This window comes from Spirosoma pulveris (genome assembly GCF_054781875.1).
The window spans coordinates 402,413-460,083 of the sequence record NZ_BAAGTO010000005.1 but is presented as its reverse complement, the minus strand read 5'-3'; the positions used below and the strand labels follow the sequence as shown (position 1 = coordinate 460,083).

The 57,671-nt window shown below is 50.5% G+C and carries 48 protein-coding genes (2 of these 48 running past the window's edge); 21 read left to right on the top strand and 27 right to left on the bottom strand.

All coding sequences use genetic code 11. The features are described 5' to 3' along the window. From ACYVJM_RS19765 to ACYVJM_RS19745, 5 genes are all read right to left on the bottom strand, one after another. Positions 1-296, bottom strand: the start of a protein-coding gene (locus tag ACYVJM_RS19765) for a 3-keto-disaccharide hydrolase (RefSeq protein WP_461149949.1). 448 nt of this gene lie to the left of the window's left edge; the window shows 296 of its 744 coding nt (coding positions 1-296); it begins with the start codon at positions 294-296; its stop codon lies beyond the left edge, outside the window. A 55-nt stretch (positions 297-351) separates the two neighbouring features. Beyond that, positions 352-1,278, bottom strand: a complete 927-nt coding sequence (locus ACYVJM_RS19760) for a sugar phosphate isomerase/epimerase family protein (RefSeq protein WP_461149948.1) — start codon at positions 1,276-1,278, stop codon at positions 352-354. A gap of 192 nt (positions 1,279-1,470) precedes the next feature. Continuing rightward, a complete protein-coding gene (locus ACYVJM_RS19755) occupies positions 1,471-3,156 on the bottom strand; it encodes a RagB/SusD family nutrient uptake outer membrane protein (protein ID WP_461149947.1) in 1,686 nt (561 codons plus the stop codon). A 50-nt stretch (positions 3,157-3,206) separates the two neighbouring features. After that, positions 3,207-6,311, bottom strand: a complete 3,105-nt coding sequence (locus tag ACYVJM_RS19750; RefSeq protein ID WP_461149946.1) for a SusC/RagA family TonB-linked outer membrane protein — start codon at positions 6,309-6,311, stop codon at positions 3,207-3,209. A gap of 31 nt (positions 6,312-6,342) precedes the next feature. Beyond that, positions 6,343-7,131: a FecR family protein gene (locus ACYVJM_RS19745; protein WP_461149945.1), complete on the bottom strand. Its 789-nt coding sequence runs from the start codon at positions 7,129-7,131 to the stop codon at positions 6,343-6,345. 561 nt (positions 7,132-7,692) lie between these two features. Here ACYVJM_RS19745 and ACYVJM_RS19740 point away from each other — a divergent pair. Next, positions 7,693-8,505 (top strand): hypothetical protein, encoded by an 813-nt coding sequence (locus tag ACYVJM_RS19740; RefSeq protein ID WP_461149944.1) that lies wholly within the window; start codon positions 7,693-7,695, stop codon positions 8,503-8,505. A gap of 19 nt (positions 8,506-8,524) precedes the next feature. Here the strand turns inward: ACYVJM_RS19740 and ACYVJM_RS19735 are convergent, their stop codons facing one another. After that, the gene (locus tag ACYVJM_RS19735) at positions 8,525-8,959 is read right to left on the bottom strand and encodes an OsmC family protein (RefSeq protein ID WP_461149943.1); all 435 of its coding nucleotides are present in this window, start codon (positions 8,957-8,959) and stop codon (positions 8,525-8,527) included. 220 nt (positions 8,960-9,179) lie between these two features. On the opposite strand from ACYVJM_RS19735, the gene ACYVJM_RS19730 reads away from it, so the two are divergent. The 3 genes from ACYVJM_RS19730 to ACYVJM_RS19720 all read left to right on the top strand — a co-directional run bounded on the left by ACYVJM_RS19730 (position 9,180) and on the right by ACYVJM_RS19720 (position 12,289). After that, positions 9,180-9,965 carry a hypothetical protein gene (locus ACYVJM_RS19730; protein ID WP_461149942.1) on the top strand — a complete coding sequence of 262 codons (786 nt, stop codon included), beginning with the start codon at positions 9,180-9,182 and terminating at the stop codon, positions 9,963-9,965. Positions 9,966-10,121: 156 nt separating this feature from the next. Continuing rightward, the gene (gene lipA / locus ACYVJM_RS19725) at positions 10,122-11,030 is read left to right on the top strand and encodes a lipoyl synthase (RefSeq protein ID WP_461149941.1); all 909 of its coding nucleotides are present in this window, start codon (positions 10,122-10,124) and stop codon (positions 11,028-11,030) included. Between the two features lie 77 nt (positions 11,031-11,107). After that, positions 11,108-12,289, top strand: a complete 1,182-nt coding sequence (locus ACYVJM_RS19720) for a lycopene cyclase family protein (RefSeq protein WP_461149940.1) — start codon at positions 11,108-11,110, stop codon at positions 12,287-12,289. A gap of 45 nt (positions 12,290-12,334) precedes the next feature. Here the strand turns inward: ACYVJM_RS19720 and ACYVJM_RS19715 are convergent, their stop codons facing one another. Then, on the bottom strand, positions 12,335-15,682 hold the full coding sequence (locus tag ACYVJM_RS19715) for a two-component regulator propeller domain-containing protein (protein ID WP_461149939.1): 3,348 nt from the start codon (positions 15,680-15,682) through the stop codon (positions 12,335-12,337). A 288-nt stretch (positions 15,683-15,970) separates the two neighbouring features. Between ACYVJM_RS19715 and metK the strand changes: the two genes are divergently transcribed. Beyond that, positions 15,971-17,248 carry a methionine adenosyltransferase gene (gene metK / locus ACYVJM_RS19710; RefSeq protein WP_461149938.1) on the top strand — a complete coding sequence of 426 codons (1,278 nt, stop codon included), beginning with the start codon at positions 15,971-15,973 and terminating at the stop codon, positions 17,246-17,248. 98 nt (positions 17,249-17,346) lie between these two features. Here the strand turns inward: metK and ACYVJM_RS19705 are convergent, their stop codons facing one another. The 4 genes from ACYVJM_RS19705 to ACYVJM_RS19690 form a co-directional block, all read right to left on the bottom strand. Next, a complete protein-coding gene (locus ACYVJM_RS19705; protein WP_461149937.1) occupies positions 17,347-17,724 on the bottom strand; it encodes an HPF/RaiA family ribosome-associated protein in 378 nt (125 codons plus the stop codon). 204 nt (positions 17,725-17,928) lie between these two features. Then, positions 17,929-19,293: a cytochrome P450 gene (locus ACYVJM_RS19700; protein WP_461149936.1), complete on the bottom strand. Its 1,365-nt coding sequence runs from the start codon at positions 19,291-19,293 to the stop codon at positions 17,929-17,931. Positions 19,294-19,358: 65 nt separating this feature from the next. Then, on the bottom strand, positions 19,359-20,222 hold the full coding sequence (locus ACYVJM_RS19695) for an SDR family oxidoreductase (protein WP_461149935.1): 864 nt from the start codon (positions 20,220-20,222) through the stop codon (positions 19,359-19,361). Positions 20,223-20,348: 126 nt separating this feature from the next. Further along, on the bottom strand, positions 20,349-21,203 hold the full coding sequence (locus ACYVJM_RS19690; protein ID WP_461149934.1) for an SDR family oxidoreductase: 855 nt from the start codon (positions 21,201-21,203) through the stop codon (positions 20,349-20,351). A gap of 133 nt (positions 21,204-21,336) precedes the next feature. On the opposite strand from ACYVJM_RS19690, the gene ACYVJM_RS19685 reads away from it, so the two are divergent. Next, complete coding sequence (locus ACYVJM_RS19685) at positions 21,337-23,049, top strand: GMC oxidoreductase (protein WP_461149933.1); 1,713 nt, start codon at positions 21,337-21,339, stop codon at positions 23,047-23,049. Between the two features lie 141 nt (positions 23,050-23,190). Then, positions 23,191-23,628: a nuclear transport factor 2 family protein gene (locus tag ACYVJM_RS19680; RefSeq protein WP_461149932.1), complete on the top strand. Its 438-nt coding sequence runs from the start codon at positions 23,191-23,193 to the stop codon at positions 23,626-23,628. Positions 23,629-23,785: 157 nt separating this feature from the next. Here ACYVJM_RS19680 and ACYVJM_RS19675 read toward each other — a convergent pair whose 3' ends face one another. Further along, entirely contained in the window at positions 23,786-25,174 is a 1,389-nt protein-coding gene (locus ACYVJM_RS19675) for a glycoside hydrolase family 88/105 protein (protein ID WP_461149931.1), read from the bottom strand. A gap of 216 nt (positions 25,175-25,390) precedes the next feature. Between ACYVJM_RS19675 and ACYVJM_RS19670 the strand changes: the two genes are divergently transcribed. Then, positions 25,391-26,107 carry an SDR family oxidoreductase gene (locus ACYVJM_RS19670; protein ID WP_461149930.1) on the top strand — a complete coding sequence of 239 codons (717 nt, stop codon included), beginning with the start codon at positions 25,391-25,393 and terminating at the stop codon, positions 26,105-26,107. A gap of 86 nt (positions 26,108-26,193) precedes the next feature. Here the strand turns inward: ACYVJM_RS19670 and ACYVJM_RS19665 are convergent, their stop codons facing one another. Further along, the gene (locus tag ACYVJM_RS19665) at positions 26,194-26,679 is read right to left on the bottom strand and encodes an ankyrin repeat domain-containing protein (RefSeq protein ID WP_461149929.1); all 486 of its coding nucleotides are present in this window, start codon (positions 26,677-26,679) and stop codon (positions 26,194-26,196) included. 84 nt (positions 26,680-26,763) lie between these two features. On the opposite strand from ACYVJM_RS19665, the gene ACYVJM_RS19660 reads away from it, so the two are divergent. Beyond that, positions 26,764-27,936, top strand: a complete 1,173-nt coding sequence (locus ACYVJM_RS19660) for an exo-beta-N-acetylmuramidase NamZ family protein (protein WP_461149928.1) — start codon at positions 26,764-26,766, stop codon at positions 27,934-27,936. A 54-nt stretch (positions 27,937-27,990) separates the two neighbouring features. Here the strand turns inward: ACYVJM_RS19660 and ACYVJM_RS19655 are convergent, their stop codons facing one another. From ACYVJM_RS19655 to ACYVJM_RS19640, 4 genes are all read right to left on the bottom strand, one after another. Then, positions 27,991-29,133, bottom strand: coding sequence for an efflux RND transporter periplasmic adaptor subunit (locus ACYVJM_RS19655; protein ID WP_461149927.1), 1,143 nt, complete (start codon positions 29,131-29,133; stop codon positions 27,991-27,993). Positions 29,134-29,157: 24 nt separating this feature from the next. Next, positions 29,158-32,394, bottom strand: coding sequence for an efflux RND transporter permease subunit (locus ACYVJM_RS19650; protein ID WP_461149926.1), 3,237 nt, complete (start codon positions 32,392-32,394; stop codon positions 29,158-29,160). 85 nt (positions 32,395-32,479) lie between these two features. Beyond that, positions 32,480-33,916, bottom strand: a complete 1,437-nt coding sequence (locus ACYVJM_RS19645; protein WP_461149925.1) for a TolC family protein — start codon at positions 33,914-33,916, stop codon at positions 32,480-32,482. 144 nt (positions 33,917-34,060) lie between these two features. Then, positions 34,061-35,188, bottom strand: coding sequence for a Gfo/Idh/MocA family protein (locus tag ACYVJM_RS19640; protein WP_461149924.1), 1,128 nt, complete (start codon positions 35,186-35,188; stop codon positions 34,061-34,063). A 201-nt stretch (positions 35,189-35,389) separates the two neighbouring features. On the opposite strand from ACYVJM_RS19640, the gene ACYVJM_RS19635 reads away from it, so the two are divergent. Continuing rightward, positions 35,390-36,460 (top strand): acyltransferase family protein, encoded by a 1,071-nt coding sequence (locus ACYVJM_RS19635; RefSeq protein ID WP_461149923.1) that lies wholly within the window; start codon positions 35,390-35,392, stop codon positions 36,458-36,460. A gap of 103 nt (positions 36,461-36,563) precedes the next feature. On the opposite strand, the gene ACYVJM_RS19630 is transcribed toward ACYVJM_RS19635, so the two are convergent. After that, the gene (locus ACYVJM_RS19630) at positions 36,564-37,667 is read right to left on the bottom strand and encodes a DUF4369 domain-containing protein (RefSeq protein ID WP_461149922.1); all 1,104 of its coding nucleotides are present in this window, start codon (positions 37,665-37,667) and stop codon (positions 36,564-36,566) included. A 203-nt stretch (positions 37,668-37,870) separates the two neighbouring features. Between ACYVJM_RS19630 and ACYVJM_RS19625 the strand changes: the two genes are divergently transcribed. From ACYVJM_RS19625 to ACYVJM_RS19615, 3 genes are all read left to right on the top strand, one after another. Then, entirely contained in the window at positions 37,871-38,635 is a 765-nt protein-coding gene (locus ACYVJM_RS19625) for a MerR family transcriptional regulator (RefSeq protein ID WP_461149921.1), read from the top strand. Positions 38,636-38,755: 120 nt separating this feature from the next. After that, on the top strand, positions 38,756-39,433 hold the full coding sequence (locus ACYVJM_RS19620) for a response regulator transcription factor (RefSeq protein WP_461149920.1): 678 nt from the start codon (positions 38,756-38,758) through the stop codon (positions 39,431-39,433). Continuing rightward, positions 39,430-40,704, top strand: a complete 1,275-nt coding sequence (locus ACYVJM_RS19615; RefSeq protein WP_461149919.1) for a sensor histidine kinase — start codon at positions 39,430-39,432, stop codon at positions 40,702-40,704. The genes ACYVJM_RS19620 and ACYVJM_RS19615 overlap by 4 nt, the downstream gene beginning before the upstream one ends. Positions 40,705-40,760: 56 nt before the next feature. Here ACYVJM_RS19615 and ACYVJM_RS19610 read toward each other — a convergent pair whose 3' ends face one another. Next, positions 40,761-41,546, bottom strand: coding sequence for a DUF2490 domain-containing protein (locus ACYVJM_RS19610; RefSeq protein WP_461149918.1), 786 nt, complete (start codon positions 41,544-41,546; stop codon positions 40,761-40,763). Positions 41,547-41,843: 297 nt separating this feature from the next. Between ACYVJM_RS19610 and ACYVJM_RS19605 the strand changes: the two genes are divergently transcribed. Further along, complete coding sequence (locus ACYVJM_RS19605; protein ID WP_461149917.1) at positions 41,844-43,760, top strand: S9 family peptidase; 1,917 nt, start codon at positions 41,844-41,846, stop codon at positions 43,758-43,760. A gap of 104 nt (positions 43,761-43,864) precedes the next feature. On the opposite strand, the gene ACYVJM_RS19600 is transcribed toward ACYVJM_RS19605, so the two are convergent. Together ACYVJM_RS19600 and ACYVJM_RS19595 are read right to left on the bottom strand one after the other, a co-directional pair. Beyond that, the gene (locus ACYVJM_RS19600) at positions 43,865-44,167 is read right to left on the bottom strand and encodes a hypothetical protein (protein ID WP_461149916.1); all 303 of its coding nucleotides are present in this window, start codon (positions 44,165-44,167) and stop codon (positions 43,865-43,867) included. Positions 44,168-44,240: 73 nt separating this feature from the next. Then, the gene (locus tag ACYVJM_RS19595; protein ID WP_461149915.1) at positions 44,241-44,453 is read right to left on the bottom strand and encodes a hypothetical protein; all 213 of its coding nucleotides are present in this window, start codon (positions 44,451-44,453) and stop codon (positions 44,241-44,243) included. Between the two features lie 301 nt (positions 44,454-44,754). Between ACYVJM_RS19595 and dtd the strand changes: the two genes are divergently transcribed. The 4 genes from dtd (at position 44,755) to ACYVJM_RS19575 (ending at position 49,044) form a co-directional block, all read left to right on the top strand. Further along, a complete protein-coding gene (dtd, locus tag ACYVJM_RS19590) occupies positions 44,755-45,207 on the top strand; it encodes a D-aminoacyl-tRNA deacylase (RefSeq protein ID WP_461149914.1) in 453 nt (150 codons plus the stop codon). A 91-nt stretch (positions 45,208-45,298) separates the two neighbouring features. Continuing rightward, positions 45,299-45,943, top strand: a complete 645-nt coding sequence (locus ACYVJM_RS19585; RefSeq protein ID WP_461149913.1) for an O-methyltransferase — start codon at positions 45,299-45,301, stop codon at positions 45,941-45,943. A 14-nt stretch (positions 45,944-45,957) separates the two neighbouring features. After that, the gene (locus ACYVJM_RS19580; protein ID WP_461149912.1) at positions 45,958-48,360 is read left to right on the top strand and encodes a LysM peptidoglycan-binding domain-containing protein; all 2,403 of its coding nucleotides are present in this window, start codon (positions 45,958-45,960) and stop codon (positions 48,358-48,360) included. A 108-nt stretch (positions 48,361-48,468) separates the two neighbouring features. Then, complete coding sequence (locus ACYVJM_RS19575; protein WP_461149911.1) at positions 48,469-49,044, top strand: DUF3109 family protein; 576 nt, start codon at positions 48,469-48,471, stop codon at positions 49,042-49,044. A 31-nt stretch (positions 49,045-49,075) separates the two neighbouring features. Here ACYVJM_RS19575 and ACYVJM_RS19570 read toward each other — a convergent pair whose 3' ends face one another. Continuing rightward, the gene (locus tag ACYVJM_RS19570) at positions 49,076-49,561 is read right to left on the bottom strand and encodes a hypothetical protein (RefSeq protein WP_461149910.1); all 486 of its coding nucleotides are present in this window, start codon (positions 49,559-49,561) and stop codon (positions 49,076-49,078) included. 168 nt (positions 49,562-49,729) lie between these two features. Between ACYVJM_RS19570 and ACYVJM_RS19565 the strand changes: the two genes are divergently transcribed. Further along, positions 49,730-50,065, top strand: coding sequence for an MGMT family protein (locus ACYVJM_RS19565; RefSeq protein WP_461149909.1), 336 nt, complete (start codon positions 49,730-49,732; stop codon positions 50,063-50,065). A 17-nt stretch (positions 50,066-50,082) separates the two neighbouring features. Here ACYVJM_RS19565 and ACYVJM_RS19560 read toward each other — a convergent pair whose 3' ends face one another. The 5 genes from ACYVJM_RS19560 to pgi all read right to left on the bottom strand — a co-directional run bounded on the left by ACYVJM_RS19560 (position 50,083) and on the right by pgi (position 55,211). Beyond that, positions 50,083-50,631 carry an NADPH-dependent FMN reductase gene (locus tag ACYVJM_RS19560; protein ID WP_461149908.1) on the bottom strand — a complete coding sequence of 183 codons (549 nt, stop codon included), beginning with the start codon at positions 50,629-50,631 and terminating at the stop codon, positions 50,083-50,085. Between the two features lie 18 nt (positions 50,632-50,649). Continuing rightward, on the bottom strand, positions 50,650-51,216 hold the full coding sequence (locus tag ACYVJM_RS19555) for a precorrin-2 dehydrogenase/sirohydrochlorin ferrochelatase family protein (RefSeq protein WP_461149907.1): 567 nt from the start codon (positions 51,214-51,216) through the stop codon (positions 50,650-50,652). 132 nt (positions 51,217-51,348) lie between these two features. Beyond that, entirely contained in the window at positions 51,349-52,245 is an 897-nt protein-coding gene (locus ACYVJM_RS19550; protein ID WP_461149906.1) for a hypothetical protein, read from the bottom strand. 226 nt (positions 52,246-52,471) lie between these two features. Next, positions 52,472-53,371, bottom strand: coding sequence for a porin family protein (locus ACYVJM_RS19545; protein ID WP_461149905.1), 900 nt, complete (start codon positions 53,369-53,371; stop codon positions 52,472-52,474). A gap of 181 nt (positions 53,372-53,552) precedes the next feature. After that, positions 53,553-55,211 (bottom strand): glucose-6-phosphate isomerase, encoded by a 1,659-nt coding sequence (gene pgi / locus ACYVJM_RS19540; protein ID WP_461149904.1) that lies wholly within the window; start codon positions 55,209-55,211, stop codon positions 53,553-53,555. Between the two features lie 297 nt (positions 55,212-55,508). On the opposite strand from pgi, the gene ACYVJM_RS19535 reads away from it, so the two are divergent. Together ACYVJM_RS19535 and ACYVJM_RS19530 are read left to right on the top strand one after the other, a co-directional pair. Further along, positions 55,509-57,173: an ArnT family glycosyltransferase gene (locus ACYVJM_RS19535; protein WP_461149903.1), complete on the top strand. Its 1,665-nt coding sequence runs from the start codon at positions 55,509-55,511 to the stop codon at positions 57,171-57,173. A gap of 124 nt (positions 57,174-57,297) precedes the next feature. After that, on the top strand, positions 57,298-57,671 hold the 5' portion of the coding sequence (locus ACYVJM_RS19530; protein ID WP_461149902.1) for a hypothetical protein. The gene runs 64 nt beyond the window's last position; only the first 374 of its 438 coding nucleotides appear in the window; the start codon lies at positions 57,298-57,300; the stop codon falls past the right edge of the window.

The window sequence follows — 57,671 nt, the reverse complement described above, 5'->3', positions numbered from 1 at the left end:
TTGAAATCGAACACCAGGTCGAAATCGCCGTATTCTCCATCGGTAACGATGTCGCCAAAACTTTGCGATTCAGATCCATCCGACTGCTGAATCGTTAACTGACCATCCGTAATGCTCCAGCCTTTTTCCGGAAACTTGTCTTTGTAGGCTCCGCGCCAGCCGTTGGTCGTTTTACCGTCGAAAAGAAGTTTCCAGCCATCTTTTTTCTCCTGAACTGAGAGCGTATTAGGAGCTTGTGGTTTCTCGGCAGCGATCAGGCTGAGTGCCAGAAGGCCGAAGATGAATGTTTTTTTCATAAAGTTATGGTTGTATTCGTGAGTTGTTTAAGGCCATTTTTGAACTACACGAGTCTCAAAGAGGGAAATTTAATGTTTTCGTTATATAATCTTTGTTGATTTGAGCGCATTGTGCGGCTGTCTTGTCTTTTTCGGGTACACCGTCCAGTTCAATGATTCCCCATCCCTTGAACTTAATGTCGTCCAACGCTTTGAACACCGCTGGTACATCGACATTTCCGCGTCCCAACTCAACGAACTTATACGCTTTTGGGTCATTGGGTTTATCGGGAAGGGGCGACATTGTGTCTTTCAGGTGAAGCGCGTAAATAATGTCTTTGTATTGCTTAACAGCCTTTTCCGGCTGTCCTCCACCTTGTTTATAGTGGGCAATGTCGAGTTCAAGTTTGACGAACTTGGGGTTCATGGCCTGAATGATCACATCCACTTCTTCGGGTGTTTCACCAAGTTGATGCATGTGGTTGTGGTAGGTTGCCTGCACGCCCAGGTCGGCGGTTTGTTTGCCGATTTCGTTCATTACGGTAGCCAGCCGTTTCAGTTCCTCGGTTGTTGGCATTCGATCTTTGGGTCGGGCCGAGTTGGTCAGCTGAATGGCCGAGCCTCCCAGTGCTTTCACGAAACTGGCATGAGCCACGTGCATATCGATAGTGCTCTGTTCTTTGGCCGGATCTATTTCGACGTTGCCGCTCGAAAACATGGCCAGCGCCAGATGGTGTTGGTCGAGCAGGGCCTTCAACTCGGATGGTTTGGCTTTATAGGGGCCAAAGGCGTTAGCCCGCAACTGAATGCCCCGGTAGCCCAATGCCGATAGGTCGGCAATGGCCTGAGCATCGTTACCTCCCCAGGTAATAGCCGAGTAGGCGATTTTCAGGCCGGATGGTTTGGCTATACCGGCAACTAATCGATTTGTACCAGCCAGTAAAGTCAGGGCTGAAACGCCTGCCGTTGTCAAAAAATGTCGTCGGTTTACCGTTTCCAGCATAGTTGTAAGGGTAAATAATCAGTAGTTCGAAGTAGTATACTGACTAATTGTGAACTGAATAATTAGATGGAAAAAGAGTTAAAATAAGCCTTAGGACACTTACTTCTACTGATTTTAAAGACCGAATGAGTGAAAGAGCGAAAATTGCTTACGCCAGTTCTTCGCTCTTTCACTCATTCGTTTTTCTACGTTTTAGAAGCCTGGATTCTGGGCAAATCCTGCGTTCTCTGTCCGGTCAATCTGCGTTTGCGGAATTGGCCGCAGGTTGTGCGTTTCTTTTACGTTAACAGCTCCGTCTGGATTGTATTTCTTTACGCGTTCGACCAGAATGCCCCAACGCTTCAGGTCCATCCAGCGGGTTTGCTCACCAGCCATTTCGCGGGCACGCTCTTCGTAGATCGTTTCCATGGTCAGGTCACCAGCCTGCAGTTCCATGGCTGACTCTTTTCCAGGCCACGCAGCCCGACGACGAACGGCATTAATAGCGGCTGCGGCTTCTGTTGTTTTACCCTGTTTCAACTGAGCTTCTGCTAGAATCAGGTACGTCTCGGCCAGACGGAACGCCAGATAATCGCGGCTTCCCTGTTCGTAGGTCAGGTCGGGACGGAGTGGGTCAAGGAATTTTTGCAGCGTTGGGAAAAGAGCAGCCGTGTAAGCGCTGGGTACCAAAACCTGATAAGGCTTGGCGGCCCGCTGCGCCATTGACCATTCGACACCCGGAATATAAATAGCCGTATCACCCGCTTTTAAGGTCATCTTGGCCTTACTGTTGTCGAACGAGGTGTTCAGGTTAGTGCCGGGGTTATTGCTCAGCCAGGTATCCTTGAAGGTTTTCTTATAGCGCGAATCATTGACCCGATCTTTGAAAACGGTTTCGAGCAGGTAGGTTGTTGGGCGAAGCCGCTTGAATGGACGGTCGTTTGCAATATCCCGTTTCATACCCGGTTGCACGTCATACTGCATCCCGAAGTATAAGTGCAGTTTGTTACCATCACCATTGTTGGTGTTGGCCGTGTTCATGTTGGTCAGCGGGTCCGAAGTGTACTGAACCGAGAAGATAACTTCATCGTTAATTTCTCCACTACCCTGTGCAAACACACTCGCAAAATCAGGCAGAAGCTTGAAGCCGTAGTTGGCAATGACACTTTGTGCCAGGGTTGCCGCTTTTGCATAATCGTCAGATGCTTTAGCCGATGAGGTTGCTTTTGTCAAATAAACGCGGGCTAGCAGGTGTTCGGCAGCGGCTTTAGTAGCTCGGCCATAGTCAGCTGATCGCATCTTTGGGTCCAGGTCAGGGATGGCTGCTTCCAGATCGGCGGTGATTTGCTTATAAACATCCGCTTCTGTTGCCCGGCTGGTTACTTTCGTAGGTCCGAGGGTTTCTTTCAGTCGTAGATCGACACCGCCAAACTGCTGCACCAGAATAAAGTAATAATGTGCGCGTAAAAACTTCATCTCGGCTACACGCAGTTTTTTCACCGCATCCGATACCGTAGCTGCCGGTGCCCGCTCAATAACGGCGTTGCAGGTGTTTATGCCCCGGTATAACTCTTCCCAAACTTGCTGGATAATATCGACGAAGCTATTCATCTGGGTATCGTAAAAGTGAAACCCTTTGTAGCTCCCATCCGCGCCGGCCTGGTAAATATCCGTGCCATACTCGGTCATGGTCAGGCCACGCTCCGATGCGTAGAAGTTACGCAGGGATGAATAAGCCGCTTTACTGGCATCTTCGAAACCTTTGGGTGTATTAATGTAATCGTTCGGAATAGCCGAAACGACGGTTTCTTTCAGCACGTCCTTACACGCCTGCCCGCTTACGAGCAGAGCAGCAAGAGCTAAGATGCGGAATGATTTATGTGTGAAATTAGATTTCATGTTTTTGAATCTTGAAATAGTTATAAACACATTGCTTACAGGCGTTGCGCTTAGAATTTAACGTTCAAACCAAAGGTCACTACCCGTGTAGCAGGCGTAACACCGTTACTGACCGTACCATCGCTAGTTTCGGGGTCAACACCGTTGTACTTTGACCGGTAAGACGAGAAGATGAATGGCTGCTGAATGCTGGAGAACAGACGCAGCGACTGCATACGCAGTTTTGAGGTAATGCTGGATGGGAACGTGTAGCCGAAGTTGATGTTCCGCACCTTCACGAACGACCCGTCGAAATAGATAATGGCCGAGTTGTAGACCGGGAATTCCTGGCTTGAGTTAGGCCGTGGGAATTCATTTGTTGGGTTGTTAGGAGTCCAATAATCCACTTTGATTTGCTCATAACGACCCGCCAGCTGGTTGTTGTCGCGGTGGAAACCACTCAGGATGGTCTGACCAATACGGGCATAGATAAAGAAGTTCAGGTCAAATCCCTTGTAGCTAAATCGGTTGGTGATACCACCGCTCCAGGTTGGAATGTCAGAGCCCAGGTAGACACGGTCATCAGCCGTAATTTTGCCGTCGTTATTCGTGTCCTGCACCTTGATTTGACCAACGGCACTCTGGTAGGATTTAGCGGCATCAGCTTCGCTGGTCTGCCAAATGCCTGCCTTTTTGTAATCGTACATTGCCGTCAGGGGTTTGCCGATGAAGCGTTTGTTACCCACGTCATCAACCGGTCCATTGAACAGCGAAATAATAGCTTCCGAATTTTTAGAGAACACGATGTCGGATGTCCATTTAAATCCACTTTTCGAGTTCACATTGACTGTAGACACACTAACTTCCACCCCTTTGTTCTGGGTTTCGCCGATGTTCCGGGTAACAGAGTTGAAGCCAATGGATGTCGGTAGTAAATCCGATAGCAGCAGGTCGGTGGTACGGGTATTATATAATTCGATCGCACCGGCTACCCGGCCCCGCCATAGGCTGAAATCAATACCAATGTTTGTGCTGGTTGAGGTTTCCCAACGTAAGTCGGGGTTACCAATCGTATTAGGGCGATAGCCATAAGCAGGCGTATTACCAAAGGCGTACACCGTGCGGTCCAGCAAACCCTGCGTCTGGTAAGGAGCTACGCCCTGGTTACCAACCGAACCACGGCTGGCCCGGATTTTCAGCAGGTCGACCCAGCTAGATCCTTTCATGAAGTCTTCATTGCTGACATTCCAGCCTAACGCTATACCGGGAAAGTTACCATATTTAGTATTTACCCCGAATCGGCTCGATCCGTCCCGGCGTATGGTGGCTGTTACCAGGTATTTGTCTTTGTAATCGTAGTTGATACGACCCATATAGGAGTTAATGGTCCACTGCCGTAATCCGCTGCCTACGCCTAGTACAGCACTGGCGTTGCCTACATTGTAGAACTGCTGCGATTCGGCCGGTACTCCCTGGACGGAGATGTTATTCTGCTCAAAATTATCCCGCTGAATGGATTGAAGGGCTGTAAAGCCGAAGTTGTGATCACCAAATTTTTTGTTGTATGTCACTACGTTCTCCAAGGTATAATTGAAGCCAAATGAACTGGCTGTCTGCGCCTGTGGGTCACCACCTTTCCGGGCGTTGGTTTGCGCACCGATAAAGCGGCCATACCGGTTTATGGTAAAGTCAGGGCCGAAATTAACCCGGTATTTCAATCCATCGAGTATATTCACTTCCGCATATACACTGTTGAAAATACGGTATTTCTTCCGCTCTTCTATCTGTGCACCCGGTACAACCTCCGCGAGCGGATTGGTGAGCAACGCATCATTCGTAGGAGAGAAGATCAGGTTGCCGTTATCATCGTATGGGCGACCAAGCGGATTTTGCTGAAGCGTAAAGTTATACGGGTTGAGGTTCTCGCCATTCCGTAAACTATACATCATATACGAGGCAATACCCACTTTAAGAGCTTTATTGATCTGGTGGTCGATATTGGCACGCAGCGAGTAACGGGTAAAATCCAGACCAGGCATGATCCCTTTATCCTGGAAAAAACCAGCCGAAATATAAAACTGCGTTTTTTCATTGCCACCCTGAATACCCAGCGAGTGGTTTTGCTGAATTCCCTGCTTCAGGATCAACGATTGCCAGTCGGTATTCCGGTTGGCAGCCAGACCAGCTGCAACGTTTGGGTCACCGCCCAGAACGGCCACCTTGGAGTCGGCATAGGCATCGGCTACACCGGTAGGAACGGGATTGCCGTTTGCATCTTTGTAGTTGCCTGTAGTCCGATAAGCTTCCCGAACAAATTCGGCAAATTCAGACCCACTGAACAACTTTACTTTGTCAAGCGGATCGGTAAAACCAACGTAGTTATCGTAGCTGATGGTTGTTTTGCCGACTGGGTTGCCCCGTTTGGTTGTAACCAGGATAACACCGTTGGCACCTCTGGCCCCATAAATGGCCGTTGCGGTAGCATCCTTCAGGATCTCCATCGAGCCTACATCGTTCGGGTTAATATCTTCATAACCTTCTGAGAGGGGAATCCCATCAACTACGTAGAGCGGATCGTTACCGGCATTGAACGAACGACGTCCACGAACCCGGATGGTTGGTACAGACCCAGGGCGGCTACCCGACTGAGCAACGTCCACACCGGCTACCCGGCCCTGCATGGCCTGACCAATGTTGGTAATGGGCTGTTCGGTAATTTGCTTTGGCGTTACCGACGAGATAGCCCCCGTTGTCTGGCTTTTCTTCTGACTACCATAACCAATAACGACAACTTCGTTTAGAGCACGGGTATCTGTACTCAGGGTAAGATTGATGGACGATTTGTTCCCGACAGTAACTTCCTGGCTAACAAAACCGACAGCTGAGAAGACCAGAACCGCCCGGTTGTTTGGTACACTGATACGATACTCTCCGTTTGCGTCGGTGGAAGTACCGCGGGTTGTGCCTTTTACAGCTACGCTTACGCCCGGCAACCCGGTGTTATCATCTCCGGAAAGTACTTTGCCGCTAATGGTTAGCTCCTGAGTAGGGTTATCTGTAATCGGACGATTAGTGGGTGGCGCGCTGAACGCCGGTTGAGCTAGCAGCGTAAGTGCTGTAAGCCCAAGCAGAGGAAGCCACGCCAAGCGTGGTGGTTGGGTAATTGTTGCTTGCATGTTAGATTAGATTGGCGTAAAAGTTAACAAACTAGGGTAAAGTCTTGCTCGAACCGGCTGCAACCTCAATGGATTCGCCAGGTTTGAGCCGTATTGGGTCCTGCGATTTCACAAGTAAGCTTACCTGCCCTGAAGTAAGCGCTACGGAGGTTCCTGTCGGTCGTTGTCGCACTCGAAAGATGGTACCTACGGCCTCAATGGTAAGGCCGCCGGTATGAACCCTGAACAAGCGGGCTGATGATGTATCATTCCGGTGGATAATGGAAAAGTCGGCTTCCCCCTTTAGCCACACGGCTCTGGGTGTCTCATCAGACCAACGTCGGGCGTATCGGGCGGTACTATTTGGATACAGGGTCATCGTTGAATTGTCGGGTAATCGAATCTGACGGGTTTGATAAGCATGGGTGCTGATACTCCACACCGATTGCTCGGGTCCATACTGCATCCAGAGCGCCCAGCCAATAAGAGCAACCACTCCAACGCCGGCCAGAACGGTCCGCATAAAGTACCACCAGCCCACCATCGCCCGAACATCCGGCTGAAGTGGCCTGACGTCTTCCATGGTCTGAAGCGACTCCCGAATACGTCCCCAAACCGTTGAAATCTCATCGGACGATAAGGATGGTAAATCAGCGTGACGGGCCGTTTGAATGAGATACCGTGCTGTTTCAACTGTTTCTTCCTGATGCGGATGGTTCGACAACCATATCTGCCAATAGGAAGCTACCTCTTCGTCGTCTGGGTGTTTGATCCATCGTACGAATAAGTCATCAAGGACGAATTCCTCAGCGCTGTAAGCAGAATATGACTTTTGAGACACGGTATATAGCAGTTTCGTGCTAGCAAAAGCGTCGGGAATAAGGGTTTCTACTTACTGGACTAAATGAAAGAGATCGTTACAAAACTTCCCTTTACTTATCCGGGCAAATTGTGGATAATTTTATGAATCTCTATCGATAAATTAAGTTTGATTACGTTAAAAACTGTATGTAAGCTTGTCAATAATATTAGATAAATAAAAGAAATTTCCTCACTTTTTTTATGCAAGCGTTACCGGGAACGTTGCCAAAAAGGAAAACGCTAAGATATAGTTGTAGAAAAGCAGGTTTTAATGTCTGCGATAAAGGCACTCCTCTTGTGTAAGATTGAATAAAAATGAATAGTAAAAATTGTATTTTTCTGATTTAGTGCTTATCAGATAGAACCAATGTTGATCCAAACAAAAGTACCTTTAATATATATTATACTTACGTGAGTTACTTTTGGGGTAGTTAATCGACTTGAATTGTGGACATAGAAGTCTAATTATTTGATTTTCTTTGACCCGAGGATCTACTTTTTAACTATTATCGTCAATAGCGGTTATGTTATCATCAACGCGATGGAAAACATAACTCGACAACAGCGGACGGTCACATACGACTCGTTCCGTAGAACATCTATATTCTTGCTATTCGTACTTCTGGCATTGCCGGGTTTGGCCATGTGTGGAATAAAGGCCCAGGTAACGCAGGTTGATACGACCGGACTTAAAGAAACAAAACCTAAGTCGTTAACCTTTACGGCCTCAACCGACCAGCGTTTTTTTTTCTTTAACGATACACGTACCGAAGATAACCGACGGGTTCCGGTAAGCGTATATGGGATAAGGGCAGGCTTTCTATTTCCCCCCAGCAAGCATCGAGATGCCCTTAAGGCTGGTCGATCAGCTAGTTTCAAGGCTGGGGCCGGATTTTATTTTGTAAACCAACGACTCGACCGTCCTGGTCTGCTGCCGAATACGTCTGAATCCGTTACTCGTCATTTACGAATTGCGACGGTTTACTACGAGCGGTACTTATTTCGACGGCGTTCGTTTGAAGTGAGTATGCCCATCGAATTTGGTTATGGCCACTCACGCTATGAAATCAATGACGAACAAGCCGAAAAATACGAAGTGGCACGAGGGGTGTTTTTACCCTTGGGGGTAGGTATATCGGCAGCCTATCAGTTCCCGGCCGTGCGCTGGCTAAGGCCATTACACTGGTTTGGTCTGAACTTTCTGACAGGCTACCGATTTATTTTAAAGCGCGATGTCCCCGAGAGTCAAATAAATTACACAGGCTTATACTTTTCGGTAGGGCCTTCGTTCTTTCTCGAAAACCTCACAGCCGACATTAAGCGCTGGCGACAGAAACGAAAGAATAAACGATAAATCGGCACTATTGACTCGGCTATTCGGTGCTGACAGTGTGTTTCTGCCATTGAATACTCACCGCCTGCTCAATATCAGGGTGTAAGCTAATGGCAACGGGGCAGGTGTGGGCAATTTTTTCCAGCCGGGCTCGAGTTTCATCATCCGGCATACTTTCCGTATTGAGAACCAGATCGACTTCAATACGAGCGATGCGCCGGGGTGGTTGAGCCGTCATGATCTTGGTTACTTCCAGCTTACTACCCGCCAGTTCAATGCCGTCGCGCCGGGCAAATATGGCCATAGTTGTTATAATACAGGTACCCAGCGCGTTGGCTACCAGATCCGTTGGTGAGAAGGCTTCACCCCGGCCCTGGTTATCTGTTGGGGCATCGGTATTGATGTGAGTTCCGGATTGTACATGCAGGCAATCGGTACGTAAGTCGCCCAGATAATCAATGTGAATTGTTGGCATAGAAATCTAGTTTGTACGTTGTAAATCAGTAAGTAGTACGTGGATTATAATAGGTTAAACGGAACTCTGCTCGGACAAGCGTAAGTCACTTAACTGCCTGGCCACTTACAAAACTACGACTTGTTAAACATATAAATAATCATCTGGTTACGCTAATAGTAAGACGCTCTTTTGTGAAGGACCACAAAAAAGTGTATTTTTAGTTCAGCATTCTACGACAATGAAAACTATATACGGACTATTGGGGCTTATGGTGGGCGTATGGCTCCTCCCGGCTCAAACCACACTCGCCCAACGGGTTGATAGTGAAGATGAGGCTTACTCGACGATAACAACATTTGGCATTACAACCAATACGAACTCCGGCATTGTTGGCGGGTTTGCGTTCCGGCAATCCAAATTATTGTCGTCTTCTCTGTTTGGCTTACCCCAATCCCGTTACCTAAGTGTTGAACTGGTCAACGTAAAGCATCCCAAGGAGCTTCGATCGTCTATAAACAACGTTGGTTCCGGATATCTGGACGGAAAAGAGAATTATCTGTTTGTGCTGCGCCCACAGTACGGGCGTGAAGTAAAGCTATTTCAGCGGAGTTCTGACGAAGGCATCGCTATAAGTGGTATTCTGGCTGCCGGACCATCAATAGGGATCATCAAACCCTACTATCTGGAAGTATCCTATGGCAATCAGACCCGAACAGTACCGGCCTCTCAGGTAAATGGCTTCGCTACCTCGGCGGGCGAAACCGTTACGGGTGCCGGTGGTTTCTTCCAGGGCATCGGGGAGTCGAAACTAACCGTTGGCCTCAATGTCAAAGCCGCCCTGAGCTTTGAATTGAGTGCGTTCCGAAATAATACAACCGGGGTGGAAATTGGTTTTCTGGCCGAAGCTTTTCCGAATAAAATCCTGATCATCCCCAACCCCGATCCCAATGGCAATCGGGAAGATGGCAACCGCAGTTTCTTCACATCGGGCTATATCACCTTGTTTTTCGGGAGTAAGAAATAAAAGGATAGATAAGAGAAAGGGTACGAGTGGGAGGAGGGGTTATACAGCAATACGCTTTATTTCCTGCTTGTCCCTTTTCTCCTTTTACGCCCTCTCTTCCCTTTTTATGAACTTTACACCCAAAAAAAGAATTTTGCTGGAAAGGATTGAGGAGACATGATTGAACTACCCGTAATACCCTCCGAACAACAACGTAACCGGGCGGGTGCTGATGCAGCACCCCGGCCAAAACGTCCCGACTGGCTGCGTGTTAAGCTGCCCATCGGCCCCGAATATGCTAAAGTCCGTAAACTGGTGGACGAACATAAACTCCACACAATTTGCGAAAGTGGCAATTGCCCAAATATGGGCGAATGCTGGGGGGCTGGCACCGCTACGTTTATGATTCTGGGGAATGTGTGTACGCGAAGCTGTACATTCTGTGCTGTTGCTACTGGCAGACCGAACGAATATGATACTGACGAGCCCCGGCGCGTAGCCGAAGCAATTGTGTTAATGAAGGTTAAGCATGCGGTGCTTACATCGGTAAACCGGGATGAATTGAAAGACCGGGGCGCTGAGATCTGGTACCAAACCGTTCGACTGATTAAAGAGGCATCGCCAACGACAACCATCGAAACCTTGATTCCGGATACCAAAGGCAATTGGGAGGCACTCGAACGGATGATTTCGGCCGGGCAGGAGGTTGTTTCGCATAACATGGAGACCGTAGAACGGCTCTATCGCCGGGTGCGCCCGCAGGCGCGCTATGAACGCAGCCTGGAGCAGATTCGACGGACGAAAGAGTACGGTCAACGGACCAAGTCAGGCATAATGCTGGGCCTGGGCGAAACAAAAGACGAAGTCGTTAAAGCCATGGATGACCTGGCCGCTAATGGCCTGGATATTCTGACGCTGGGACAATACCTGCAGCCAACCAAAATGCACCACGAAGTGATTGAGTGGATTCATCCGGAAACGTTTGCTATGTATCGGGAAGAAGGCTTACAGCGTGGGCTGAAATACGTTGAGTCCGGACCGTTAGTCCGTTCGAGTTACCACGCAGAGAAACATGTGAATGTGTAGTGATTAGTAAACAATTACGCTTATTCGTTATTTAAAGAAGAGAGTCCGGGCTTAGGGTCGGACTTTTTCTTTACTGCATGAAAAAATACGACTTCATCATTGCCGGAGGAGGCATGGCGGGCTTAAGTCTTGCCTATTACCTTAGCCAGTCACCGCTACGAGACCGCAGCATCCTGATTCTGGATCGGGAAGTAAAAAATAGCAACGACCGAACCTGGTGCTTCTGGGAGCGGAAAAAGGAGGTTGCAGGCCAAAAGAAAGGCCGTACAAATGCCTTCGACTCTATTCTTTTCCGGACCTGGAATAACGTTAGCTTTCATGGGACAACCTATGCAGGGCTACTGGACATGGGGCCGTACAACTACAAAATGTTGCGCGGCATAGACTTTTACGAGTTTATCCAGCGCGAATTGGCTAATTGCCCGACAATTGAGCGCAGACAAGCGACCATCAACCGAATAAAAGACACTCCACAGGGTGGATTTGTTATTGCTGATGATGAACCTTACATTGCCGATTACGTATTCGACAGCACGTTTTCCCTAAAGCTCGACCGATCCGAAAACCATAATCTTCTTCAGCATTTTAAAGGATGGATCATCAATACGGAGAAACCATGCTTTAACCCGCATGAACCCGAAATAATGGATTTTCGGATCGAGCAGCATGGCGACTGCCGGTTTGTATATGTATTACCGTTCACGGAAAATTCGGCCCTGGTCGAGTTTACGCTCTTTAACGATAAGCTGTTAGCTGAACCAGAATACGACCTTGAAATCCGAAACTATATCGACCGTTTTCTGAACACGGGAGGCTACGAAATAAGCGAAACAGAGTATGGTATTATTCCCATGTCGGATGAGGCCACGCAGGAAAATCCTTCTGATCACATTGTTCGAATCGGTACATCTGGCGGGTACACCAAAGCCTCCACGGGTTATACGTTTCAGCGCACCCAGCGTTACCTGCAAAGCCTTGTCGAAAATCTGGTGCAAACCGGTAAACCCCACCGGCCCGTAAGCTGGTTGAAAAAACGGTTCAAGCTCTATGACAGTATCTTCCTGAACGTACTCGAAAAGCATCGCCATCCGGCCGACGACATTTTTACCCGGGTTTACACCAAAAATCATAGCCGTGTATTTACTTTCCTTGATGAAGAAACCCGCTTCATCGACGAGCTGCGATTGTTTACCACCATGCCGTTCATGCCATTTCTCAACGCATTTTTTGATGTCCTGCGCCGAAAACTATTCGGTTAGTATACGAAGCCGGAAATGCCCTGACCAACTAGTAGCGGCAATCAGTCAGGAAGAAGCCGGCAAGGGAAGCTTGATGATAAACTCGGCAAATTGCCCTTCGGTAGTGTCAACGCTCAACTCGCCTTCATGCCCTTTTGTGATGATGTCATAACTGATCGATAATCCAAGGCCGGTACCCTGACCGGTGGGCTTGGTTGTGAAAAAAGGCTGATAAATCTTTTCGAGAATAGACGGCGACATGCCGAGGCCGTTGTCCCGTATCCGTAGTTCAACAGACGCCGTGTGCCGGTGCGTACTAACACGTATCTCGGGCTCATAGTCGGCGCCAGCACCTTTCTGCTTAATGGCCATCGAGTAAAATGCATTATTGAACAGGTTTAGCAGCACCCGGCCAATGTCCTGAGGCACAATAGTCACGACACCTGCCTTAGGGTCGAAGTCGGTAAGTAGCCGTACGTTGAGTGATTTATCGTTTACGCGAATACCCTGATAAGCCAGACGCAAATGATCGTCGATCAGTTTATTCAGGTTGGTTGGAGACTTCTTACCGCTGCTGAAACGGGAATGCTGAAGCATATTTTTGACGATAGAATCGGCCCGCTTACCGTGGTGAGTAATTTTTTCGAGATTGGTTTGCAAATAGGTGGCCAGAGTAACTGCATTTTCCTGCTGGCCGCTTGCTAATTGATCGAGAAGCTCACCGGCCAGTTCTGCACTTACCTCCGAGAAGTTATTGACGAAGTTGAGCGGGTTTTGAATCTCATGGGCGATACCCGCCGTCAATTCGCCCAGCGAAGCCATCTTTTCTTTCAGAATCAACTGACGTTGGGTAGAGGTCAGCTCGGTTACGGTTTTCTCAAGACTGTCGCGTTGTAAGGCCAATTGATCGCTCTGCCGCCGAATCTCGTTGGTTCGATTAGCAATAATCTCTTCGAGCTGCCGGTTGGCTGCCAGTAATTTCCGGGACCGATACGTCGCCAGTGCCCACACACCGCCCAATCCGGCTAACGTGTAAAGCAGGTAAGCAGGCCAGGTTTGCCACCAGGGCGCACGAATCTGAATCGTGAGTGGGTGATCGAGCTGACGCCAGATACCATCGCTGTTAGCGGCTTTGACCTGAAACGTGTAGTTGCCGGGCGGTAAGTGCGTATAACTGGCGAATCGGCGATTCCCATTGTTTATCCAATCATTGTCAATACCGCTTAGTTTGTAGGCATACTGATTCCGTTCCGGCAAACCATACGTTAGCGCGACAAATTCAAACGAAAGGAAGTTTTCATAGTGAGCGAGTGTAAAGTGTTTACGACCCACTGGCTGAAGACTATCGCCTACTTTAAACGTAGTAATGTAAACCGGAAAGGGGTGGGTGTCGTTCTGGATGCTATCGGGATTGAAGCGAACCAGGCCATTCAGCGTGCCAAAGAAAAGCGAGTTTCCTGACTTCGAAACGGTGTTCACTTTGAAGTCGTTGCTTGGCAATCCATCATTATTGTCGTACGAGCGAAATGACTTTGTTCGTGGATCAAAGCGGCATAGCCCTTTATTCGTACTGAGCCACAAATAGCCGTTATTGTCTTCCGTTATGCCAATAATCCAGTTGCTGGGCAGGCCATCCTTTGTGGTAAGGTGTGAAAATGTGCCGGTTTTAGGGGTAAACCAGTTCAGGCCACCCCGGGTGCTGCCCAGCCAGATAATGCCGGATGGGTCTTCGTAAATAGTGCCTATCTCGTTGCTGTTAAGCTCTCCCGGTTTCTGCCCGGCGGTATAATGAGTGAACCGGCCCGTCCGGGGATTTAGCCGACTGAGCCCTTTTCCGCGGAGGGTCAGCCAGACATCACCCGTTTGGCTGACCAGCATACCATATATGTACTTTTCGGGCAGACCGCTCGTATCCGATGGATTATACTTGTAGTACGTGAATTTTGACGTAAGGGAATCGAACGAGGCTACCCCGCCTTCACCACTCAGCCAAAGAGTCCCGTTCCGGTCTCGTCCAACGAACTGGGCTGCAATTTCGGTTGGGAATTTAACGGAGCGGTTGGTCGTCTGATCAAGGCGGTAAAGGCCATCCCATGTGCCAAGCCACAGTATGTTGGGGCCACCCGGCAGCAAAGCATGGAGGTTATTTTTGTGCTGGGGCGTGTTGCCAAACAACCTTGCCGGAATTTCGGTCAAGCGATTGGTTCGCAAGTCTAATCGGTATAGGTTGTCCTGATTGCTGAACCAGACCCGTTGTTGTCCATCTACGGCCAGCGTCGCTACTTTGTTTTCGGGTAAATTGACGATTCCGATGCTATGCCTGATCTGATAGGTTGTAAACGGTTTCGTATTGATGGGCTGCATGTCGATACCATTATCGGTACCTGCCCAGAGCGTGCCGGCCCGGTCGTGATAAATGGCCTGTACGTTCATGCTCCCCAGACTATGGAGGGCGTTGGGATTGGGGAGATACGTAAATACCTGCGCTGTTTTAGGATCAATACGTTGTAAGCCATCCGTTGTACCCATCCAGATAAACCCCTGCCTGTCGCGGTGGAGGGCGTTCAGATACATATATTTATTGACCGTGCCTTTTGCCGCATAGGGTACAATTTTCAGGGGCCGGGCGCGAAGATCAAGCTGAAAAAGGCCTGTGCCAACCGCCCCAAGCCAGAGAACATCCTTGTCGTCCAGATAAAAAGAACAGAACCAGGGCTGAGTGCCGCTCGTCTTTTCAGCGGACAGCAATGTAAAGCGGCCGGTTTGCCGATCGAATAAATACAATCCTTGCGAGGTAGCCACCCAAAACCGGTTTTGCCGATCCTCGAAAACGGCTTTAACCGGAACCTCTCGTTTGGGCGATGGGTACAGCGTAAAGTGATGGGTAGCCGGTTCATAGCGTATGAGCCCGCCATACGAGCAAATCCACAGGGTACCCTGCCGATCCGCATACATAGATAGCTGGTTGTTCCACCAGTTTTCATGGTCAGTACGAATGGGGTGGTGGGTTACGTTGCCCGTTTGTTTATTGATCTCGTGCAGACCGGCCCCTTCTGTAACCACCCACAGCCGGTTTTGCCGGTCTTCACAAAGGCCCAGAATGCGGTTGTCGGTCAAGCTGCGGGTAGGGCGGGCAGGGTCCGTCTGGAAAACCTGAAATGAATAGCCATCATATTTGTTAAGCCCATCGTTCGTACCGAACCACATATACCCTTCCCGATCCTGAAGAATGCAGTTGACAGAGTTATTAGACAGGCCATTTTTGACGGATAAATGATCAAACTTGTCCGATGCTGGCTGCGCACTCGACGGAATTACTATAGGAGACAGAACAAATACGATGATAAACAACCTGAAACAACGCTCATGAGCCGATTCTAACCATTGGTAGGAATATGCCAAACGTTTGTTCATAGGGTGTTGAAGTCGAACTCTTCCGATAAAACTAATCGAAACGACGGGTTATACCTATTAGTGCCAGCACATCCGTCCAATGAGTGAAACAAAACAGGTAGCTACCCGGAGCCAATAGTAGGGAACGGTAAGTAAGATATAAAGTTTGTAGATTTTGTCGACATATTATCAAAATTAATCGTTTACGTCCTATTCTGAACAAGAGTACGCCCATAACATAGCCTTTGCTTGCCCCCTATTTAGAAACTCGTAGCTTTGCAGTTTCTAACCAAGTCATAAAATAGAGAAATGCCTTATCTCTTCACGTCTGAATCTGTTTCTGAGGGACACCCTGATAAAGTCGCCGACCAAATCTCCGATGCACTGATTGATAACTTCCTGGCATTCGACCCGGCCAGTAAGGTAGCCTGCGAAACGCTTGTTACAACAGGTCAGGTTGTACTGGCTGGCGAAATAAAAACGGATACTTATCTGGACGTACAGAAAATTACCCGCGATGTAATCCGTAAAATTGGCTATACCAAAAGCGAATACATGTTCGAGGCCAACTCGTGCGGTATTTTCTCGGCCTTACATGATCAATCGGCTGATATTAACCAGGGCGTTGACCGTAAGGTGGAAAGTGCCGATTTCGAAACGCTGGCCAATGCGCAGGGCGCTGGCGACCAGGGTATGATGTTTGGCTATGCCACCAACGAAACGGACAATTACATGCCCCTGCCGCTCGATCTGGCACATGCCATTCTGCGGGAGATGTCGAACATCCGAAACAACGAACTGGAGTTGATGCCGTATCTGCGGCCCGACGCCAAGTCGCAGGTGACGATTGAGTATTCCGACGACGATCAGCCTATCCGGATCGATACCATTGTCGTATCAACCCAGCACGATGACTTTGCCGACGACGATACGATGCTCAAGAAGATCAAGGATGATATCATCAACATTGTCATTCCCCGGGTAAAGGCGGCTCAGAAGGCCGAACTGCATGGCCTGTTCACCGATAATATTACGTATTACATCAACCCAACCGGTAAGTTCGTTATTGGTGGACCACACGGCGATACTGGTCTGACGGGCCGGAAGATCATCGTGGATACTTACGGTGGTAAAGGGGCTCACGGTGGGGGTGCTTTCTCGGGTAAAGATCCTTCGAAAGTAGACCGGTCGGCAGCGTATGCCACCCGACACATTGCCAAAAACCTGGTAGCTGCCGGTCTTTGCGACCAGGTGCTGGTACAGGTTTCCTATGCCATTGGCGTTGCCAAGCCCTGTGGATTGTACGTGAACACCTACGGCACCGCAAAAGTAGATATGCATGATGGTGCCATTGCCGAAAAAGTTGGTCAGCTCTTCGATATGCGTCCCTATGCTATTGAGCAGCGGCTGAAGCTGCGGAATCCTATTTATTCCGAAACAGCCGCTTACGGACATATGGGCCGCAAGAACGAGATCGTAAAGAAAACGTTTGGTTCGAACGGACAGACGAAAGAGGTTGAAGTGGAGCTGTTCACCTGGGAGAAACTGGATTTTGTCGATCAGGTGAAAACCGCTTTCGGTTTATAAGCCGTACTATAATGTGAGTAGTAACCCGCGTTTCGCTATAAACAGAACGCCACTCCAGTCCGGAGTGGCGTTCTGTATTTTTAACGTGTTAAGTTAGTTTATAACTCATCGGCCTCGTAGACCTCATCTTCTTCATCTACCCGCGACTTTGCTTCTGCGATGGCCGGGCTGGAAATGTCATTTCGTTTTTGTTTAAACCGGACAAGTTTATCTTTAAGAACGTCCATCACGCGGTCTGTCGCGCTCTCGAAACTCTTATCATGTTCTTTGACAAAGAGTTCTTTGCCGGGAAGCATCAGCCTCACTTCAACTATTTTCTCTTTGACCTTGTTGGAATCCGCACCTTCCAATCGAAGAAACACTTCTCCACCGATGATACGGTCATGGAACGTGTCTAATTTGTCGAGTTTTGCCTGGATGAAATCTAACAGGCTTTGGTCGGCCGTGAACTTAACGGCATGCATTTGTAGTCTCATTGTGTCGCTTTTAAGGTGAATTGATCAGAACATCAATGGACTATCTAAGTTTGGGTATAGTGACCACAAAGTCAATAGCAACTACGAAAGATGCAACCCTGTTTCACGGGTATTTATGTTACTAAAAGTTAATACTCTGTAACAGCACACGTTTACAGCATGATGTGAAACTGTTGAATGCAAAAGTTCTTGAAAAAGTATAATTCATCGATTTGACAAAACCACGCGTATCGGCTGATTGGGCCGTAACGTAATAAGTGGTTTTGGAACAACAAGCTGACCGGATACTCCCTGAAAATTGAAACACCTGACAAACAGAGCCAGCAAAATCTGCATTTCCATCAGCGCGAACTGATTACCGATACACAGACGCGGCCCTCCGCCAAAGGGTAGGTACGCGTAGGAGTGGAGTTTTTCTTTCGGTCCTCCCGGCGCAAATCGATCCGGGTCGAAACGTTCCGGCTCGGGCCAGTTGTCCGGATCGCGGTGGAGTAGATACGGGCAAACCAATGCTGTGTCGCCCGCAGGAATGGTGTACGGGCCTATGTGGTCGTCTTCCCGCGCCCGGCGGCTCATGATCCAGGCCGGTGGGTAGAGCCGCAACGATTCCTGAACAACCTGTAAGGTGTAGGTCAACCGACGAAATGCATCGGCTGAGGGGATTCGGTCATTGCCCAGCACCGCGTGGCTTTCGGCCTGCAGCCGGGCAAGTACGTCGGGGTGTTTGGTGAGCAGGTAAGTTGTCCACGCCATCGACACGGCCGTTGTTTCATGCCCTGCGGAGAATATCGTTACGCACTCGTCGCGCAGTTGCTGATTAGACATGCGTTCTCCCGTTTCCTCATCTTCGGCACTAAGCAGCATACCCAGTAAATCGTCTTTGTCTTCGTGCTGTTGCCGACGCTGGTCGATCAGACCATAAATGAATGTATCTACCTGCCGCTGGGCGCGTTTAGAGCGTTGATTTTGGGGTGTTGGCCAACTCATCGGAAAACGGATAGGCGATAACATCCGGCTGTTAGCCAGGTAATTGAGCGAGTCGAGCGCATGGGAAAGGCCATCGAGTTTGCCGTTGGTATCAGAACCAAACAACGTTTTGCAAACGATGCGCATCGTGACATCCATAAACGCCTGCGACACATTAACGGGTTCTTTTGGCTCGGCTGATTGCAGGGTATCGAGCCAGTTGGCTGTTTCGTCGATCATGGTTTCCGCCAGAGCTGCCAGTTTTTGACGATGAAACGCCGGTTGAGCCAGCCTTCGCTGCCGGCGCCAGAAATCGCCGTCGCTGGTTAACAGACCATTTCCCAAGAAGATTTTGAGGACGTCAAAGGCGGGCGAACGGCCATAATTGCGGTTATTTTCCTGCAAAATGTGCTTGCTGTCTTCGGGCTGGAACACCAGGTATTGATTCCGGCCACCAATGCGCAGATGGACAATCCGTTCCTGTTTTCGTTGCAGCGTTTGCAAAATAGTCAATGGATCGCGAACGAAGGCAAGGGTATTACCCAGAAACGGTAAGCCGGGATGAAGGGGAACCGGGCGGGTGGGAGCAGCAGTTGTTTCCATGAAAAAAGCCGTTCCGAACATCAGGTCGGAACGGCTATAAAGATACGGCGGAGGACTAAAAATCACTACGAATTCACGACCTCGCCCCCGTTGACGTGGATAACCTGACCGGTGAAATATGACGCATCTTCCGATGCCAGAAACACGTAGGCTGGTGCCAGTTCGGCGGGTTGTCCCGGACGTTCCATAGGCACCTCTTTGCCAAAGTTTTCCACCTCTTCCAAAGTTTTGGTGGCTACAATGAGCGGAGTCCAGATAGGACCCGGTGCTACGGCATTGACCCGGATGTTCTTCTCAACCAGGTTTTGCGACAACGACCGCGTAAAGGCCGTTACAGCTCCCTTGGTAGACGCGTAATCGATCAGCGCCTGGCTGCCCCGGTACGAAACAACCGACGTGGTATTGATGATACAATCCTGAGCGGCCATGTGCGGCAGAAACGCTTTTGTTAGCCGGAACATAGCCAGAATATTCAGCTCGAAGGTTTCGCGCATCTGCTGGTCCGAAATGCCTGTAAACTCTTTCTGCTCTACATGATTGGCCGCGTTATTCACCAGGATATTGACCCGGCCGTAGGTGTCGATGACTTTATCGACGGCCTCCTGAATAAAGGGGAGTTGCTTTAGATCGCCCGGAATAAGCAGACATTGCTGCCCTTCCGCTTCCACGAGTGATTTAGTCTTTTGCGCATCCTGCTCTTCTCGGGGATGGTAAAACAGAGCCAGATCGGCCCCTTCGCGGGCAAAGTGAATCGCTACCGCCCGGCCAATGCCTGAGTCGCCACCGGTGATTACGGCAATTTTGCCCCGCAGTTTATCTGCCCCCTGATAATTATCCCGAATGTAGATCGGTTGCGGGTCCATTTTATATTCCAGGCCCGGCTGTTCATCCTGATGCTGGGCTTTGGTTTCAATTTCCATTTGTGTCATAACGGGTTGAGTTAATTAGTCCAGTAAGTTAAAGGTGTGGCGTAAGCGTAACAGGCGTTAGGACTAACACCACTGCCTGTTTCTTTCTGGCACGGGTAAATACCCGCGCCAGAAAGAAACATTCGGTCAGGCATTCACAATCGTGCCGCCATTGGGGTGTAATACCTGTCCGGTGATGTAGGATGCATCTTCCGATGCCAGAAATACGTAAGCCGGGGCCACTTCGCTCGGCTGACCGGGACGTTTCATGGGCACATCCTTACCAAATTCCGCCACTTCTTCGGCACTGACCGAGGCTGGATTGAGCGGTGTCCAGATGGGGCCGGGAGCCACGGCATTGACTCGTATGCCTTTCGTGATGAGGTTGCTCGACAGGGCGCGGGTAAAAGTCATGATCGCCCCCTTTGTCGATGAATATTCGAGTAGGTCAGCGCGGCCCTGATAAGCAGTAATGGAGGTCGTGTTGATCACACAGTCCCCTTTTTGCAGATGAGGTTCGGCGGCTTTTGTAATCCGGAAGAACGAGTAGATGTTGGTTTCGTAGGTTGCCAGCAGGTCTTCGTCACGAATGTCTTCAAGTTCTTTGTGCTGAAGCTGAAGGGCCGCATTGTTGACCAGAATGTTCAGCTTGCCAAACTCGTTGAGTGTGTCGCTAACCAGTTGCTGGCAATGAGCTTCCTGCCGGATATCGCCTGGAAGCAGTAGGCACTTCCGGCCTTCGGTTTCCACGAGTGATTTAGTCTTTTGGGCGTCCTGCTCTTCGCGTTCCGTGTAGGAAATGGCTACATCGGCTCCCTCGCGGGCAAAGTGAACGGCCACCGCCCGCCCGATGCCCGAGTCGCCACCCGTAATCAGGGCTACTTTATCTTTTAATTTATTAGCCCCTTTGTAGGATTTGCGGATAAATTCCGGCTGCGGAGTCAGTTCGGCTTCAATGCCCGGCTGAATGTCCTGATGTTGTGGCGGAATGTCTATGTTCATAACGTTGCTGTTGGTTGTACTTACTTGAATAAGTCCAAAGCAACGGTGGTTGTTTTGACAAATCTATTAAAATGGTAGATTTTGATACGCCTGGACGAATTTGTAATATAGTACCTCCAAAAACCATATCACCATGAATATCAACGGCGACGCCACGAAAGCAAACACCTACGACGCCATTGTCATCGGCTCGGGGATCAGCGGGGGCTGGGCGGCAAAGGAACTCTGCGAAAAAGGGTTAAAGACGCTTGTGCTCGAACGGGGACGTGATGTCAAGCATATTGTCGATTACCCAACCGCCACGCTTAACCCTTGGGAGTTCAAGCATCGCAACCGCATGCCTGAGGCTTTCGATAAAGAAAATCCCGTTGCCACCAAATGCTACGCACTGGATGAAGGTACCGAGCAGTTTTTTGTCAAAGATGCTGAGCATCCGTATGTTCAGGAGAAGCCATTCGACTGGATTCGGGGCTATCAGGTGGGTGGGAAATCGCTGATCTGGGCGCGGCAGACGCAGCGGTGGAGCAAGTTCGATTTTGAAGCCAATGCCCGCGACGGAGCCGCCGTGGACTGGCCCATTCGCTACGAAGATATTGCCCCCTGGTACAGCCACGTAGAGAAATTTGTGGGCATCAGCGGCAATAAAGACGGGCTGGAAACCCTGCCTGATGGCGAATTTCTAAAGCCCTGGGAGCTGAATTGCGTAGAGAAGCACATTCAGAAACGAGTGGCCGAGAGCTATAAAGACCGACACGTGATCATTGGCCGGTGCGCTCACCTAACGGAACCCAAACAGATTCACTATGACCAGGGGCGGGCGCAGTGCCAGGCGCGGCACCTGTGCTACCGGGGTTGTCCGTATGGTGGGTATTTCAGCAGCAACTCGTCCACCATTCCATGGGCAGCCAAAACGGGAAAACTGACACTCCGGCCGGATTCGGTCGTGCATTCCATTATCTATGACGAAGCCAAAGGGAAGGCGACCGGCGTGCGGGTTATTGACACGCACACCAAACAGATGACGGAGTATTATGCCCGCATTATTTTCGTCAATGCGGCTTGTCTCAACACAAATCTGGTCTTGCTGAATTCAACCTCCCGGCGTTTTCCAACCGGGCTGGGTAACGACAGCGGTGTACTTGGCCGTTACGTCGCTTTCCATAACTACCGGGGCAATATTGTGGCCGATTATGAAGGGTTCGAAGACGGCTATTACTATGGTCGTCGCCCGACGACGGCCTTTATGCCCAATTTTCGGAACGTTCGGAAGCAGGAAACGGATTTTCAGCGCGGTTACATGGTGGCCTTCAGTGCGGCTCGTGGCGGCTGGAGCCGGGGCGCGGGTCAGGAAGGCTTTGGGGCCGACTTCAAAGACAAACTAAGCGATCCCGGTGCCTGGCATGTGTTCATGATGATGCAGGCCGAAACTGTTCCGCGTTATGAAAACCACGTGCGGCTCAGCCGCGACCAGAAAGACCCATGGGGTATTCCGCAACTGATAACGGCTATCGACTACACCGACAATGACGTGAAAGTAATGAAGGACTTTCTGGAGCAGGGTGCCGAGATGTTGGAAAAATCGGGTTGTAAGCATATCAATCCTTACGACGATCACCGAAATCCGGGCCTTGACATTCACGAGATGGGTGGGGTGCGTATGGGCCGCGATCCAAAGACCTCGCTGCTCAATAGCCATAGTCAGCTGCATAGTGTGAAGAATGTGTTTGTTACCGATGGCGCGGCCATGACGTCTACCGGTTCGCAAAATCCGTCGATTACCTTCATGGCCCTTACTGCACGGGCGGCTAATTTTGCCGTGAGCGAGATGAAAAAGGGCAATCTGTAAAAAATGAGACGGATCGGGCGGGAGTGCGTTGATCCGTTAAGGCCTTATTTACGGTAAAAAAATCTGAATTGAGCTTTTGATGTCAGGCGGGTATACCGCCAAAATCCAGACAACACGATTTAAAAGTAATCCTTAACGACAATGTACACGAAACCCATTCTGTTTGCGCTCGTAACCTTATGCAGCCTGCTTACCTTCGACGGGAAAGCACAAAGTAAAGACCAGGCTGCTGTAACGCAGTCTGTTGATCAACTACGGGCACTCATGATCGACCCCGATAAAGCGAAGTTAGAAGCGCTGGCATCGGATGAACTGAGCTACGGGCATTCAAACGGGAAGCTGGAAGATAAAAAAGCCTTTGTCGAAGCGCTGATGAACGGCTCATCGGATTTCAAAACCATTGACCTAACGGAGCAAACGATCACCGTGGTGGATAACACGGCTTTTGTTCGGCACAAACTCATGGCTGAAACCGCCAATGACGGCAAGCCGGGTACGGCCAAATTATCGGTGCTTCTTGTGTGGATCAAACAAAAAGGGAACTGGAAACTACTGGCCCGTCAGGCTGTTAAGATTTAGTAGCTGAAGTGCCATGACATAAATAAGCCCGCCAGAAGTCTGGCGGGCTTATTTGATATAAAACCTATGATAACTAGTCAGTAAAGAGAAACAATTCAGTTTGTATAACTCTCCTGAACTCACCTGTACGGTAACTGGAAGGTAAGTAGACGGCGGTCTATTTTTTCAGTGTTAGTTGTAACGAGCTGTCATTGATCTCAAATGTCTTGTTTTTTAGCAACTTCAGCACTTCGGCACTAGCCAGTAAAGCGGGGCCATAGCCATGAGCCGCGTAAGGGTTAATGGGCCGATGGTAATAAAAGGCCGGATCAAAACCCATCCCCGTCCCTACACATACTCCTTCAACCTGGCCATTATCCGTCACCTTTGTTGATAGCGCATTCCAGCCGAGCAGGGTAGCCGGAGCATACGCCAGCGGGTCGAGCCAGCCCTGGTTGATGGCGTGGGCAAAGGCATAGACGTAGATCGCCGTTGCCGATGTTTCCAGATACGAATCGTGGCGGTCGAGCAACTGGTGCCAGAACCCCGAACCCGATTGCTGAGCCGCCAGTCCTTTGGCATGAGCTTTCAGCAAGTCCAGCATGGCCGGGCGGCCAGGGTGATTGGCGGGCAGGGCGTCCAGCAGTTCAACGGCGGTCAGGATACCCCAGCCATTGGCCCGTGCCCAGTGAAACTCCGGGTGCACGCTCATGCCCTCAACCCAGCCGTGCATGTATAAACCTTTCTGCTGGTTGAACATCCGTTTCGAAAACTGCGTAACCTGTTTCACGGCTTCGTCAAAATACTTCTTATCGCCGGTGAGTTTACCCATTTGCGCCAGGGCTGGTACGCTCATAAACAGATCATCGAGCCAAAGCGTGTTAGGCTGAGGACGGTTCCGGGCCAGCGTACCATCGGCCAAACGATACTCTTTGGTCTGAATATAGTTGATGTAATTGTCGATCATAGGTCGGAGATTGGCCTTTACACCCCCGGCGCGACTAGCCTTGATCATAGCGGCACACATGGCACCGGCATCGTCGAGGGCATGGGGAGCCAGTACTGCCCGCATGGGTGTGTTGGCGGTGGGGTCGGCCGTTACCTGTGCACGAAAATAGGGCACCTGCTGGGCGATGAATTCCAGCCGTTTGTTGGTATAGTCGACATAGCGGGCGTCGCCGGTAGCTTCGCTGGCCAGCAGCATACCCGCATAGGTGACACCCCATTCATAACTGATCAGCCGAAAATCGCCGGGTTTAAAGATGGCGTTGGGATTGAAGGAGCCGCCGGGTGTTATGTCCTTTTTTGTTTCTTTGTCAATGAGTTGTGTTGGGGTGTTGGCATCCAGATACGTATAAATTCGATCAATGACTTTCTTGACATCTTCCGGTTTGGGCTGTCCGTAGGGAACCGGATAATCGGGCTGTAACAAGTGCAGAGGGGTCGTCGAATCGTTGGCTTTGGGCGCACCAGGTTGGGCATAAAGTGTACTGCCGGTGAGCAGACTGGCGACTACCAAACCCCATGTGCGGTTTGAAAGACCAGTTTTGGATGGGTAAATAGACATGATGATTGGTTAAATCAGGCGTTCTTACTGTGTACTCCTGGCGGTTGGGTGATACGAAAACAGGGGTCAAAGATTATGAAACTTTGTCGGGTTTCTATCATGTACACTCCTGTAACCCATTAAATAAGGTATAGAGAGCCGTAAACTTTCAAGCCGATAACCGGGTTTTCCAAGACACGACATATCTCGTCAACTTATTCAATTGTCGTTTTAGTTATGGCAGAAAACAGTAAAACCGCCCTGATTACCGGCGGCTCGAAAGGCATCGGTTACGGTATTGCCGAAGTGCTTATCAACGAAGGTATTAAAGTAGCCATCACCAGCCGTTCATCGGTAGCCGCTGAATTGGCAGCGGCTAAACTGAATGAAATAAAGCCCGGCTTTGCACTCGGTATTGCCGCCGACGTGCGCGACCTGGCCTCGCAGCAAAAGGCGGTCGACACGGTTCTGGAGCAGTGGGGCCAACTCGATTATGTAATTGCCAATGCGGGTGTCGGCCATTTTGCGCCCATTCAGGAACTGACCCCGGAGCAGTGGCAAGAAACCATCGACATCAACCTGACCGGAGTATTTTACACGGCTAAAGCCACCCTCGATGCCCTCAAAAAAACAGAAGGGTATTTTATTTCCATAGCCAGTCTGGCGGGGACTAATTTCTTCGAGAAGGGAGCGGCCTACAACGCCAGCAAGTTTGGTCTGGTAGGGTTTTCGCAGGCCATCATGCTTGACCTGCGTAGCGAAGGCATCAAAGTAACTACCATTATGCCCGGCTCCGTGGCCACGTATTTCAATGATCACGAGCCAAACGAAAAGGACGCCTGGAAGATACAGCCCGAAGACATTGGCCAGATTGTGTCCGACCTGATTCATATGCCCGCCCGTACGCTTCCAAGCAAAATTGAAGTACGCCCAACCCGGCCGGGAGGAAAGTAGGTATTGGTTGATTGGTTACCTGGTGAAGTTAGTGAATCGGGATGATTGGTGAAGTAAGTAACGACTTCACCAATCATCCCGATTCACTAACTTCTCAATAATTGCCAGGCTTCCTCGTTGCCCTGCTGAACCGCAAGGTCCAGAGCTGTCAGGCCGCGAACGTCCCGAATCGTGGTATCGGCACCCTGTTCCAGAACTAGTTTTACCAACTGATTCCGGCCAAACAACGTAGCGAACATCAGGGCCGTACCGCCATTGCCGTTCTGTATATTTAAGTCGGCTCCGTGTTCGATCAGGAGTTTGGCCACTTCGGGGTAACCTTTAAAACAAACACCCATCAGGGCCGTATTGCCACTCATATCCTGGGCGTTTACGTCAGCTTTGGCTGCCAGCAGGACTTTCGTAGCTTCCAGCTGGCCGTCGTAAGCGGCTATAATCAACGGCGTAAATCCTTTGCCGTTCTGGTAATTGACATTCAGGCCGGTTTCGAGTAATTGATTGATCAGGGCGACATCGCCCCGGCGGGCGGCATCAATAAGCAGGTCTTCGGGTTGGGCTGACGAAAAAGACATAAACGGGGTTTATTGAAAGCGTCTGAAATGGATTGCTGATAGGTAAACAAGGTACAATGGATCGTTTGTTTTAAAAACGCTTTTATGACAGTCCGATTCGGCATAGATGTTTTCTTGGAACAGGTAGCTGTTTATCGACACCATCGGCTGGCATTTCTCACCAACCAGGCAGCTACAACGGCTTCGTATACGCCATCCCGGCAGGCTTTGTACCAGGCTGGCTTCCCCCTTATTAAATTGCTTTCGCCTGAACATGGCCTGGAAGCTGTCGGCGAGGACGGCAGACCCATGCGCGATGGCATGGATGGGTTGACCGGCTTACCTGTTATTAGTCTGTACGGTGATAAACTTCAGCCATCAGAGGAAGATCTGGCCGATGTTGATACCGTTCTGGTGGATTTGCCCGATATCGGTTGTCGATTCTATACCTATCTGTGGACGCTCACGCACGTAATGGAAGCCTGTGCGCTTCATCAAAAAAAGTTGATCCTGCTCGACCGGCCGAATCCGCTCTCCGGCCGTATGGATTTGGCAGAAGGGCCAATGCTGGATGAGGGCAAATGTGCGTCCTTTATCGGGCGCTGGTCCATACCCCTGCGGCATTCCTGTACAATGGGTGAACTGGCCCGGTTTTGGCAGCAGGAGCGCCTGCCAGCGCTGGCCCTCACCGTCGTCAGGGCTGAAGGGTGGCAACGCCATCAATTTGTTGCGGACTGGCAGCCTTCATTTATACCGACATCTCCGGCGATGGTGAGTGCCGAAGCGGCCCTGCTTTACCCGGGGCTGGGCTTGCTGGAGGCTACCAACCTGAGCGAAGGACGTGGGACCGCCACACCCTTTCGGATAACGGGTGCGCCCTGGCTGGATGCCCACCAACTGGTGGCCCTTTTCAATGGGCAAGACGTGCCAGGGACGGTGGCAAGAGCCATCACGTTTACACCCCAAAGTGGTAACTATACCGGGTTGTTATGTCAGGGTGTTATGGTACATGTGGTCGACAAAAGCCGCTTTCGGCCGGTGTTAACAGGCTTGCTCATTATCAGGCTCGTACGCGATCAGTATCCCGACCAGTTTCGCTGGGCACCTTATCCCACGCATGTCAACCCGACCGGAAGTCGGCATCTGGATAAGCTGCTGGGTATGCCAAACGCTGAGGGATTATTCGATCTCCCGCTGCCAGCGTTTGTAAAATCCCTTCACATGTTGTTGAGGTGCGAGACGTGGAAGGAGCTGATGAAATCGTATTTATTGTATTAGTTTTTGGCGTGGTGTCGCTTCTGAGAAGCGACACCACGCCAAAAACTAATACTACTACTTTTGTACGGCTTTGATTGCCTGTCCATCCCGAATTTCTTCCGAAGCCTTCTTAACGATGGAAGTCCCGGCCTGTAAATCGCCAAAGACTTCAACCAGACTGTCTACGACATTACCTTTCTGAACCGATACCCATTGCGCCCGGCTGTCGTTTACCTTGATCACAAACATCTTTTCGCTCGAACTAACCACCGATGTAGTTGGCACAAACAGCGTTTTGCCCGACCGCTCCACCGGCATCATTACTTCGGCATACATACCTGATTTGAGTTCGTGGGATGCATTAACGACATCAAATTCGGCCATCATGGCCCGGTTCGTTTCAACCAGGCTCTCTGCCGAACGGGCCAATTTTGCGTTGAACCGGCGGTCAGGCATGGCGTTGACCGAGAATGAAACGGTGCTTTTCTTCTGAAGTTGATTGGCAAACGTCTCCGGAATGGCAACGGTCAGTCGTAACGTCCGGCTGTCTTCCAGCACGAACAGCGGCTTGCCGCTATCACCTGCGCCAACCAACGCACCAGGGCTGATGTTCCGTTCTATGACCATGCCGTCGAAAGGAGCCGTAATGGTGAGGTACTGCCGAAGCTCCGTTTTGGCCTGGTAGTTGGAGCGTGCCGCCTGAACCGTACCCCGCGCTACGGCCACCATAGCACTGTCGGCCTGCATTCTTGCCAGTGCCTGATCGAGTTCATTGGCCGACACGGCTCCCTCCATTTTTGCTGTTTGGACCAGCCGGGAGTAGGTCAGTTTGCTGGCCCGCGCCCGTGTTGTCTGTTCGACCAGCGTGGCTTCCTGCGCCTGAACCTGCGCCTGCGCCTGGCTGAGTTCCGATATGACTTCGGGCGCGTCGAGTCGGGCGAGTACCTGCCCTTTATGCACTACGGTGCCCCGGTCTACAGACACATCGCGCACAAATCCTTTTACTTTGGCATACATGCTCACCCGATTCCAGGGTTTCAGCTCGCCCGGCAGGGTAACGCGGTTGCTGGGCTGCAAAGCCTGTACCGACGTTACTTCAACCTGTTGAATAGCCGGTTCGCTGGTCTCGGCCGGTTTATTATCGCTGCTGGCCGATGTGCAGGCCGTAAACCCAACGGCAAGGGAGGTTATTCCAATTAGTGTTATGAGCAGTTTCATATAGATGATGTTTGAGCCCTGGTGTTAATTCACGAATTGATTTGGACTAAGTTCCCTGTGGTAAAATTTGCTTTCCGGATCATCGGGATCGAGGGAGACCGACTGTGTTGTGGCTTTGGCCTGGAACTGGGTGAAGACACAGGGCAGAATCAGCAGGGCCGCCAGCGTAGAGGCTATAAGACCGCCAATAACGGCCTGACCAAGCGGGGCAATCTGGTCGCCCCCTTCGCCCAATCCCGACGCCATCGGCACCATCCCGGCAATCATCGCAATACTGGTCATCAGAATAGGACGAATCCGACTGTTGGCGGCCAGCACCACGGCCCGCCGGGTATCACCGATTTCGAGCCGCAGATTTTCGGCGTTGGTTACCATCAGAATGGCATTGGCTACCGACACACCTACCGACATGATCAGACCCATGTACGATTGCAGGTTGAGCGTTGCACCACAGGCCAGCAGCATCAGTAAAGCTCCCGCTACGACAGCCGGAATGGCCGCTAAGATCACCAGCGATAATTTAAACGACTGGTAGTTGGCCGCCAGCAGCAAAAAGATAATCACGATGGCTACGAGCAGACCGGTCTGTAAACTGCTCAGCGTATCGGCCAGCAGGTTGGTCTGTCCACCCAGCTCAACGAGTACGCCACGGGGCGGTTCGCCCGCTTCTTTAATGGCCTGTTCGACGGCCTTCCGGGCGGTGCCGAGGTCTTTCTTCTGCAAATTGGCGGTGATGGTTACGAGTCGGTTCGGTCCGGCGCGGTCATACTCGCCGGGAGCCGTACCTTCCGAAAAAGTAGCTACATCGGAAAGTAACGGATGCATCGCGCCACTTTTCAGGGGTATGTTGCCAATGTCGCTGGCACTGCTCATCTGGTATTCCGGAATCTGCACCTGCACCTGGTATGCCAGCCCTTTCGACTCATCGAGCCACAGGTTTTTGTCCGTAAAGCGGCTGGATGAAGTGGCGGCAACCATAGACCGGGCTACCTGCGTGGAGGTAACGCCCAACTGTCCGGCCCGTTCGCGGTTCATCGTGACCTTAAGCACCGGGTAAGCCAGTGGCTGGGCAATCTGCACATCGCGCAGGAAGTCGATTTTGGCCATTCGTTCCCGAATTTTATTGGCAAAACGTCCCGCTTCGCTCAGGTCTTTGGCCGCTACCGTCACTTCGATGGGTGTCGATGCACCCTGACTCATGATTTTCTCGGTCAACTCAATAGGCTCGAAGGAAATGTTGGCCGCTGGTAATTCTTTGGCAATCCGAGTCCGAAGTTCTTCTTTGAGATTGTCCATGTTTACCGGATGATCTTCCTTGAGCGATACCTGCAGCACCGCTTCGTGCGGGCCGCTGTTGAAGACGAAAATGTTGGACGTACCGTAACTCGATGGTACCGTACCGACATAAGCCGACGAAATCTCGACCGCGTCTTTCCCCACCGCTTCTTTGATGATATCGAGTACCTTGAGGGTGGCCATTTCCGTTCGCTCTACCCGCGTACCGTCGGGAATACGCAGACGCATCTGAAATTGATGGCTGTTGCCGTGGGGCAGGATATCCGTTCCGATAACCATGAAACACACTACGATAATGGCAATGGTACCCGCCAGATAGCCGCCCACAACCAGCCCCCGGCGGTTGAGGACTTTCTCGAGCAGCGATGAGTACCGCTGCTTGAATTTCTCAAAGCCTTTGGCGTTCGCTACCGGATGAGCCCCTTCGTCCAGCATGGCGTGCCGTTCCTGCGCGTCGAGGGCAAGCGTAGGCGCTTCGTGGGGCGGATGGCTTTTCAGCAGCCAGTTGGCTAATACGGGTACGAACGTCTGCGAGAGCAGAAAGGACGCAATCATGGCAAAACCAACGGACAAAGACAGGGGTAAAAACATGGATCGCGGTACGCCACTCATGACGAAAGCCGGCGCAAAAACGGCCAGAATAGCCAGCAGGATCAGAAATTCCGGGAAAACTATTTCCTTACAGGCATCCCAGATGGCTACGGCCTTGGGTTTCCCAGTCTCCAGATGCTGGTGAATATTCTCAATTGTTACCGTGGCCTGATCTACCAGAATCCCGATGGCCAGTGCCAGCCCCGATAGGGTCATGATGTTGATGGTCTGACCGCATAGGTTGAGCATGATCACCGCCGACAGAATCGAGATCGGAATGGTCACGACCACGATAATCACACTGCGCCAGTCGCGGAGGAAGAGCAGTACCATCAGACCCGTTAGTACCGCGCCGAGGATACCCTCTGTCACAAGGCTTTTCAGGGCGTTGGTCACGTATACAGACTGGTCGAATTCGTACGAAATCTTGACATCTTCCGGCACCGCAGCCCGAAGCTCCGGCAGGGCTTTTCGGATGTTGTTCACCACATCGAGGGTGGACGCGTCTGATTTTTTGACCACCGGAATATACACCGCCCGTCGGCCATTGACCAGCGCGTAACTCACCGTAACGTCGGCACCATCTTCTACCGTACCTACGTCCCGAACGAATACCGTGGGGCCGGAGCCTACCCGGATGGGAATATTCAGGAAGTCCTCGGGGCGTCTGACCAGTGAGTTTACGGGCGTCATCAGGGCTTTGTCGCCAATGCGTATATTCCCCGCCGGAGAAGGCTGGTTGTTGGTAATGATCGCTTTGATGACCTCTTCGGGTGTGAGCTGGTAGCTGCGAACCAGTTGCGGATTGACCTTGATAACAACCGTGCGTTGGTTACCGCCGAAGGGTGGAGGACTGGACACGCCCGGAATACGTGAAAACATAGGCCGCACCCGCGACGACGCATAATCCTGAATCTCGTTCAGCGACCGGCTTTGGCTCTCAAAAACCAACTGTCCTACCGGCACCGAACTGGCATCGAAGCGCACCACCTGGGGCGGCACCGTTCCTTCCGGCATGTACGCTTTCGCCCGGGATACGTTATTGGCGACCTCGGCTGCTGCCTGTGCCATATCGGTGCCCGGATAAAACGAGAGTTTAATGAGCGACAGCCCCTGAATAGTCTTCACATCGATGTCCCGGATACCGGACACATACAGAAAGTGATCCTGATAGCGGGTGGCGATGAACCCGTCCATCTGGTCGGGGGCCATACCGCCATAGGGCTGCACCACATAAATGGTGGGCAAATCGAGATTCGGAAAAATGTCGACTGGAATGGTAAACAGCGACATCACCGAAAAAAACAGAAGCCCCAAAACCGCCACAACCACCGAAATGGGTTTACGAAGCGCAGAACGAATGATATTATACATACTATTTTGTGTAGAGACGCAATCCCTTGCGTCTTGTATACGGATGGTTTTGGCTAATGCATGGAATACGCAAAGGATTGCGTCTCTACAAGACCTGGTTCATGAATAGCGATAAATCGCCATCGGCGGCAGCTTTCAGAAGCAGGAACCGCCACACGTTGCTGACGGCTACATACCCGTCAACTTCGGCGCGGTTGAGCGTAAGGACACTTTGCAAGAGGGTAGGTAAGTCTGTCAGTCCGCTCTCGTAGCGCGATTTCGCCTGATTATAGGCCTGCCGGGCAGCCTGGAGTTGAATGGGAGCCTGCCGGGCCTGTTCGAGCGCCACCTGATACTGGGTGTCGGCTTCCTGATACTGTCGGGTAATTTGCAGGCGCTGGGTGTTCAGCAACTGCCGCGACCGCTCCACCTGATAGAGTTCGGCTTTATAGTCCTGCCTCACCCGAAACATATTGGTGAGATTCCAGCGGGCCACTACGCCAACCAGATAGTTACCCACCTGATAGCCGAGGCCATTGAGCTGATTTGTCTGGAAAATATCGCCTTGATTGGAAAAGCCCGAACCCCGTGCGTTGCCCGCTCCAACCAGCGAAATCAGCGGCATGCTCGATCGCTGCGTAGCTAGACTTCGGGCCGCTGATAGCTTGATCTGCGATTCGAACAGCCGTAACGTCGGGTTTTTGGGCGAAATAGAATCGGTGAGGAATGTGCCGTTGGGGAGAGCGGTGTAAAAACGCATGCTGTCGACCCGCATGTCGTTCTGAAGTTGTCCCGCCAGTTCGGAAAGCCGCAGCCGCTGTACCTGTTCCTGCTGCTGGCTGTTCAGGAGAAGCAGTCGCGCCCGAACGGATTCGGCGGTAGCCAGCGAACTATCGACGCCCGCCCGCATCCCCGACCGGACGCCCGCATCGACCACCCGTTTGAACGTTTGTGCCCGTTCCAGATTGCTGCGCTGGATCTGGACCAGCTTCTGGTTAATGAGCAGGAGTAAATACGCGTCGATAGTGCGGACCTGGTGCTGAAAGATTTCGTTTTCGTAGTCGGCCTCGCTTCGTTGCAGATCGGCTTGAGCGGTGCCCACGCTGGCTTTGATTCGCCCGAATGTGATGGCCCGCCATTCGATGCTGGCACTGGTATAGCTGCCAAAGCTAGCCTGTGAAATCGCCATTGGGCGCACCCCGCCGGAAGTAGAGATGCTGGTGCCTTCGTTGGGGAAGAACGAGTTGTTCAGGCTGTTGCTGGTGGCGTAAGTGTACTGATCCTGCAGGATGACCACCGGGAGGAATTCTGTCTGGCTGGCCTGTAAACGTCGCTGAGCGCTGCTAACCTCGGCCTGTTTCGCTTTCAGGAACGGATACTGCCGAACACTCTGATCGACTACCTGTTTGATGTTCAGTAATTGCCCCATAGAGGGGAGGGTGAGCAGGCTTGTTCCCAGCAGCAGGAGCCAGCCCGTTTGTTTTGGGTGCGGGAAGCGGTTATAAAACCGCTTTGGGGCACAGAGGAAAGATGCGTGTTTCATGCACAACTACCCGACCGTTTCTAAACAAGTCCCCGGTCGAGTGTTGGCAAAGCACGAACCCAAATTTGGAAACATTTGGGAAAAAGGGCATCCGGCCGAAATATTGAGCGGAATTCTATGGAAATCAGTGACGAAAGAGATCTTTTAAGGCTTTAAGTTTACTTTTCGGCCACTGTTCGCAGCCTCATAGATGCCTTCGATCACCTGTATATCTTTCCGGCCCTCTTCGCCCGATATGTGGGCGGGCAAGGGCTTATTGGTTAGTATGTGCTGAGCGATATCATCTATCTGAGCCGCCTGCTGATTGACAACCGGAAAGTTAAACGCGGCCTCACTGGTTCGGCCTTTGAAAGGACCGTAGCTTAGCGCTGGCTCCAGTTCGAAATAACCCTCATCGGCCGAAGCATAAAATCGATCGATGTTACAGTTTGAGGTGCAGGAGGAGGTGCAGATGGCCCCGCTGGGAAAATACAGCTGCCAGGTAATATTTTCCTCTACCTCTTTAAACAAATCAGGCATGGTGACCGGTCCGAACTGAGCGGTAACCGCCACGGGTTCTTCCCCCAGCACATAACGGCTGCTTTGAATGCAGTAAACGCCCAGGTTCATCAGCGGCCCACCGCCTGCAATGGCTTTTTTCAAATGCCAGTCGTCGGGAGGTATACCGGCTAACCGATACCCTAACGAAGCCTCAATCAGGCGTACCTGTCCAAAGACTTTCTGTTGACCCAATCGTTTTAGCTCAATGTGGTAGGGGTCGTAATGTAACCTGTATCCTACCGCTAACTGGACACCGGCCTTTTGACAGGCATCAATCATTTCCTGGCAGTCCTTCCGGGTAAACGCCATTGGTTTCTCGACGATAACATGCTTACCTGCTTTGGCTGCGCGCAGGGTGAATTCTTTATGCAGGCCGTTAGGAAGGGTGATGTACACCAGATCGATGTCCGGATTGTTGATGAGTTGATCGAAATTCTGATAGGTATAACTATTCTTGTCCGGTATCTTGAACTCGTTCTTCCACTGAGCCGCTTTGGCGGGTGTGCCCGTCACGATACCCGCCAGACGGCAGGATTGCGATGCGGCTATCCCGCCTTTAAGGACATTTGCGTAACGGCCTAGCCCGCAGAGCGCAATGTTCAACTTTTTATTATCAATGACGCCCGCTCGTTTCCGGACCATCGCCGGAAGTGAGGACACCGTTAGGGAAGCGCCCAGGCCCCAGCCAATTTGCTCCATAAACGTACGTCTTGAATAAGTGGTCCTACGCATAAGCTTGGTATCCTGATGTGAAATCTCGTTTTAACAAAAGTACTCAGGTGGTCGCCGGGCCGCTCGGTTATTCCATAAGCGGACTAATGAGGGGACAAGCGAAATACGGCAATGCAAGGAAATGTGAAAAAATGAACGTTTATTGAATCATCGTTTTACTGCGTGTTCGCTGGTATCAGATTTGGACACAGAATTAACCGCATGGGAGAAACAAATTTGGCTACCCTGAACACAAAGCCTCACTTTGCCATTTTGGATGGATTGCGCGGGGTGGCTGCCCTGGCTATCGTCATCTTTCATTTTATGGAGTGGGTGTATCCCGATGCCAGCCGTAATTTCATCGCCCATGGTTTTTTAGCCGTCGATTTCTTCTTTTGCTTATCGGGTTTTGTCATCGGCTACGCCTATGACGACCGCATCCGTCAGTTGGGACTCGCTGCGTTTTTTAAACTACGGCTGATTCGATTGCATCCTCTTGTAATCCTGGGATCAGTTTTAGGATTACTGGGTTACCTGTTCGATCCCTTTGCCACTCAGCCCGGTTTGCTGAGTCGGGCAGACGTGTTTCTAACCTTTGTTTGCTCGTTGTTCCTCATTCCGTTTCCCATCATGAAAGAGCGGGCTTTCAACCTGTTCGGTTTCAATGCGCCGGCCTGGTCTTTATTCTGGGAATACGTGGCCAATATCCTCTATGCGCTTGTCCTGTATCGGATCAGCCGTCGCTATCTGACGGTGTTCATTGTCCTGGCGGCAGTAGTCCTGTTCTGGGTTAGCTACCGGGCCGGTAATCTGCTGGGCGGTTGGGCCGGGTCTAACTTCTGGGATGGGGGTGCCCGAATCGCATATTCGTTTCTGGCCGGACTATTCATTTACCGGGCCAACTGGATTTGGAAAAATAACCTTGGCTTCCCGGGTATGGCCATGTTGCTCATCCTGGCCTTCCTTATGCCCTTCACCCAATGGAATTGGTTGACGGAACTGTTCATTGTGTTGCTGTATTTCCCGATCTTGATTGCGGCTGGTGCGGGGGCTATCTTGTCGCCTGGACTAAAAAAACTATGTGTGTTCCTGGGCAGGCTTTCCTATCCACTTTATATGACCCACTACGGAGCAATGTGGATATTTGGAAGCTATCTGGCCAGCCATAAGCCGGATACCTTGCAGCTGTCACTGATTATAGTTACCGGAACCATGCTTCTTGGGGCGTTTGCCTATTCGGTATTGGTCGTTTACGATGAACCTATTCGGCGGAATTTAGGGGGGCACCGGTAGTCGAAATGACACACTACTTATTTGGAAATGAGTGATTCGGTGCGAATAATGGCCGCGTTGCGGACTAGTGTTCGTAGTCCTTTCATACCTGGCAGGATACAACCTATTCCTTCACCAATTCCTCCAGCATAGCGGTCAACTCCTGAATGGACAGGTCCCGGCCAATCATGATCTTGTTGGCATCGAGCAGGACATTGTCGGGCATGTTATTTACCGCATAGTCTTTTGTAATAAGCGGAGCATCCATAAAATCCTGTACCTGAATCCAGGGCAGTGGAAACTTCGTCAGGGCGTCCTGCCCGTACAGTTTGTCAAATTCAACGGATACGGTAACCAGTTCCAGTCCCAGCGGGTGGTATTTTTGGTAAAGCTTTATTAAATCGAACTGGCGTTTGCGGCAGCTAACCAGATGCCGCGTGGAGAAGTCGATCAGAATAAACCGATTGGTCAGGTCGGCTAAGCGGGCGGGCTTCCCCGTTGTCGTTGGCAGGCTGAAATCAGGCGCTTTTTTACCCAGTTGTTTTTGTTCCAGTTCGGCTTTGATGCGCTGGTAGGAGGGGTACGAAGCAAACGTCGGCAGTTTGTTGAATAAAGCCAGTGTTTGCGTGTAAGAGAATGTGCCTGATGCAAAGCGGTACCAACTGGATGCCAGGGTAGGCTGTTCGAGAATGAGGTTCACCAGGTCATTCCGATCAAGCATTCGCAGGGAGTCTGCCTTATTTTCGAGGGTGAAGGCCGTGAGTGAATCGCCAGTCAGGAGGGCATTCATCATCGTCTGCTGATCATCTGGGTCAAGGTCCCGCCAGTGTTTTGAACGGCTCAGCTGCTCGGGCCAGGATTCGCTGCTGGCCGAACCGGTAATAATAGGCGGCAGAAAATTACCCGACTCGACTCCGATTGACAGTTTAGGCGAGTCGATAAAAAACTGAATATCTTCGTTACGACCATCGACCCAAAGATAAGCCGCACAGGGTTCGGCTAGGTTCATGGTGAAGGTGGCGCTGCGGTTCACAATCGTAGTCGTGTCGATAACGGGTGGGCCCTGAAGGGGTTTGGCCACCACCATCGCTTGTTTTCCTTCCCATTCTTTGGAAAAGAAACCGCTTATCGTAGTGGTAAACTGCGCATGAATATGACCCGACAGGCTCAGGAAAAGGATGGTGAAAAACCAGACGGGTGTTTTGTGTTGCGTTTTTCGCTGATTCATGTGTTTGCCTGAATCCATGTGGAATACGTAAACTATCCGGCTGTTAATCTGCTTGTCAGGTTGTATCTGAAACGACTGTTGACTTGTTTTCGTCTGCCTGTTGAGGAAGGGAGGAGTGAATAGTGAAAAAACTGAAAGTTTCTCTTGACTCTCCCCTTACGTCATAGCCTACTTTTGTTTTGTCACTCAGCAACGATGTGTTTATGCGGGAATATTCAGTGAAAAAACTGGCGAAACTAGCCGGTGTCAGTGTGCGCACGCTGCACCACTATGATCGTCTGGGCTTGTTGAAACCGTCCATCCGTACCGAGGCCAGGTACCGGTTGTATGGCGAAAAAGAGTTGATCCGACTACAGCAGATTCTCTTTTACAGGGAACTTGATTTTTCATTGACCGACATTAAGGCGGTGCTGGATGCGCCGGATTTCAATGTGCTGGATGCGCTGGAAAATCATAAACAGGCGCTGAAATCCAGACAGCAACGACTCGAAACGCTGCTCGTGACGATTGACAAAACGATTTTAACTTTAAAAGGAGATCGAATCATGTTAACCAACGGAGAATTGTACAAAGGATTTCCCAAAGGGGATGTGTATCGAAAAGAAGCCGTTGAAAAATACGGCGCTGCGGTTGTAGAGGAGTCGGAGGAGAAGCTGCGGAGGATGGGCAACCCCGACTTTACCAAGCTTAAAGCCGATCAACTGGAAATTGCTCAGACACTGGCTGCAATGCTGCATCTGGACCCAGCCAGCGAGGCTGTGCAACAGCAGATTGCCCGGCATTACACCAACATTCGGGGCTTCTGGGGCGAGTCGGTTTGCCGGAGCCGAAACATGGCCGAGGCTTATAAAGGTCTGGCGCAACTGTATATCGATGACCCTCGGTATACGATCCAAAATGGGCAGTCTAACCCGGAATACGCAGCTTTTTTGAATAAAGCCATGGTGCATTTTGCGGAGAGGCTTTAAAGGAACAGATACAGTGACTCATTAACGAATAGCCCGACCCGGTCACTGCATCTCTTCACTTTTCCCAAATCTTTCCAATATTGCCGCTTACTTTAGCCGTCTGTTACTATTGGCAACGCTATGAAAGTACTGGTTGTAGAAGATGAACAGGGGCTGGCCGAGAGCATCACCGACTATATGGTGAAAGACGGCTACGTGTGCGAAACGGCGGCTACCTTCCGCGAAGCCGAGGAAAAAATTCACCTCTATAATTATGATTGTGTTATTGTCGATCTGACACTGCCCGACGGCAACGGCTTCCAGATCATCGAAGACCTCAAACGACTCCTTGTTACCACCGGTGTTATCATTATTTCGGCCCGTGACGCCCTGGAAGATAAATTGAAAGGGCTGGAAATCGGCTCGGACGATTACCTCACCAAACCCTTTCACCTCTCGGAACTGAACGCCAGAGTGAAGTCATTGCTGCGTCGGCGGCAGTTTGGCGGACATACCGAAATCCGGTTTCAGGAAATTGGAGTGGTACCGCATACACGCAACGTGTTTGTGAACGGGCAACCGGCGGTACTGTCGCGGAAGGAGTATGATTTGCTGCTCTACTTCCTGTCCAATGTAGATGTGGCGCTCACCAAAGCCTCTATTGCCGAGCATCTTTGGGGTGATAACATCGACTCCGCCGATTCGTTTGATATGGTGTACTCCCACATCAAAAACCTGCGTCGGAAATTGCTGGAAAAAGGAGCCGCCGATTATATACAATCTATTTATGGTATCGGCTATAAATTCAGTCAGCCGTGAAACTTCTCGCCAAAACCAATCGAATCTATCTGGCTTTTTCGCTGGTCATCTACCTGCTGACGGCCATTGCCTTTTACCAGATTATCCGGCTGGTGATCTACGATGAAGTCGAGAACCGGCTGCGGGTCGAACGGCGGGATTTCGAAACCTACGTTCGGGCGCACAACGCCTGGTCGAACATTCCCTACTTCGTTGAGAACAAGATCAATGTTACGCCCGTCCGGGACAAGGTAGCTTTGGCTCCCAGGGAAATTTTTACGGATACCCTGATCCTGAATCGGTACGATGATGAGCTGACACCCTTTCGGCAGCTAACTTTTTATCAGTCGATTCAGGGCAAAATACACCGGGTCGAGATTCGTAAATCGCTAATTCAGACCTATCGGCTTATCGAGGTGATTACGGTGGCTATGTTGCTTTTCCTGGGTTTACTGCTGGTCGGAACCTTTTGGTTTCAGGGTAAATTGTCGGGGCGGCTTTGGTTTCCGTTTTATGATACCTTATCCAGACTAAAACGATTCGACCTCAGCAGTGGAGCATCACTGGCACTGGATAAACCCGAAATAACCGAGTTTCGGGAGCTAAACGATGTGTTGCAGAAAATGGCCGACAAAATGCAGCAGGACTATCGAAGCCTGAAAGAGTTTACCGAGAATGCCTCCCACGAAATGCAAACGCCCCTGGCGCTCATTAACGCAACCGTTGAGCAACTCATCCAGAACGAGCAACTGACCGAAACACAGACGCGCTGGATTGAGCGTATTTATCAGGCCTCCCGCCGAATATCGCGCTTGAATCAGGGGTTACTACTGCTCGCCAAGATCGAAAACCGGCAGTTCAGCGACAGCCAGCCGATCGATCTGTCGGCCCTGCTGAACGAGAAATTGGTAGATATGGAGGAAGTGCTGTCGTTTAAGCAACTGGCTGTTAATGTAGAGGTTACTGAACCGTTTGAGGTCCAGCTTCCGGTGTCGCTGGCCGACAGCCTGGTGATGAATCTGGTCAATAATGCCATTAAGCACAATCATCCGCACGGTCGGATCGACCTTGTGTCAACTAAAGACAAGGTCTGTCTGAGCAATACCGGTGCCCCGTTAACCTCTTCGCCGGAGCGACTCTTCGAGCGATTCAAGAAAGAGAGTGCCGGGACCGACTCTGTAGGGCTGGGGCTGTCCATTATCCGGCAGATTGGTGATAGCTACGGCCTGGCTATTTCGTATCAGGAAACAGAAGGCGTTCACTGCTTTTGCATCACGAAAGCAGTGAGTTGATTACTGGTTGATAAGTTGGTCATTCTGAGGTTGGACCACTTCCCGGTAACCAATACTTAATCCGGCTGTGTGGGCAGCTTTTCGGATGTATTCTTTCGTTTGAGTCGGTAGGTCAGTCCAAGCACCAGATTATTTTTGCCCGTGGCCAGCTGAGGGATGAAAACGCCCTGGTCGAAGGTAGCCGCATTGTAGTTCGTCTGGTTTACCCAACCCAGCTGTACAATCCATTGCTGATCGAACTGGTAACCGACACCTGCGTACAGGCGGTTGCGCTCGAAAGTAGGCCCGATCGGATTCAGGAAAACTTCATCATAAATGGACAGGAAGGTTGTTTTCGCCGTAACCGTGTGGTTGTTGAGCGGTACAAACATGTTGAGCCGATAGCGAATCCGGCTGCGGTAGGGCGTAGTCCCATCTCGAAAGGTAAACCAGCGCTGCTCTACCCGATACCGGTGTTCGAACTTCAGCCGGGTCAGGTACTGGTTAATGATTAGTTGCTCCCATAAACGCTTCTCGGTATTGAGTGGCCCGTCAGACAGCGCCTTGTAATCATAGGTAGCATAGCGCCCGCCCGCCAGTGTCAGTGTGAAGTTTTTGTCGAGATCGTAACTGACCCCGCCCTTCAGTTCATTATAAAAAAACTGACTGAATGCGCCATTGGCCCGGCCCTGTACTTCGGCAAAGCCTCCCCATTTTTTTGGGCCCGTCGGTAATTGAATGGTGCCAATCAACCAGGTGCCCCAGGGCGATGAGGGCGTAAGAGACGTTTGGGCAAATGAGCGGGTAATCGTAAGGGAAAGAAGGCCTGCGAGCAGATAAACGGTAAATTGAAAACGAATCACAATTGATACAGAATGTTACGGTTAGTAAAATTACTCAATGTTAGGTATAAGCAATATTATGTATGTGTATCTTAACAATAAGGTAATATTGGGTGCTTCAAGTAACATTATACAAGCGATCGACCATCCACAGACCGATGCGCGTCAGCTGATTACTGGCGAAGTTGCCTTTCACTCAAATCATGACAGAATAATTCCCTTTTATAGAATCAATATTGGGTTTGTTTCTCAAATTTACTCCAGTTACAGGCTGTAAATCGTCCAGTAAACTCATCTTATTCAAACCCTCAGCAACACATGACGAATCGATTTAGTCAACAGATATGGTTATGTCTGTCTCTATCAATAGCCGTGGGCACAGCCTGGGCAGGTCCGGCTCCCAGGCCGACCGCCGTTCGAAAATACACCATCGAGCAATTCATGAAAACCATCCGTTTCGGCGGGTCTGATATTTCACCCGACGAAAAGACCGTGCTGTTCAGCAGCAATCAGGATGGGGTCTTCAATCTGTATGAAATTCCCTTCGATGGCAGCGGCCAGCCAAAGCAACTGACCCGGTCGACCACGAATGCCATTTATGTACTCGGTTACCTGCCCGACGGCCGGATTCTCTACAGCAGTGATCAGGGAGGTAACGAACTGAATCATATCTACCTGCGCGAGAAAGACGGTGCCGTAAGCGACCTGACACCCGCCGAAAAAGCGAAGTTTCAATTTGCCGGGTTAAGCCACGACCGGAAAAGCTTCTTTTACCAGTCTAACCAGCGCAATCGGGCGGCTTTCGATGTGTACGAAATGGACATCGCAACGATGAAGCCCAAACTCCTGTTCGAAAACCCCGGCGGCTTCTTCCCCGGCGATGTATCCCCCGATAAACGATACATCGCACTGGCAAAGACCATCACGACAACAAATGGAGATGTTTACCTCTACGATACAAAAACGAAAGAGACGAAACTGCTTACCAAACATGAAGGAGAGGTGAATAACGGTCCGGATGGATTTACACCCGATGGAAAAAAACTCCTGATTTCGACGGACGAAGGCAACGAATTTGCGTACGTAAAAGCCTATGATTTAGCCAGCGGCCAAAGTGCCGTACTCGACAAAGCCAACTGGGATATTTCGGGCGATTACCTCTCGCACCGGGGGCGCTATCGTGTGCTATCGGTCAACAACGACGCCCGTACTGAACTCAAAATTATCGATACGCGCACGAATCAACCCGTTAAGCTGCCTGCACTGCCTGGTGGCGATGTTACCGGCGTAAATATTGCCGATAGCGAAGGGCGGATGACGTTTTATGTGAACAGCTCCAACTCGCCAGCTACGCTTTATTCATATGACTTTAAATCGGGTAAAGTAACTCCTCTGATACGGGGCCTGAACCCGGATATTGACCCCGACGATCTGGTGGCTGGTGAAGTGATTCGGTATAAATCCTTTGACGGTATGGAAATACCAGCTCTGTTGTATAAGCCCAAAGATGCCGGTACGGGGGCAAAACTCCCTGCCATTCTGAGCATTCATGGTGGGCCGGGTGGTCAAACCCGCCTGAACTACTCTCCTCTGGTGCAGTATCTGGTAAACAGCGGTTATGTGGTGCTGGCGGTCAATAACCGGGGCAGTTCAGGGTATGGTAAAACATTTTATGCCGCCGACGACCGTAAGCATGGCGACGCTGATCTGAAAGATTGTGTGGAGTCGAAGAAGTTCCTGACGGCAACCGGCTACGTCGACCCGGCCAAGATTGGTATCATGGGTGGTTCCTATGGGGGGTACATGACCCTGGCCGGGTTGACCTTTACACCCGATGATTTCGCCGTTGGTGTGGATATTTTTGGCGTTGCCAACTGGCTCCGAACACTGAACAGCATGCCCGAATGGTGGGGACCACAGCGTGATGCCATGTTCAAAGAGATTGGCCACCCCAAAACAGACTCTGTAGCACTGTATAACAAGTCGCCCCTGTTTCATACCCAACGAATCAAAAAGCCGCTTCTGGTTATTCAGGGAGTAAACGATCCACGTGTATTAAAGATTGAATCGGACGAGATTGTCTCCAATGTCAGGAAAAACGGTGTGCCTGTGCAATACGTTACCTTTCCTGATGAGGGACATGGCTTTGTGAAGAAGGAAAATGAAATTACCGCCTACAAGGCTGTACGTGAGTTTCTCGACAAATACCTTCGGGGGCCGGACCTGGTGCGGTAACTTTGGTAGGTAACTGGCCTGAAAATTAAAAAGCCACATGCAGTAGCTCATCCGGGCTAACTACATGTGGCTTTTGGGTTATTGAACGTCTCGTTGCCGGCAACTTATTCGCCTTCAGCTTCTATGGTTGCAATAACGGTTGCAATGGTTTCGCGCTGGGCGGGTGAAACGGCTTCAGATAGCGCCAGTAGGTCTGCTTTAATGGTTTGCCATTGAGGAAGACTCAATACCAGTGCGTCAGCTTGAAACTCGACTTCATTGCCTAAGTCGGTTTGGGTAATGGGCAGTGGTTCCAGCACGGTTCGGGCAAATTCACTGCGCACTCGCTCTTTCACGAACGGAACCGGGTCCAGATTTGCTTCTTTTAATCGTTGTTTAGTAAATACTTTTGTTTTCTTCCACCACATACGTTGAGTCAGTTACATCGTTGCTTTCTCAGTCAACTGAAATCAGCAGGCAAAGTTATCAGGCACCTGGCCGTTATCGCAAGGAACCAACGTGGCGATTGAAAAATTTAATACCGGCATATACATAGATCAGCAAAGCAGCTGATTCCAGCCCCCCCTTAAGGTGATTGGCACTTTGCATGTCGACTAAATAACGATCGATCCAGCCAATCAGTAGAGTAAAGTATACGACAAGAGTCAGTGTTGCACCGATGAGGATTAATAAAAAAAGTAATGTTTTTCGCATGAGTCCCAAAATTAAGCCGGTATTACAGTAAACGTGAGTACTGCTTATGACCCGAACATCGGTAAAGGGTTTAATTGACCTTTATTATTTTTCTATTTCTTATTTTGTAAGCATATACGTTGCCACACATAACTATTTGGAGCTTATCGACTTTACTAAAAAAGTCTTATATCCACATATGCCTATAATCGTTACAAATGTATACATTATTATTTATTTTATTTATACATGGTGGTTTTTGGCTAAACCGATTCTAAACCATCTACTAGTATTTTTACGCGACTTACTAATAAATAGATTTATGATTGCGGTTATTCAACGTGTTTCTCAGGCATCGGTTGTTATTGATGATCAGATAAAGGGCCAGATAGGTACCGGGTTTCTTGTCCTGCTTGGTATTGCGCATACAGATAGTCAGGAAGACGTAGACTGGTTGAGCCGGAAGATAATCGGTATGCGGATAATCAATGATGAGCAGGGGAAAATGAATCTCGATCTAGCCGCTGTAGGCGGTGACGTTCTGCTCATAAGCCAGTTCACCCTGCATGCCAGCACCAAAAAAGGAAACCGCCCCAGCTTTACTGAAGCCGCCCGGCCGGAGGTTGCTATTCCGCTTTACGAAGCCATGATTGAGCAGTTAACATCCCTGTTGGGAAAGCCGATTCAAACGGGCGAGTTTGGGGCCGACATGAAAGTCTCCCTTCTCAACGATGGGCCGGTAACGATAGTGATTGACTCGAAAAATCGGATTTAGCCCGGATCGTTACGAATTTGTTACCACTATCCGTTACTTTTACTAAAAACCAGCCCTTACCTACCGCTTTCGCGAACAGGTAAATTGCCGAATGGATTTTTTACCACCTGCTATAACCAATTATTCCGACGCCCATACCTCGCCTGAAAGTGAGCTGCTTCAACGGCTCAACCGCAATACCCATGCGCATATTATGGCTCCCCGCATGTTGTCAGGCCATATTCAGGGACGTTTTCTGTCGATGATTTCGTGGATGATTCGCCCCCAGCGTATTCTGGAAATTGGTACCTATACGGGCTATTCAGCCCTATGTCTGGCCGAAGGGTTAACAGAAGATGGCCTGCTTATTACGATCGACCAGAACGAGGAACTTGAAGACTTTGCCCGGTCGTACTGGCAGCAATCACCGCTGAACGCTAAAATTGACTTTCGACTCGGGCGGGCCGTGGATATACTGCCAACCTTTACCGAAACGTTTGACCTTGTGTTCATTGACGCCGACAAACGCAATCTGTCGACCTATTTTGATCAGATTATTGATCAGGTAAGGCCTGGCGGGTTTATTCTGGCCGATAATGTTCTATGGAGTGGCAAGGTTGTTGAACCGGTGAAACCATCTGATTTAGATACACTTGCCGTGCTGGCCTTTAACCAGAAGGTCCATGATGATCCGCGTGTGGAGAATGTGCTGCTGCCCGTACGAGACGGGATTATGATGCTTAGAAAACGAAATTGATTTTCCGGATAACGATGAATAGACTGACTTCTTCCTTAACTTTTTTCTTTGCTCTGGTAAGTCTGATCGCATCAGCGCAGTCTTTATCGGTTCCTACGGTGCCGGAGCAGGTAACCTTTGCCGACATTACCGTGCGGCTGGACCCCGATGCCCGGCGTATTGTGCAGCAGGATGTCAATGCCCTGTTTGCCAATCGGCAATACTGGACGGCTAAACTTGATCGGGTTGTGCTGTACTTCCCGGTAATCGAGTCGATTCTGATTGATGAAGACGTACCAACGGATTTCAAATACCTTGCCGTTCAGGAGAGTTCATTAACGCCCGATGCTGTTTCTTCATCGACGGCGGTAGGCTACTGGCAGTTCAAACGCGAAACCGCCATCGACAATGGTATGCGCGTAGATGAAGAAATTGACGAGCGTAAAAGCATCACGAGTTCAACCCACGGTGCCGCCAAGTACCTCAAAAAAAATAACACCCAGTTCAACAACTGGGTGGCCTCACTCTACTCATACTATCTGGGAGCCGGTGGTATCTCAAAACTGGTTCCGCCCGAATGGTCCTACGCGCGTGAGGTAGCGCTGGATGGACGTACCGATCGGTATATTCTGCGCTTCTTTGCCCATAAAGTCGCCATAGAAAATGCATTGAAGTCCCACCAGACCAGCAACCGCTTTGCGCTCATTGAGTATCCGGGCGGGGGCGGCAAATCAATGAAAGCCATTGCCGAAGAGCTGGGTGTCGATGAGTTTGAATTGCGCAAATACAACCGGTGGGTACTGGGCGAAGGTGTTCCAACCGATAAAGAGTATGTGGTGGCCATTCCGGTTGCCAGCGACCAGATCAATGATATCCGGCAGAAAATTGTTAGTGTGAGTTCGAAAAAAACACCGGCCTTTGTTCAGAATGATGTTGGCTTTCCGGTGCTGCGTCGGGTTACAACGGGCCTCAGTAGTAAGAATGATCCAATCTTATACGAAATAAATGGCTTACCGGGTATCCAGGCCCAGGCTGGCGACAGCCCCGGAACGCTGGCCAGGAAGGCTAAAATCAGCCTGTCGAGCTTTCTGCGTTATAACGACATGGGCGATCTGGATCAGGTTATCGTCAATGACGTGTATTATCTGGCCAAGAAGCGTAAAAAAGCGCTGGTTCCGTTTCATACCGTTCGCGAGGACGAAACAACGCGTAGTATTTCTCAACGCTATGGTATTCGTTTGAAAAAATTGTTGCGCTATAACCGCCTTGACCGGGTACAAAAACTGGCCGTAGGCCGGGTAATGTGGCTCCGCGAACGGCGGCCCGCCAACAAGCCTATCGAAATAATCAATTCACCAACGCCACCTGTTTACGACCGTACACCGACGCCCGCAACCAGGCAGGATGTGGCATCTGCTTCATCGGGCGGTGCAGCCCGGCCTGTTACGGGCAGTGATGGCGTACCCCGTAACGCATCGGAACGAAAGCTATATCAGCCCAAACTAGTGGACGGAGGCATTACCCCAAACGACGGTACATCCGAACCGGCTACCCCGCAGCGGTCGGAGCCGCAACGGCCGTCTATTCAGCCATCCGGCAACCCGAGCCAGACAATGTCCCCGGGGCGGCCGGTGGTCACCACTCCTCCGCCATCCCGCTCGGAGAGTAGCGACGGCTCCCAACGGGTTGTTATTGTCAGAACGCCGGAAGGACCGGAGCCTACGAAGGCTATACCGGTTGCCACGACACCCGAGCGGGAAAAAACGGGCAACACGCCGGTTGTAACAACGCCAAAACCCGTGCAGACGTACGCGGCCAAACCCAGCTCAAAACCGGCGCCAGTGGCGGATGCTGACATGGGACGTCCCGAAACCGGCAAGTATGAAGGACCTCGTGAACAACAGGCCGATGGGTCATTGACGGTTCCGGGGGCGGTAGCCACAACGAAAGCGCCACCTCGTCCGGCCCCTCCGGTAGTCACCAAAACCGAAATGCGACCAACAGCGTCGGATAGAACCGATCCAGAGCCTAAGGAGGCAGCGACACGTTCAGGAATGGGGTCCGTAAACCGGTCGGCCAATATGCACACAGTAGAAGCCGGGCAAACGTATTACAGTATTTCAAAGCAATACGGGATGACAGTTGATGAGCTACTCTCGCTCAACAACCTAACGGCCGAAAACAAACTGGAGGTTGGGCAGAAGCTGGCGCTGAAATCCGCTCCCGGCAGTCGGTCGGTACAATCATCGGCAGCGGATAAGGCATCGTCGGCGGCTGAGTCGCCATCAGGTGTTACGTACCATACCGTTGCAAAAGGAGAAACCATGTTCCGTATTTCGCAAATTTATGGTGTGACCGTTGAACAAATTCAGTCCTGGAATAAACTGACGGATGTGGGCGTAAAAGTGGGCCAGAAGATTAAAATTGTAAAGCCATAACAAACGGAGGTTTTCTGTAGGTAAAAAGCTGTTCCAGCCCGGAGCAGCTTTTTGTTTAATGAGCAGGACATCATCAAAATTTGCCGGTCAACCTGTATCTTTACGTATATGATACTCATTGACAATACATGCATTAGCGACGATGTCGCCGAAAAGTTCTTTGTCTGTAACTTAGATAAATGTAAAGGAGCCTGCTGCGTTGAAGGCGATATGGGAGCGCCCCTGGAAGGCGACGAACCGGCTATTTTAGATCGTATTTACGAGGACGTAAAACCTTATTTGTCCCCCGAAGGCATTCGGGTCATTGAGCAAAAGGGTGGCTACGAGTCCGACCACGATGGTGGTTTTGTGACCAGTACTGTGGGTGGCCGGGAGTGTGTGTATGCTACCTGGAACAAACAGGGTATTCTGAAGTGCGGTATTGAAGAAGCCTATAACGATGGGAAAGTGGATTGGAAGAAACCCATCTCGTGCCATCTTTACCCGATTCGTATTACTAAATATGAGTCTTTTCATGCGCTTAACTACGACCGTTGGCCTATCTGTAGCCCCGCCTGTGGTTTTGGCGAACAATTGAATGTACCCATTTACAAGTTTGTTCGCGAAGCACTCATCCGGGCTTATGGCGAAGAATGGTACGGTCGGTTATCAAAGGCCATTGAAGAGAAGGGAAGCGCCGAATAAACCGGTTTCTGCTCTCATAGTCATGTAGTAGTTACCGCTGTGGTGGCACTGACGTACGTACGTATCGCTTGGTCCGCAAATCTTTGTCATGAATAGGCTGGGTAAAGTACTCTTTGAGGAGCAGATCAATAAACTGAGTTACGCTGTTGAGAATTAGCGTTTCGTCGACCTGCCCCGGCTCAACCGTATGTAAATCCGCCAGAGTCAGCGCGCGGGTTTCAGGGCTATTCAGCGTGGTGTAATACGTCACGTAAATAGAGACGAGACTGTTGTAAGCCAGCCGGAAAGTTAGTGCAGCCAGCTCCTGCTCCTGGTCATCATTAATTCTGAGCTGAACAGAATCGGCATTGACTTCGTGAACATGCCAGTTTATATCAGCGCCCGATTGAACTTGGTTTAATGTGGCTTCCAGCAGGGGGCGTGTCTTTTTTTGCCAGTAGAAATGATTACTCTGTACTTTTTCCAGGGCCTCCTGTAAGGTTTGGGCTCTTCGAAGAACTTGTTCAAAAGTCGTCATGGGTCTAGTTGCTAAGGACTTGACCAAGGTACTCATTTCTGCTGCTTTTGATGCCCCGTTTACTAGACTTGTCTTAGCAACTAATTTTCCATGGATTTGAATTTGCTGCTATTTGTTATCTGCACGGTATTACACCAATTTTGATATTAGCAAACTAGCTCGTGGGGTATGCCGGAACAGCGTGATTATTTTGAGGAAGTTTATGAGATAGTACGGCAGGTGCCAAAGGGACGCGTAACCACCTACGGGACCATTGCACATTACCTGAGTTTAAGAGCCGGTGCCCGCATGGTGGGCTGGGCCATGAATGGATGCCACAACCGCCCCGATGTTCCCGCACATCGGGTTGTCAACCGAATTGGGGTGTTATCGGGAAAGCATTTCTTTGGCGGACCAACCGTTATGCAGCAGCTGCTGGAAGATGAAGGCGTACAGGTTGAAGATGACCGAGTGGTCGATTTTAAGAAGCTCCTCTGGGACCCCGCCGTGGAACTGGCTCTATAACAAGCTTAAATACAACATTACAACGTCTGGTTTTTATGTTCAACAGCCTCAGCCAGCGCCATAATTACTGTCTGTAATTCCTGCTTTAATAGCGGATCAATAAGGTCTCCGCTGGGAGCCAGCCTGCTTTTGATAAAGGGCACAATGAGCGATGCTTTTTCGGGCAGTTGGGCCATCAATATACCGAGGGTATACGTTAGTGACGCATGAGCTCGTGAACCGCCCAGGTCCGACGGTCCCGCACTGATAACGCCGACGAGTTTATGGACAAACTCACCCGATGAGGCCAGCCAGTCCAGCATGTTTTTTAGTACACCGGGCATTCCATGAATGTACTCGGGCGTACAGATTAGTACGGCATCGGCTGCCTGGAGGAGGGTTCTAAGCTTCGTAAGGGCTTCCGGAACGACCTCTTTGTCCCGTTCCGGACTGAAATGGGGGAGGTCATCGAGGGTTTCATACAGCGTGACGGTTACATAAGTTGGAGCTAATGCAACCATGGCCTGTAACAGCGCTGTATTGGTTGAGCCAGCGCGTAGACTGCCCGATATTGCCAGAAAGTTCATACCCGCTGTCGTCTATAGTTACCGCAACACCTTCGTAATCTCGTTTAGTTTCTCCATTTTCTGCACGAAATCACCTTTTAGCTGGTTTCGGATAGCGGTCAGGTTATCGAGCGTTTCCTGCAAACTGTCGGGCAGAATCTCCTCCAACACTTCCCGGAATCGTTTGGCAAAGGTGGGCGATTTACCATTGGTGGAAATAGCAATCTTTAGATCCCCCTTTTTAACGACTGAACTCAGGTAGAAATCGCACAGATCGGGGGTGTCGGCTACGTTGACCAGAATTCGATGGGTTTTGCAGTCGGTTTGCACCAGCCGGTTAACGGCTTTATCGTTCGTGCCAACGATAACGAGGTCTTTGTTCGATAAATACAGACTATGATAGGGCTCCTGGATGAGTTCCAGCTTAGGATACCGGGTTGCCATCTCCCGAATTTCTTCCCGAATTTCAGGAGCGAGTAACGTAACACGGGCCTCGGGCGAGTTGCCGAGCAGGGCTGTGAGTTTCTCCAATCCAACATAGCCTCCGCCCACAATCAATATGTGCAGATTCTCAGCTTTAACGAAAATTGGGAAGAGGGTGTTCATGGGAATAAGTGGCAGTTTATCAAGCAATAAGTGGTAAGCGATCAACTGGTAGGTTGTTCATTGACAAACTTACCACTTGTTCACTTACCACTTGCTGCTTTTTCGCGCACTAGCTGGCAGCTTGGCGCTTAATTAGAACTTAAACCCAAGGTTCACGCCCAGAATTCGACGTTTGCTGTTACCGCTGGTCAACACATCGGCAAAACCGTAATGGTAAACAAAATCGAGCATGATCGGACCCGCATCGAAACCCAGGTTAGCCAGCCCGTTAACTGTAGCCGCCTGAAAATCGGCGTTGCCTAAGTTAAAGTCGTTTTTGTCGGTGCTGAGTGGCGTTGCGTATTCCGCACCTAACGCCAGTCGAATGCCCGATACACCCCGGTCAGACTGAGCCAGCTTAACGCCGATGTAAGCCGGAATGTGCAGGTAACGTTGGTCGATGTTACCCGTAATGTCACTGACGCCCGTTACCTGACCATCGCCCGCCTTAAAAAACTGCGAACTGGAGGCCAGGTATTCAGCGCCAACCTGTCCGTAAACCCGGCCACCGCCCCGTACCAGGAAACCCAGCTGATAACCCAGTCGGCCAGTCAGGCCTTGACCATTCACCGTTTCTCCTTCAAAACGGGTTGAGTTGGCACCGCCATAAACGCCGAATGTAAAGTGTTTGTAGTTTTCACGACGTTCCTGACGCTCACTAACAATCTGGTTGCGCATACCGTCTTCAAATCCTTCGTCGTAAGCTTTACTTAGGTCGCGCTCGTCGTACATCTCGCGTCGGCTGTCGCCCCGCCGGTCTTCATAGCGGTTATTATATCTTGGCTCTTCCTGCTCACGACGGTTATATTCACGGCGTTCGTCGAATCTGTCTTCCAGACGTCTGTCGTCCCGGCGTTCGTCCCGACGGGATGGCCGGTCGTAGCGATCATATTGGTCGTATCGGTCGTTGTACGAGTTTTGCTGGCCAAACACCAGACTGGTGCTGCACATACCTGCCGCAAGCAGGATCGATTTCGTTAACGTTTTCATAACTTATCAAGTTGAGTATATAGGTCTACAACCGTTCACAATCGGTAATGTTTGTAAAAATGAGGAAGGAAGAATTGTGTAAAATTAGCTAAGTGGCTAATGGTCAGTAGCTTATTGGAAAGGAAATAAGGCAATATCTAAAATATTTTTATCGCTACTTTTGGGACTTTAGCGACAAAAAGCCGCCCTCGTTGGAGGGCGGCCTTTACTTGGCAAAGCAGTAAGATTAGAACTTGAAACCTACGCTAGCACTCAGGATACGACGTGCCGACCCCGCGAAACCCGTCGATATAGATGAGTTGTTGGTTGGGTTTTTGATCGAATCGCTCAAGCCATAGTGGTAAGTCAGGTCGATAAGCAGGGGACCGATGTCAAAGCCAAGCTGGCCAAGACCGTTGAACGTACCGCTTTTAATCTCTGAGTTCGTCAGGTTGAAGTTACCGCTGTTCGAATTGATCCGGTTGGCATATTCAAGACCAACCTGCAGACGAATTGCCGAAATGCCACGATCCGATTCAAGCAGTTTATAACCGATGTAAACCGGGATCTGTACGTACTGGATGTTGATCTGATCCTGAATCTGCGAAGGCGTTGCACCATCACCACGGGTGAAATAGTTCGAGCTGGAAGCAAAATACTCAGCACCCAACTGACCGAACAAACGGCCACCACCCCGTACGAAGAAACCAGCCTGATAACCGATACGACCCGAAATGTCGCCACCTGTTGTTTCGCCTTTCAATTTTGTCGAGTTAAGACCAGCGTAAACACCGAAAACGAAGTTTTTGTAATCTTTCGTCGCTTTTACACGGTCCGGGCTATCCGTTGTGGTGTAGGTTGACGTCGTTGTGGTTGTGCCATCGGTAGCTGGAGCACTGTTGGTCGAATACGTGCTGTTTGGCGTCGTAGTCGTGTTGTTCATCGACCCGTTGCTCATCGAATTCGTACTGTTGCTCATGGAGTTTGAGCTGTTGTTCATCGAATTCGTGCTGTCCGTTGTCACCGGTGAGGTGTACGTTGGATTCGTTGTTGTACTGGTTGTAGAGTACGAGTTGGTTGTAGTCTGGGCATTTGCGATGCCGATACCACATAGGCAGACTGCCAGAATGGAGAATTGACGTTTCATGATTTTTGTTTGATACGTTGAGTTAGACAAAAAAAGGGCGTAATCAAGATTACACCCCATTAACAGACGGTTATCAGACAATGTTTAGAACTATTCCAATTCCTCAAAAAATTTAATATCTCAGATACTGCCTGAAACCACTTCTTTTAATAAACTGACTTAGTCGTTTTAATAAGCTTAATTAATCCTTACGCATCGCTTTAAAAGCGTTCATCAATCCGTTTGTCGAACTGTCGTGTGTACTGACCGGTGCATCGTCCTGAAGTTCGGGCAAGATGCGGCTCGCCAACTGTTTGCCCAGTTCAACACCCCATTGATCGAAGCTGAAAATGTCCCATATAACGCCCTGGACGAAGATTTTGTGTTCGTACATGGCAATCAGGCTGCCCAGCGTTCGGGGTGTCAGCTTCTTGAACAAAATAGAGTTTGTCGGCCGGTTTCCGGAAAACATTTTGAACGGAGACAGGAAATTTACTTCCTCGTCGCTCTTGCCCGCTTTACGCAGTTCGTCGGCGGCTTCGGCCTCTGTTTTGCCATTCATCAGGGCTTCGGTCTGGGCAAAATAATTGGCCATTAAAATTTTGTGATGTTCGCCAATTGGCCGTTGGCTTATGGCCGGAGCCAGAAAGTCGCACGGAATAAGCTTCGTCCCCTGGTGGATAAGCTGGTAAAACGCGTGCTGCCCATTCGTGCCGGGCTCCCCCCAGATGATCGGCCCGGTCTGATAATCGACCGGATTGCCGTCACGATCCACCGATTTGCCGTTACTTTCCATGTCGCCCTGCTGGAAATAAGCCGCGAACCGGTGCATGTATTGATCGTAGGGGAGGATGGCTTCGGTCTGCGCGCCGAAGAAATTATTGTACCAGATGCCCACCAATGCCAGAATGACGGGTAGGTTCTGGTCGAGTGGGGTGTCCTGGAGGTGCTTATCCATGGCGTGGGCACCCTCCAGCAATTCTTCGAACTTGTCGAAACCAATGTACAGCGCAATGGATAGTCCGATGGCAGACCAGAGCGAATACCGACCGCCGACCCAGTCCCAGAACCCGAACATGTTGTCGGGGTTGATGCCGAATTTCTCTACATCCTTTTTATTGGTCGAGAGGGCCGCAAAATGTTTGGCAATGGCCGCTTCGTCTTTGGCCGTATCCAGGAACCACTGCCGGGCCGTTTGGGCATTGGTCATGGTTTCCTGCGTGGTGAAGGTTTTTGAGGCAATCAGGAACAGCGTGGTTTCGGGCCGGACCGTTTGCAGCGTTTCGTAGATATGAACGCCATCTACGTTCGAAACGAAGTGAACGCGCAGCTTTTTGTCATCGCCGTATGGTTTCAGGGCTTCAGTTACCATGACCGGACCGAGGTCAGAACCGCCGATGCCGATGTTTACGACGTCCGTAATGGCCTCGCCGGTATAGCCTTTCCATTCGCCGGACCGGATTTGCTCCGTAAACGACTTCATGTGTGCCAGCACCTCATTCACATCAGGCATAACGTCCATGCCATCCACCAGAATGGGGGTGTTCGACCGGTTTCTCAGGGCAATGTGCAACACCGCGCGGTCTTCTGTCCGGTTGATCTTATCGCCCGAAACCATCTTGCCAATCGCATCGGTCAGGCCCGCCTGCTCGGCCAGTTGCAGCAGCAGGGTAAGGGTTTCGGCGGTGATGCGGTTCTTGGAAAAATCGAGCAGGATGTCTTCGAACTGGCGGGTAAACGTGGCGAACCGATTCGGATCATCGGCGAACAGATCCCGGAGATGACGGTCTTTCAAACGCTCATAATGTGCCTGAAGCTGTGTATAAGCTGGTAAGTCGGTAAATCGATGGTTGGCGAGCATACGTTTCTGGTTTGCGATAATTGGATTCGGCTTTTGGTGTCAGGATAGTGCTGTCAGCTTGAAGAATCGCACGGGCGACCCGGCAAACAGCACGACAAGTTTAACAGGCCTAAAAGAAATCAGACAAAGAAGACCTTAGTCCACCGAAAACCGAAAACTGAATACTGTAAACTAAGAACTGTGGCCTGTTTAACTTGTCGGCGCGAATATCGACAATCCCGGCAATCTTTTTTCCTCTATTTTTACGCTTCTTTTCCTACGGGAGAGATTAGTTGACGCATATTATTACGTGGCTTGATGAATCAAAAACTCTTTTATTCGTTCGTACTGGTCGTTATAGGGGCCTTGCTGTTTATCCCGTTTCTGGGGGGCGTCCGCCTGTTCGACTGGGACGAGATAAATTTTGCTGAATGTGCCCGCGAAATGATCGCACTCGGTGATTATCTGCATGTTCATATAGATTTCAAACCGTTCTACGAAAAGCCACCGCTGTTTTTCTGGCTTCAATCGGCCATGATGAACCTGTTTGGCGTCAGTGAGTTTGCGGCCCGGTTGCCGAATGCTATTTGTGGGATTATCACGCTGGTTTATCTTTATAATCTTGGACAGAAACTGCATGGCCATCGCTTCGGCTGGCTGTGGGCGCTGGCTTATCTGGGCTCTGTAACGCCCCATCTTTATTTTCGGTCCGGCATCATCGACCCATTTTTCAATCTGTTCATCTTCGTCGGGCTGGTTAACCTGATTTTTGCTTCCTGGAAGCGTGAGCGGCTGGGGGGAGCCATGACCGTACCCAAAGCAGAATGGTCCTATATTGTGCTGGGTGGCTTTGTGCTGGGGCTGGGCATACTCACTAAGGGCCCCGTGGCTTACCTGATTGTTTGCCTGGTGCTGCTGGTCTACTGGATGCTGAGCCGATTTCGGTGGTTTATTTCACCCCTGCAATTTCTGGTGTTTTCCATCGCGGCTTCGTTCGTGTCGTTGATGTGGTACGGACTCGATATTTATCTGCACGGCCCGGCGCTGGTGCAAAAATTCCTGGCCTATAATTTTCGACTGTTCAGCACGCCCGATGCGGGCCATGTGGGTTTCCCGGCCTATCACATCATCATTCTGTTAGTTGGCTGCTTTCCAGCCTCCATTTTTGGCATCCGGGCGTTTGGCTCACTGTTCATTGAGCGCAATTACCAGCGTGAATTTCGGAAATGGATGCTGATCCTGTTTTGGGTGGTGCTGGTTCTGTTCAGCATTGTCCAGTCTAAAATTGTCCACTATTCCTCACTCTGCTACTTCCCACTGACCTACTTTGCCGCCCTGACGCTCTCGCAACTGGAAGAACGTAAAATTCGGTTCAACAACTGGATGCGGGCGGGCCTGATTATCGTAGGCGGTGTTTATGTGGTGGCTATTGTAGGGTTACCCATACTGGCCCATCATATGGATATTGTGAAAGCCTATGCCGATCAGGACGCTTTTACTCAGGGCAATCTCAATGCCAACGTTCACTGGACGGGCTGGGAAGTACTACCGGGAATATGGCTGCTTGTTGTTCTGGTTCTGGCTTTCATGCTGTTCAATCAACGCGAAACCGGACGTGCTGCCGTAACGCTTTTTGGTGGAATGGCTGTCTTTATCACCCTGACGCTCTGGTTTTTCATTGGCCGGATCGAAGGTATTTCGCAGGATGCGGCCATGCGCTTCTTCGAGCGGGCACAGGGCCAGAACGTGTACGTTAGAACATATGGCTACCATAGCTACGGCCCTTATTTCTACACGCAGAAACCACCCGTTACAAACAAAAACTATTACAATGATGAGTGGCTGCTACGCGGGCGGATCGATAAAGATGTGCTGTTCATTCGCAAAGCCAGTGAAGAGCCAACTCTGCTCGATTCACTGCCTGATATTCGCAAAACGGGCGAAGAAAACGGCTTTGTCTTTTATCAGCGTAAAGCGAAATGATTCTTGTGCCAGGATTACAGCTAAACTGACGTTCGAATACATTGGGAGCTTTTCAACCGGTACTACATACTCCCCTTTGGCAAGCTTTTAAAACCGTTACCCCGGCCGGGCAGTTATAGGAGGCATGGCTACCTCAACGACGTTCGTCCACCAATCGGCAGTGTATAAAACTGGCTTCCGGCCTTTACTGGCACAACTTTTTATTACTTTATTCATTTTTGGCCTGGCCGCCTGTAACCGTAGCGGTCAGTCGGATGCGGGTGCGAAAAAACGCATGCAGGTATCGGTAGGCGAGATCAAAGAAGTCTCCCTGCCTAATCGCGGAGATGCCGGATCGGAGTTGATCGGCACTTCCGATAATCAGGAAGTGGTGGAAGTTTCCCGGCGTCAACTGGCTCCTGCCGTCGATACGCTTAATCGGGCAAATGCCGGCCCAACGGTTTTTCAGATCAAAGGCGTTACCGTGGGAACGGCAAACGTTACCTTTGCCACCAGACC

Bases quoted from the DNA above. Each gene is read 5' to 3' on its own strand.
- ACYVJM_RS19760 (WP_461149948.1), bottom strand. From the start codon at position 1,278: ATGCTGGAAACGGTAAACCGACGACATTTTTTGACAACGGCAGGCGTT.
- ACYVJM_RS19755 (WP_461149947.1), bottom strand. From the start codon at position 3,156: ATGAAATCTAATTTCACACATAAATCATTCCGCATCTTAGCTCTTGCT.
- ACYVJM_RS19750 (WP_461149946.1), bottom strand. From the start codon at position 6,311: ATGCAAGCAACAATTACCCAACCACCACGCTTGGCGTGGCTTCCTCTG.
- ACYVJM_RS19740 (WP_461149944.1), top strand. From the start codon at position 7,693: ATGGAAAACATAACTCGACAACAGCGGACGGTCACATACGACTCGTTC.
- ACYVJM_RS19735 (WP_461149943.1), bottom strand. From the start codon at position 8,959: ATGCCAACAATTCACATTGATTATCTGGGCGACTTACGTACCGATTGC.
- ACYVJM_RS19730 (WP_461149942.1), top strand. From the start codon at position 9,180: ATGAAAACTATATACGGACTATTGGGGCTTATGGTGGGCGTATGGCTC.
- lipA (WP_461149941.1), top strand. From the start codon at position 10,122: ATGATTGAACTACCCGTAATACCCTCCGAACAACAACGTAACCGGGCG.
- ACYVJM_RS19720 (WP_461149940.1), top strand. From the start codon at position 11,108: ATGAAAAAATACGACTTCATCATTGCCGGAGGAGGCATGGCGGGCTTA.
- ACYVJM_RS19715 (WP_461149939.1), bottom strand. From the start codon at position 15,682: ATGAACAAACGTTTGGCATATTCCTACCAATGGTTAGAATCGGCTCAT.
- metK (WP_461149938.1), top strand. From the start codon at position 15,971: ATGCCTTATCTCTTCACGTCTGAATCTGTTTCTGAGGGACACCCTGAT.
- ACYVJM_RS19705 (WP_461149937.1), bottom strand. From the start codon at position 17,724: ATGAGACTACAAATGCATGCCGTTAAGTTCACGGCCGACCAAAGCCTG.
- ACYVJM_RS19700 (WP_461149936.1), bottom strand. From the start codon at position 19,293: ATGGAAACAACTGCTGCTCCCACCCGCCCGGTTCCCCTTCATCCCGGC.
- ACYVJM_RS19695 (WP_461149935.1), bottom strand. From the start codon at position 20,222: ATGACACAAATGGAAATTGAAACCAAAGCCCAGCATCAGGATGAACAG.
- ACYVJM_RS19690 (WP_461149934.1), bottom strand. From the start codon at position 21,203: ATGAACATAGACATTCCGCCACAACATCAGGACATTCAGCCGGGCATT.
- ACYVJM_RS19685 (WP_461149933.1), top strand. From the start codon at position 21,337: ATGAATATCAACGGCGACGCCACGAAAGCAAACACCTACGACGCCATT.
- ACYVJM_RS19680 (WP_461149932.1), top strand. From the start codon at position 23,191: ATGTACACGAAACCCATTCTGTTTGCGCTCGTAACCTTATGCAGCCTG.
- ACYVJM_RS19675 (WP_461149931.1), bottom strand. From the start codon at position 25,174: ATGTCTATTTACCCATCCAAAACTGGTCTTTCAAACCGCACATGGGGT.
- ACYVJM_RS19670 (WP_461149930.1), top strand. From the start codon at position 25,391: ATGGCAGAAAACAGTAAAACCGCCCTGATTACCGGCGGCTCGAAAGGC.
- ACYVJM_RS19665 (WP_461149929.1), bottom strand. From the start codon at position 26,679: ATGTCTTTTTCGTCAGCCCAACCCGAAGACCTGCTTATTGATGCCGCC.
- ACYVJM_RS19660 (WP_461149928.1), top strand. From the start codon at position 26,764: ATGACAGTCCGATTCGGCATAGATGTTTTCTTGGAACAGGTAGCTGTT.
- ACYVJM_RS19655 (WP_461149927.1), bottom strand. From the start codon at position 29,133: ATGAAACTGCTCATAACACTAATTGGAATAACCTCCCTTGCCGTTGGG.
- ACYVJM_RS19650 (WP_461149926.1), bottom strand. From the start codon at position 32,394: ATGTATAATATCATTCGTTCTGCGCTTCGTAAACCCATTTCGGTGGTT.
- ACYVJM_RS19645 (WP_461149925.1), bottom strand. From the start codon at position 33,916: ATGAAACACGCATCTTTCCTCTGTGCCCCAAAGCGGTTTTATAACCGC.
- ACYVJM_RS19640 (WP_461149924.1), bottom strand. From the start codon at position 35,188: ATGCGTAGGACCACTTATTCAAGACGTACGTTTATGGAGCAAATTGGC.
- ACYVJM_RS19635 (WP_461149923.1), top strand. From the start codon at position 35,390: ATGGGAGAAACAAATTTGGCTACCCTGAACACAAAGCCTCACTTTGCC.
- ACYVJM_RS19630 (WP_461149922.1), bottom strand. From the start codon at position 37,667: ATGAATCAGCGAAAAACGCAACACAAAACACCCGTCTGGTTTTTCACC.
- ACYVJM_RS19625 (WP_461149921.1), top strand. From the start codon at position 37,871: ATGCGGGAATATTCAGTGAAAAAACTGGCGAAACTAGCCGGTGTCAGT.
- ACYVJM_RS19620 (WP_461149920.1), top strand. From the start codon at position 38,756: ATGAAAGTACTGGTTGTAGAAGATGAACAGGGGCTGGCCGAGAGCATC.
- ACYVJM_RS19605 (WP_461149917.1), top strand. From the start codon at position 41,844: ATGACGAATCGATTTAGTCAACAGATATGGTTATGTCTGTCTCTATCA.
- ACYVJM_RS19600 (WP_461149916.1), bottom strand. From the start codon at position 44,167: ATGTGGTGGAAGAAAACAAAAGTATTTACTAAACAACGATTAAAAGAA.
- ACYVJM_RS19595 (WP_461149915.1), bottom strand. From the start codon at position 44,453: ATGCGAAAAACATTACTTTTTTTATTAATCCTCATCGGTGCAACACTG.
- dtd (WP_461149914.1), top strand. From the start codon at position 44,755: ATGATTGCGGTTATTCAACGTGTTTCTCAGGCATCGGTTGTTATTGAT.
- ACYVJM_RS19585 (WP_461149913.1), top strand. From the start codon at position 45,299: ATGGATTTTTTACCACCTGCTATAACCAATTATTCCGACGCCCATACC.
- ACYVJM_RS19580 (WP_461149912.1), top strand. From the start codon at position 45,958: ATGAATAGACTGACTTCTTCCTTAACTTTTTTCTTTGCTCTGGTAAGT.
- ACYVJM_RS19575 (WP_461149911.1), top strand. From the start codon at position 48,469: ATGATACTCATTGACAATACATGCATTAGCGACGATGTCGCCGAAAAG.
- ACYVJM_RS19570 (WP_461149910.1), bottom strand. From the start codon at position 49,561: ATGACGACTTTTGAACAAGTTCTTCGAAGAGCCCAAACCTTACAGGAG.
- ACYVJM_RS19565 (WP_461149909.1), top strand. From the start codon at position 49,730: ATGCCGGAACAGCGTGATTATTTTGAGGAAGTTTATGAGATAGTACGG.
- ACYVJM_RS19560 (WP_461149908.1), bottom strand. From the start codon at position 50,631: ATGAACTTTCTGGCAATATCGGGCAGTCTACGCGCTGGCTCAACCAAT.
- ACYVJM_RS19555 (WP_461149907.1), bottom strand. From the start codon at position 51,216: ATGAACACCCTCTTCCCAATTTTCGTTAAAGCTGAGAATCTGCACATA.
- ACYVJM_RS19550 (WP_461149906.1), bottom strand. From the start codon at position 52,245: ATGAAAACGTTAACGAAATCGATCCTGCTTGCGGCAGGTATGTGCAGC.
- ACYVJM_RS19545 (WP_461149905.1), bottom strand. From the start codon at position 53,371: ATGAAACGTCAATTCTCCATTCTGGCAGTCTGCCTATGTGGTATCGGC.
- pgi (WP_461149904.1), bottom strand. From the start codon at position 55,211: ATGCTCGCCAACCATCGATTTACCGACTTACCAGCTTATACACAGCTT.
- ACYVJM_RS19535 (WP_461149903.1), top strand. From the start codon at position 55,509: ATGAATCAAAAACTCTTTTATTCGTTCGTACTGGTCGTTATAGGGGCC.